Source organism: Nocardia brasiliensis NBRC 14402, from assembly GCF_000308475.2.
Classification (GTDB): Bacteria; Actinomycetota; Actinomycetes; order Mycobacteriales; family Mycobacteriaceae; genus Nocardia; species Nocardia brasiliensis.
Window position 1 is genome coordinate 1 of record NZ_BAFT02000054.1, and the last position, 57,008, is coordinate 57,008.

At 69.0% G+C, this 57,008-nt stretch carries 49 protein-coding genes and 2 pseudogenes (1 of these 51 running past the window's edge); 25 read left to right on the forward strand and 26 right to left on the reverse strand.

The features are described from left to right. Positions 1–442 (reverse strand): annotated as a pseudogene (locus TY25_RS44055) (hypothetical protein); the annotation flags it as partial. Positions 443–1,072: 630 nt separating this feature from the next. Here TY25_RS44055 and TY25_RS16220 point away from each other — a divergent pair. Both TY25_RS16220 and nrdR read left to right on the forward strand, forming a co-directional pair. Then, entirely contained in the window at positions 1,073–2,329 is a 1,257-nt protein-coding gene (locus tag TY25_RS16220) for a hypothetical protein (RefSeq protein WP_042257075.1), read from the forward strand. A gap of 230 nt (positions 2,330–2,559) precedes the next feature. Then, on the forward strand, positions 2,560–3,033 hold the full coding sequence (gene nrdR / locus TY25_RS16225; protein ID WP_029900639.1) for a transcriptional regulator NrdR: 474 nt from the start codon (positions 2,560–2,562) through the stop codon (positions 3,031–3,033). A gap of 530 nt (positions 3,034–3,563) precedes the next feature. On the opposite strand, the gene hrpA is transcribed toward nrdR, so the two are convergent. Next, positions 3,564–8,012: an ATP-dependent RNA helicase HrpA gene (gene hrpA / locus TY25_RS16235; protein WP_042257077.1), complete on the reverse strand. Its 4,449-nt coding sequence runs from the start codon at positions 8,010–8,012 to the stop codon at positions 3,564–3,566. A gap of 127 nt (positions 8,013–8,139) precedes the next feature. Between hrpA and TY25_RS16240 the strand changes: the two genes are divergently transcribed. Then, on the forward strand, positions 8,140–8,766 hold the full coding sequence (locus tag TY25_RS16240) for a Pr6Pr family membrane protein (RefSeq protein WP_042257078.1): 627 nt from the start codon (positions 8,140–8,142) through the stop codon (positions 8,764–8,766). 82 nt (positions 8,767–8,848) lie between these two features. Continuing rightward, positions 8,849–10,072 carry an aminotransferase family protein gene (locus TY25_RS16245; RefSeq protein WP_042257080.1) on the forward strand — a complete coding sequence of 408 codons (1,224 nt, stop codon included), beginning with the start codon at positions 8,849–8,851 and terminating at the stop codon, positions 10,070–10,072. Positions 10,073–10,125: 53 nt separating this feature from the next. Here the strand turns inward: TY25_RS16245 and TY25_RS16250 are convergent, their stop codons facing one another. Beyond that, positions 10,126–10,638 carry a GNAT family N-acetyltransferase gene (locus tag TY25_RS16250; RefSeq protein WP_226887241.1) on the reverse strand — a complete coding sequence of 171 codons (513 nt, stop codon included), beginning with the start codon at positions 10,636–10,638 and terminating at the stop codon, positions 10,126–10,128. Between the two features lie 139 nt (positions 10,639–10,777). On the opposite strand from TY25_RS16250, the gene TY25_RS16255 reads away from it, so the two are divergent. Then, positions 10,778–12,409: an acyl-CoA synthetase gene (locus TY25_RS16255; protein WP_081868921.1), complete on the forward strand. Its 1,632-nt coding sequence runs from the start codon at positions 10,778–10,780 to the stop codon at positions 12,407–12,409. A 6-nt stretch (positions 12,410–12,415) separates the two neighbouring features. On the opposite strand, the gene TY25_RS16260 is transcribed toward TY25_RS16255, so the two are convergent. After that, positions 12,416–13,144, reverse strand: a complete 729-nt coding sequence (locus TY25_RS16260; protein ID WP_052383008.1) for an SDR family NAD(P)-dependent oxidoreductase — start codon at positions 13,142–13,144, stop codon at positions 12,416–12,418. A gap of 285 nt (positions 13,145–13,429) precedes the next feature. Here TY25_RS16260 and TY25_RS16265 point away from each other — a divergent pair, with 285 nt between their 5' ends. The 4 genes from TY25_RS16265 (at position 13,430) to TY25_RS16280 (ending at position 16,677) form a co-directional block, all read left to right on the forward strand. Further along, positions 13,430–14,467, forward strand: coding sequence for an AraC family transcriptional regulator (locus TY25_RS16265; protein WP_063602733.1), 1,038 nt, complete (start codon positions 13,430–13,432; stop codon positions 14,465–14,467). Between the two features lie 84 nt (positions 14,468–14,551). Further along, positions 14,552–15,229, forward strand: coding sequence for a DUF5134 domain-containing protein (locus tag TY25_RS16270; protein WP_042257085.1), 678 nt, complete (start codon positions 14,552–14,554; stop codon positions 15,227–15,229). A gap of 49 nt (positions 15,230–15,278) precedes the next feature. Beyond that, positions 15,279–15,983: an ECF RNA polymerase sigma factor SigK gene (sigK, locus tag TY25_RS16275; RefSeq protein WP_052383009.1), complete on the forward strand. Its 705-nt coding sequence runs from the start codon at positions 15,279–15,281 to the stop codon at positions 15,981–15,983. Then, positions 15,976–16,677: an anti-sigma factor gene (locus TY25_RS16280; protein WP_042257086.1), complete on the forward strand. Its 702-nt coding sequence runs from the start codon at positions 15,976–15,978 to the stop codon at positions 16,675–16,677. Before sigK ends, TY25_RS16280 begins: the two co-directional genes overlap by 8 nt. A 314-nt stretch (positions 16,678–16,991) precedes the next feature. Here TY25_RS16280 and TY25_RS16285 read toward each other — a convergent pair whose 3' ends face one another. The 3 genes from TY25_RS16285 to TY25_RS16295 form a co-directional block, all read right to left on the reverse strand. Then, positions 16,992–17,666 carry a PhzF family phenazine biosynthesis protein gene (locus TY25_RS16285; RefSeq protein ID WP_042257087.1) on the reverse strand — a complete coding sequence of 225 codons (675 nt, stop codon included), beginning with the start codon at positions 17,664–17,666 and terminating at the stop codon, positions 16,992–16,994. A gap of 150 nt (positions 17,667–17,816) precedes the next feature. Beyond that, a complete protein-coding gene (gene ahpD, locus TY25_RS16290) occupies positions 17,817–18,356 on the reverse strand; it encodes an alkylhydroperoxidase, AhpD family (protein ID WP_042257088.1) in 540 nt (179 codons plus the stop codon). A gap of 53 nt (positions 18,357–18,409) precedes the next feature. Beyond that, entirely contained in the window at positions 18,410–18,997 is a 588-nt protein-coding gene (locus TY25_RS16295; RefSeq protein WP_014986752.1) for a peroxiredoxin, read from the reverse strand. 124 nt (positions 18,998–19,121) lie between these two features. Between TY25_RS16295 and TY25_RS16300 the strand changes: the two genes are divergently transcribed. After that, the gene (locus tag TY25_RS16300) at positions 19,122–20,030 is read left to right on the forward strand and encodes a hydrogen peroxide-inducible genes activator (protein WP_042257090.1); all 909 of its coding nucleotides are present in this window, start codon (positions 19,122–19,124) and stop codon (positions 20,028–20,030) included. Positions 20,031–20,509: 479 nt separating this feature from the next. Then, entirely contained in the window at positions 20,510–20,935 is a 426-nt protein-coding gene (locus tag TY25_RS16305) for a gamma-glutamylcyclotransferase family protein (RefSeq protein ID WP_052383010.1), read from the forward strand. Positions 20,936–20,948: 13 nt separating this feature from the next. On the opposite strand, the gene TY25_RS16310 is transcribed toward TY25_RS16305, so the two are convergent. Together TY25_RS16310 and TY25_RS16315 are read right to left on the reverse strand one after the other, a co-directional pair. Beyond that, complete coding sequence (locus tag TY25_RS16310; RefSeq protein ID WP_052383011.1) at positions 20,949–21,266, reverse strand: hypothetical protein; 318 nt, start codon at positions 21,264–21,266, stop codon at positions 20,949–20,951. Between the two features lie 3 nt (positions 21,267–21,269). After that, positions 21,270–21,575: a hypothetical protein gene (locus TY25_RS16315; RefSeq protein WP_201773675.1), complete on the reverse strand. Its 306-nt coding sequence runs from the start codon at positions 21,573–21,575 to the stop codon at positions 21,270–21,272. A 103-nt stretch (positions 21,576–21,678) separates the two neighbouring features. Here TY25_RS16315 and TY25_RS16320 point away from each other — a divergent pair, with 103 nt between their 5' ends. The 3 genes from TY25_RS16320 to TY25_RS16330 all read left to right on the forward strand — a co-directional run bounded on the left by TY25_RS16320 (position 21,679) and on the right by TY25_RS16330 (position 23,284). Beyond that, a complete protein-coding gene (locus tag TY25_RS16320; protein WP_042257097.1) occupies positions 21,679–22,269 on the forward strand; it encodes a TetR family transcriptional regulator C-terminal domain-containing protein in 591 nt (196 codons plus the stop codon). A gap of 77 nt (positions 22,270–22,346) precedes the next feature. Continuing rightward, on the forward strand, positions 22,347–23,081 hold the full coding sequence (locus TY25_RS16325) for an SDR family NAD(P)-dependent oxidoreductase (RefSeq protein WP_081868915.1): 735 nt from the start codon (positions 22,347–22,349) through the stop codon (positions 23,079–23,081). Beyond that, positions 23,081–23,284, forward strand: coding sequence for a tautomerase family protein (locus TY25_RS16330; protein ID WP_042257102.1), 204 nt, complete (start codon positions 23,081–23,083; stop codon positions 23,282–23,284). Before TY25_RS16325 ends, TY25_RS16330 begins: the two co-directional genes overlap by 1 nt. 58 nt (positions 23,285–23,342) lie before the next feature. On the opposite strand, the gene speD is transcribed toward TY25_RS16330, so the two are convergent. The 4 genes from speD to TY25_RS16350 form a co-directional block, all read right to left on the reverse strand. Next, on the reverse strand, positions 23,343–24,545 hold the full coding sequence (gene speD / locus TY25_RS16335; RefSeq protein WP_042257103.1) for an adenosylmethionine decarboxylase: 1,203 nt from the start codon (positions 24,543–24,545) through the stop codon (positions 23,343–23,345). 38 nt (positions 24,546–24,583) lie between these two features. Beyond that, positions 24,584–25,696 carry a type III PLP-dependent enzyme gene (locus tag TY25_RS16340; protein ID WP_052383012.1) on the reverse strand — a complete coding sequence of 371 codons (1,113 nt, stop codon included), beginning with the start codon at positions 25,694–25,696 and terminating at the stop codon, positions 24,584–24,586. Between the two features lie 172 nt (positions 25,697–25,868). After that, on the reverse strand, positions 25,869–28,367 hold the full coding sequence (locus TY25_RS16345) for a DEAD/DEAH box helicase (protein ID WP_042257104.1): 2,499 nt from the start codon (positions 28,365–28,367) through the stop codon (positions 25,869–25,871). A gap of 35 nt (positions 28,368–28,402) precedes the next feature. Then, entirely contained in the window at positions 28,403–29,350 is a 948-nt protein-coding gene (locus TY25_RS16350) for a PAC2 family protein (RefSeq protein ID WP_014986742.1), read from the reverse strand. A gap of 238 nt (positions 29,351–29,588) precedes the next feature. Here TY25_RS16350 and TY25_RS16355 point away from each other — a divergent pair, with 238 nt between their 5' ends. After that, positions 29,589–30,296, forward strand: a complete 708-nt coding sequence (locus tag TY25_RS16355) for a sensor domain-containing protein (RefSeq protein WP_226887242.1) — start codon at positions 29,589–29,591, stop codon at positions 30,294–30,296. 138 nt (positions 30,297–30,434) lie between these two features. Beyond that, positions 30,435–32,504 carry a DUF4192 domain-containing protein gene (locus TY25_RS44060; RefSeq protein ID WP_052383013.1) on the forward strand — a complete coding sequence of 690 codons (2,070 nt, stop codon included), beginning with the start codon at positions 30,435–30,437 and terminating at the stop codon, positions 32,502–32,504. A gap of 190 nt (positions 32,505–32,694) precedes the next feature. Here TY25_RS44060 and galE read toward each other — a convergent pair whose 3' ends face one another. Together galE and TY25_RS16370 are read right to left on the reverse strand one after the other, a co-directional pair. Next, positions 32,695–33,675 carry a UDP-glucose 4-epimerase GalE gene (gene galE / locus TY25_RS16365; RefSeq protein WP_042257105.1) on the reverse strand — a complete coding sequence of 327 codons (981 nt, stop codon included), beginning with the start codon at positions 33,673–33,675 and terminating at the stop codon, positions 32,695–32,697. Between the two features lie 3 nt (positions 33,676–33,678). Beyond that, complete coding sequence (locus TY25_RS16370; RefSeq protein ID WP_029903602.1) at positions 33,679–34,365, reverse strand: iron-dependent transcriptional repressor DtxR; 687 nt, start codon at positions 34,363–34,365, stop codon at positions 33,679–33,681. 198 nt (positions 34,366–34,563) lie between these two features. On the opposite strand from TY25_RS16370, the gene TY25_RS16375 reads away from it, so the two are divergent. Then, complete coding sequence (locus TY25_RS16375) at positions 34,564–35,832, forward strand: acetoin utilization protein AcuC (protein WP_042257210.1); 1,269 nt, start codon at positions 34,564–34,566, stop codon at positions 35,830–35,832. Further along, positions 35,825–38,575 (forward strand): bifunctional acetate--CoA ligase family protein/GNAT family N-acetyltransferase, encoded by a 2,751-nt coding sequence (locus TY25_RS16380; RefSeq protein ID WP_236639122.1) that lies wholly within the window; start codon positions 35,825–35,827, stop codon positions 38,573–38,575. Before TY25_RS16375 ends, TY25_RS16380 begins: the two co-directional genes overlap by 8 nt. Positions 38,576–38,861: 286 nt before the next feature. Here the strand turns inward: TY25_RS16380 and TY25_RS16385 are convergent, their stop codons facing one another. Further along, a complete protein-coding gene (locus TY25_RS16385) occupies positions 38,862–39,467 on the reverse strand; it encodes a TetR/AcrR family transcriptional regulator (protein WP_042257106.1) in 606 nt (201 codons plus the stop codon). A gap of 125 nt (positions 39,468–39,592) precedes the next feature. On the opposite strand from TY25_RS16385, the gene TY25_RS16390 reads away from it, so the two are divergent. Further along, positions 39,593–40,612, forward strand: a complete 1,020-nt coding sequence (locus TY25_RS16390; RefSeq protein ID WP_042257108.1) for a glycoside hydrolase family 113 protein — start codon at positions 39,593–39,595, stop codon at positions 40,610–40,612. 180 nt (positions 40,613–40,792) lie between these two features. On the opposite strand, the gene TY25_RS16395 is transcribed toward TY25_RS16390, so the two are convergent. The 3 genes and pseudogenes from TY25_RS16395 to TY25_RS16405 all read right to left on the reverse strand — a co-directional run bounded on the left by TY25_RS16395 (position 40,793) and on the right by TY25_RS16405 (position 44,483). Continuing rightward, on the reverse strand, positions 40,793–41,761 hold the full coding sequence (locus tag TY25_RS16395) for a sigma-70 family RNA polymerase sigma factor (protein WP_014986732.1): 969 nt from the start codon (positions 41,759–41,761) through the stop codon (positions 40,793–40,795). Between the two features lie 192 nt (positions 41,762–41,953). Continuing rightward, positions 41,954–43,473, reverse strand: a pseudogene (locus TY25_RS16400) (DUF7782 domain-containing protein). Between the two features lie 263 nt (positions 43,474–43,736). Next, positions 43,737–44,483, reverse strand: coding sequence for a VOC family protein (locus TY25_RS16405; protein WP_042257110.1), 747 nt, complete (start codon positions 44,481–44,483; stop codon positions 43,737–43,739). 150 nt (positions 44,484–44,633) lie between these two features. Between TY25_RS16405 and TY25_RS16410 the strand changes: the two genes are divergently transcribed. Then, complete coding sequence (locus TY25_RS16410; protein ID WP_042257112.1) at positions 44,634–45,932, forward strand: MFS transporter; 1,299 nt, start codon at positions 44,634–44,636, stop codon at positions 45,930–45,932. A gap of 26 nt (positions 45,933–45,958) precedes the next feature. On the opposite strand, the gene TY25_RS16415 is transcribed toward TY25_RS16410, so the two are convergent. Continuing rightward, complete coding sequence (locus TY25_RS16415) at positions 45,959–46,312, reverse strand: DUF3099 domain-containing protein (protein ID WP_029903614.1); 354 nt, start codon at positions 46,310–46,312, stop codon at positions 45,959–45,961. Between the two features lie 208 nt (positions 46,313–46,520). On the opposite strand from TY25_RS16415, the gene TY25_RS16420 reads away from it, so the two are divergent. Beyond that, positions 46,521–46,766, forward strand: coding sequence for a DUF3039 domain-containing protein (locus TY25_RS16420; RefSeq protein WP_088607186.1), 246 nt, complete (start codon positions 46,521–46,523; stop codon positions 46,764–46,766). 202 nt (positions 46,767–46,968) lie between these two features. On the opposite strand, the gene TY25_RS16425 is transcribed toward TY25_RS16420, so the two are convergent. Beyond that, complete coding sequence (locus TY25_RS16425) at positions 46,969–48,105, reverse strand: YihY/virulence factor BrkB family protein (protein ID WP_052383014.1); 1,137 nt, start codon at positions 48,103–48,105, stop codon at positions 46,969–46,971. A 116-nt stretch (positions 48,106–48,221) separates the two neighbouring features. Between TY25_RS16425 and TY25_RS16430 the strand changes: the two genes are divergently transcribed. Continuing rightward, positions 48,222–50,075, forward strand: coding sequence for a DEAD/DEAH box helicase (locus TY25_RS16430; protein WP_370466265.1), 1,854 nt, complete (start codon positions 48,222–48,224; stop codon positions 50,073–50,075). Positions 50,076–50,091: 16 nt separating this feature from the next. On the opposite strand, the gene TY25_RS16435 is transcribed toward TY25_RS16430, so the two are convergent. Next, positions 50,092–50,727: a TetR/AcrR family transcriptional regulator gene (locus tag TY25_RS16435; protein ID WP_042257115.1), complete on the reverse strand. Its 636-nt coding sequence runs from the start codon at positions 50,725–50,727 to the stop codon at positions 50,092–50,094. Positions 50,728–50,829: 102 nt separating this feature from the next. Here TY25_RS16435 and TY25_RS16440 point away from each other — a divergent pair, with 102 nt between their 5' ends. Further along, the gene (locus tag TY25_RS16440) at positions 50,830–51,570 is read left to right on the forward strand and encodes an SDR family NAD(P)-dependent oxidoreductase (protein WP_042257116.1); all 741 of its coding nucleotides are present in this window, start codon (positions 50,830–50,832) and stop codon (positions 51,568–51,570) included. Here the strand turns inward: TY25_RS16440 and TY25_RS16445 are convergent, their stop codons facing one another. Further along, the gene (locus TY25_RS16445) at positions 51,571–52,338 is read right to left on the reverse strand and encodes an AraC family transcriptional regulator (protein ID WP_106386964.1); all 768 of its coding nucleotides are present in this window, start codon (positions 52,336–52,338) and stop codon (positions 51,571–51,573) included. It lies immediately after the preceding gene. Positions 52,339–52,393: 55 nt separating this feature from the next. Here TY25_RS16445 and TY25_RS16450 point away from each other — a divergent pair, with 55 nt between their 5' ends. Further along, a complete protein-coding gene (locus TY25_RS16450) occupies positions 52,394–52,963 on the forward strand; it encodes a class I SAM-dependent methyltransferase (RefSeq protein WP_042257117.1) in 570 nt (189 codons plus the stop codon). A 271-nt stretch (positions 52,964–53,234) separates the two neighbouring features. Here TY25_RS16450 and TY25_RS16455 read toward each other — a convergent pair whose 3' ends face one another. Together TY25_RS16455 and TY25_RS16460 are read right to left on the reverse strand one after the other, a co-directional pair. Next, positions 53,235–53,795 carry an SWIM zinc finger family protein gene (locus tag TY25_RS16455; RefSeq protein WP_042257118.1) on the reverse strand — a complete coding sequence of 187 codons (561 nt, stop codon included), beginning with the start codon at positions 53,793–53,795 and terminating at the stop codon, positions 53,235–53,237. Continuing rightward, positions 53,795–56,005, reverse strand: a complete 2,211-nt coding sequence (locus TY25_RS16460; protein ID WP_236639123.1) for a DEAD/DEAH box helicase — start codon at positions 56,003–56,005, stop codon at positions 53,795–53,797. Before TY25_RS16460 ends, TY25_RS16455 begins: the two co-directional genes overlap by 1 nt. Before the next feature lie 118 nt (positions 56,006–56,123). On the opposite strand from TY25_RS16460, the gene TY25_RS16465 reads away from it, so the two are divergent. Continuing rightward, entirely contained in the window at positions 56,124–56,879 is a 756-nt protein-coding gene (locus TY25_RS16465) for a TetR/AcrR family transcriptional regulator (RefSeq protein ID WP_042257119.1), read from the forward strand. A 92-nt stretch (positions 56,880–56,971) separates the two neighbouring features. Here TY25_RS16465 and TY25_RS44065 read toward each other — a convergent pair whose 3' ends face one another. After that, positions 56,972–57,008: the 3' end of a DUF7455 domain-containing protein gene (locus TY25_RS44065; RefSeq protein ID WP_029903635.1), read on the reverse strand. The gene runs 158 nt beyond the window's last position; only the last 37 of its 195 coding nucleotides appear in the window; the start codon falls outside the window, past its right edge; its stop codon occupies positions 56,972–56,974.

Genomic DNA, 57,008 nt, shown 5'->3' on the forward strand with positions numbered 1-57,008 from the left:
TGCCGTTGCCGTTGCCGTTGCCGTTGCCGTTGCCGTTGCCGTTGCCGTTGCCGTTGCCGTTGCCGTTGCCGTTGCCGTTGCCGTTGCCGTCGCCGTCGCCGTCGCCGTCGCCGTCGCCGTCGCCTCGGGTTGGGTTGGGTTGGGTTGGTGTGAGCGAACGGGAGCGGTTGCGGCGCGTCGTCCGGCGTTGGCGTGGTGCAGCTCTGCGGGCTGCTTGAAGGGGTGGCGGGTTCGTGCCGGGGGTGGAGCGGTCCGGCGATCGAGGGTTCTGCTGAGGATTGGAGTTGGTGCGGGGGCTGGGGGAGTGAGTCTTGGCTCGCGGGGGTTTGCCGGGGTTGAGGTCGGGCGATTCACCTTGCAGTGCAGCTGCTGCGGTGGCGAGTGGCCGGCTTTGTGACGGGAGGTGTCGTGGGGTGGCGAGTGGCCGGTCTTGCCGGTGCATCCGCTCGATGCGGTGTAGGGGTGGAGGGTTCCGGGGGCGCAATCCTGAACGCTGCGCGTGCGTGCAATGGCGTGCGTGTTCCCGCACCCTTTCCGGGTTCCCGCACCTCGACTTGCCGTGCGACACGCCGTGTTTGGGATGGGAAAGGTGCGGGAAGGGTGGGCTGTGCCTGGGATGTCGGCCCCGCAGTGTGCGGCAGTCGCGTTAGGGCGGCCCGGACTGCGCGTGGGCGGCTTCTCGCACCTGTTCTGTGTTCGCGCACCTCGACTTGCCGTGCGACACGCCGTGTTTGGGATCAGAAAGGGTGCGGGAAGGGGGGATGTAGCCCTATCGGGCTGTGCCTGCGATGTCAGCCGCGCAGCGCGTTAGGGCGGCCCGGACTGCGCGTGGGCGGCTTCTCGCACCTGTTCTGTGTTCGCGCACCCCGACTTGCCGTGCGACACGCCGCGATTGGGATCGGAAGGGGTGCGGGAAGGGGTGATGCGTGGGGGATTCGGGTTATCGGCCTGCAAAGTGGCCGGAATTGTCGATTGCTGTCTGGGGCATGTTGCTAGTGTGCTGAAACGCGATCTGGCAGGGGCTCTTGCCAGACGTTCCTTTCGTCGGACGAGCGAGTCGGGACAGCCAGCAATGACGTACTTCGCCACTACCGGACGCTCGGTCCGGCTTCTTGCCGGAATCGCCGGGCTCGCTGTGAGTCTCGTGTTCGGGATCGGCGCGATCCCGGTCGCGCAGGCCGCGCCCGTTTACGCGACGTTCCTGGATCTGCCCGCGGTGAACGGGGACGGTACGGGCGGGGGTGGGCTGAATCCGGCGCTGCCCCTGGATGAATCGACGTTGGTCGAAGCGGTCGAAGCGGCGCGGGCCGACGGGGTGCCGCCGCGCCGGTACGCGACCCTGCTGCATCAATACTGGTTGGTCGTTGCCACGCGCAACGCCGATATCGACCTCGCGGGCTGGGATCCGGCACGCGGCGTGCGGGCCAACGAGCGCACGTTCAATCAGGTGTACGTCAACTATCTGCGGCTGACGACGCAGCATCCGGAGTTCTACTGGGCGGGGCTGGCCGGCATCGCGGGCGGCTCGTTCGCCTCCGGCTTCTTCGATATGAGTGATGTGGGGGTGGCGCTCGACGTGCCCGGCATCCAACAGCTCGGCAACACGGTCGCCGACCTGTTGCGCGGCTCCCCGCCGGAGCTGGTGCGCGACCTGCCCGCCGACATCCGCCTGCTCGCCGCCGAAGGTGCGCGGCTCACAGCGCAGGACGTCGCCTGGTACCAGACCCGGCTGATGATCATGCAGAAGCACATTTTCACCGACCTGGTTCCGATGCACGAGGCGTACGTGGCGCTGGGGATGCGCGGGATCGACGAGATGACCGCGGCGGGCATTCTCGACGCCGATATCCACACCGCGTGGCAGTCCATCGCCCGCGGAACCCAGGACGGTTACGTCGACGCCCTGATCAGAATGACCGACCGGGAACAGAACCGGGTGATCGCCGACCAGTGGGACGAGACGGCGGCGGGTCGCGCTCCGATCGGGCGTGTCCTCACCTATGTGAGCACGATCGCCGGCAAACCGGCGGTGCCGGGCGTGCGTGCGCCCGGGGTGTTCGCGCCGGCGACGGTCCGGGCCGACCTCGGCGGCCGCACGATCGCGCTGCGCACTCCGCTGCCCGACTTCAACTGGGCCGACCGCGACACGCGCTGGACCTACATCACCGGTGACCTCGTGCCGCGCCACATCGACCTGGCACAGAATCCGGTGCTCGGGCCCGCCGTGCTCGGGGAACCGTTCTGGAACAAACTCGCCCGCGGGCGGCTCGTGCCGCGCCTGCCCGAGTTGATCGCCGACCTGACCTCACAGTGGCAGGTGGCCGAATAGGACCGTCCGCGCGGCGGCAGATGTGGCAGTGACGGTCCCGCTACCGGGTGAGTGAGACAACCCAGGTACCCGGACAGGTATCCTCGAAGTGCTATGCAGGTATTCCGCGTATCGTCTGAGGTTTACCTGGTGCCGGGGTCTAGGCCCCTGTACACGTGCTCGCCGGGACGGTCACCCCGATCGGTTGCCGGGCCGGCCGCGAGCACTCGCATCGACGAAGGATCTCTCGGATGCATTGCCCGTACTGCCGACACCCAGACTCGCGGGTGGTGGACTCGCGTGAGGCCGACGAAGGCGCGGCCATCCGCCGCCGCCGCGCGTGCCCGCACTGTGGGCGGCGGTTCAGCACCGTGGAAACCGCGATCCTGTCCGTGGTCAAGCGCAGCGGCGTCACCGAGCCGTTCAGCCGGGAGAAAGTCATTCGCGGCGTGCGCCGCGCTTGCCAGGGCCGTGAGGTCGACGACGACGCCCTGAACCTGCTCGCCCAGAAAGTGGAAGACGCGGTGCGCGCCAAGGGTTCTCCGGAGGTGCCCAGCCATGAGGTCGGCCTCGCCATCCTCGGTCCGCTGCGCGACCTGGACGAGGTCGCCTACCTCCGCTTCGCCTCGGTGTATCGCTCCTTCACCTCTGCGGAAGACTTCGAACGCGAAATCCAGGAGATGCGCAAGGCGCGCGCCGACGCCGCCATGGTGCCCGCCGAATAGTAGGTTCCTCAGCACACCGCGAACGCGCGCGTCGGCATCGAACTCCGCCACAGCGCGCGGATCATCGGTGTGACACCGCGGGATACGACGATGCTGCGACTCGGGTACGAGGCCGATGCCATCCCACGACGGCCGTGGTGGACTGCCAGGCGGACGGCGGCGATGCCGCGTTCGATCCGCTTGGCGGACACCGGATATGGGCTGCCGACCTCGGTCATAACGCGCGGATCATCGGTGTGACACAGCGGGATACGACAATGCTGCGAGCCGGGTACGAGGCGTATGTCCACGCCAACCGCTTCCCGCTCCGCGCCGACGTCACCCCTGCGGCGGTCATCGTGCGACCGCCGAGGCCGCGGTCGACTTCCGGGTGATGCTGGGACGGCAGGCGGCGTTCGAGCGCGAAATCGGCGAACTGATCCGTAGGCGAAAGTGCGTCGCCACCAGCAAGGCAAACTGGCGAACTGCGTCTCGCGTCGGCGTGTGGAAACTCGCGAGAACGCGCCTTGCGGTCAACCGTCACGACGCGCTCAGCGGCGAACGGCGGCGATGGCGCGCTCGATTCGCTTGGCGGACACCGGGTATGGGGTGCCGAGTTTTTGGGCGAACAGGCTGACTCGGAATTCCTCCAGCATCCACCAGATCTCGGTGACGGCCGGGGCGCCGCGCCGGTTCTCCGGTAGGGAGTTCACGAGGCGGTCGTAAGCGGCGATCGCGCGATCCAGCTCGGCCATGCTCTGCCGATCGCGGACCGCGGAGCCGGGCAGGGCCTCCAGGCGGGCGACGGCACCCTGGAGATAGCGGGGGAGTTCCCGTAATCGGGTGCTACCCCATTCGGAGACGAAACCGGGGAACACCAGGTTGTCGAGCTGGTCGCGTACGTCGTCGGCGATATCGCGCTCGGTGGTGTCGGCCAGCGCGGCCGAAACCCGGTGCGCCTCTGCGAGAATCGGGACGAGCAGGCGCACCAGCCGAGCGACCGCCGTGGTCAGGTCCGGGCGGATCTTCGCGACCAGTGCGGTGAAATCGTCCGGGCTGCGCACCGGCCCGCCCGCCGCGGCGATGAGTTCGTCGGCCGCCGCCGCGCGGCAATCCTCGACGAGCGCGTCGATCGATCCGTATGGATTCTGGCTCAGCGCAAGGCGATCCGTGGGCGGCAGGCTCGCGGTGACGGTGCGCACCGAGGTCGGAATGGCGTTGAGCACGAGCGCGCGGGTGCCCGCCCGCATCGCACTGGCTTGCGCGGCGGGCGAACTGAGCACGCGCACGGCCACGCCGTCGCCCTCGGGCACCAGCGCGGGGTAGCCGGTGACGGTCTGTCCCGCGACCTCGCGCCGCACCGTCTCCTCGACCGTGCCGAGCGATTCCGAAGTCCACACGGCGGCGGGCGCGCGTTCGGCGCCCGCGGTCGCCCGCGCCACCGAAGCGGACACCTGTTCGGCCAAACGGGTTTTCAGTGCTTGCAGACTCTTACCGCTGGCCAGCACTCGGCCGTCGGCGTCGACCGCCGCGAACGTCATCCGCAGATGATCGGGCAGGGCGCTCGGATCGAGGTCGCCCGGGTCGATGGTGATCGAGCCGAGGCGCGACAGTTCTCGGGCCAGCCCGGTGCGCAACGGTTCCGCGCGGGGCGTGAGCGCGGCGAGCGCGGCGGCGGCGAAATCGGGTGCGGGAACAACGCTGCGCCGCAACGCTTTCGGCAGGGTCTTGATCAGCGCCGCAGCCAGTTCGTCCCGCATGCCGGGTACCAGCCAGTCGAAGCCGACCGCGCGCACGTGCGCGAGCTGCTCCACCGGGATGCGCACCGTGACGCCGTCTTCCTCCTGGCCGGGCTCGAACTGATAGGTCAGGGGGAAGCTGAGTTCGCCCTGCCGCCAGGCGTCGGGGAAGGCGGCGGGGTCCAGCGCCGCGGCGTTCTCGTTGACGACGGTATCGGTCGAGAAGTCCAGCAGCGCCGGATCTTTGCGGGACGCGCCCTTCCACCATTTGTCGAAATGGCGCACCGAGACGATATCGGCGGGCAGCCGCTTGTCGTAGAACTCGAACAGCACGTCATCGTCGACCAGGATGTCGCGGCGGCGGGCGCGATGCTCCAGATCGGCGACGTCGTCGATCAATTCGCGATTACGGTGGAAGAACTCGTGGCGGGTCTGCCACTCGCCCTGCACCAGCGCATGCCGGATGAACAGCTCGCGCGACAGTTCGGGATCGATGCGGCCGTAGTCCACCTGCCTGCCGGTGACCAGGGGGATGCCGTAGAGGGTGACCCGCTCGTAGGCGCTGGCCGCGCCGCGCTTGGCCGACCAATGCGGTTCGGAGTAGGTGCGTTTCACCAGATCTCCGGCGAGCCGCTCGGCCCACTCCGGCTCCACCTTGGCCGCCATCCGGCCCCACAGGCGCGAGGTCTCGACGAGTTCGGCCGCCATCACCCAGCGCGGTGGCTTCTTCGCCAGCGACGAACCGGGGAAGATCATGAACTTCGCGTTGCGCGCGCCCAAGAACTCCCGGGACTCCGCCTCGCGCACACCGATATGCGAGAGCATGCCCGCCAGCAGCGCCTGATGGATGCTGACGGAATCCCAAGGCATGTCCTCGGATTCGAGCGCCGCGCTACCCGCAGCCTGCGGGCGATCACCGCGCCGCCCCCGCCTCGACCCGCGCGAGCCGCCCGCAGCGTCCGCCGCCGCGTCGCCGTCGCGCCGGTCCGCAACGGAACCACCGCGGCGCGACCGACGACCACGTCCCTCGCCCGGCCCGCCCCCGGACTGCCCCCGGCCCCCATCGTTTCCGACGCCGTGCTCGACTCCGCCTCGACCGCGCTCGCCCCGGTCACGACTGTCGCCTCGGTCACCCGTAGAACCGCCTCGGTCACCGTCGGCCCCGCCTCGGTCACTCGCGTCCTCGGCCGAGCCGCCCCCGCCTCGCCCGCTCCCGGCGTCGTCCAAGCTGCCCTCGCCCCGGCCGCCTTCGTTCCAGCCACGACCTTCGCCTCGGCTACCCGCAGCCCCGCCTCGGCCACCGCCGGCCCGGCCACGCCCACCCCCGCCGCCTTCGGCCGCACCACCACTGGTCCGCCCCGCATCCTCGCCCGCCTCAGACCAGCCCAGCCCCCTGGTGATCGTGCGCAGCTGACCGTGCAGGTCCTGCCACTCCCTGATGCGCAGATAATGTAGGAACTCCTCGCGGCACATCCGACGGAACTGGTTGGACGACAACGATTTCCGCTGTTCGGTCAGGTAGTCCCAGAGTCGCAGGTAGGCCAGGAAATCGGAGCCCTCGACGACGAACCGGGCGTGCTTGGTGTCGGCGGCTTGCTGATGGTCGGCCGGACGTTCACGGACGTCCTGGATGGACAGTGCCGCGACGATGATCAGCACCTCGGCCAGGCAGCCGGTGCCGTGCGCTTCGACCAGCATCCGCGCCATGCGCGGGTCGACCGGCAGTTGCGCCATGTCCCGGCCGATCGGGGTGAGCGTCAATCCGTAGTCGTCGGTACGGGCTTCGGGTCCGGACTTGCCGTCGGTGCGCCGGCCCAGCGCGCCGAGTTCTTCCAGCAGCGCGATGCCGTCGCGGATCGCCCGCCGGTCGGGTGCCTCCACGAACGGGAAGTTCTCGATATCGCCGAGCCCGAGCGCGGTCATCTGCAGGATGACGGCGGCGAGGTTGGTGCGCAGGATCTCCGGTTCGGTGAACGCGGGCCTGGCCTCGAAATCGTCCTCGGAGTAGAGCCGGATGCAGATGCCGTCGGCGACGCGGCCGCAGCGCCCGGCGCGCTGGCGGGCCGAGGCCTGTGAGACCTTCTCGATCGGCAGGCGTTGCACCTTGGTGCGCATCGAATACCGCGAGATGCGTGCGGTTCCGGGGTCGATGACGTAGCGGATGCCCGGCACCGTCAGCGAGGTCTCGGCGACGTTGGTCGCCAGCACCACGCGACGGCCCGGATGCGGCGCGAACACCCGGTGCTGCTCGGCGGTGGACAGGCGGGCGTAGAGCGGCAGGATCTCGGTGCGCGGCAGTTTCAGGTCGCGCAATGCGTCCGCGGCGTCGCGGATCTCGCGTTCGCCGGACAGGAAGACCAGCACGTCGCCGTCGCCTTCGGCGAACAGTTCGGTGACCGCGTCGCCGATGGCGTCCACCGGGTCGCGGTCGACCACCGTGGTGTCCTCGTCGTCTTCGTCGGCACCGGGCAGTTCGAGCGAGAGCGGCCGGTAGCGCAACTCGACCGGATAGGACCGGCCGGACACCTCGACGATCGGTGCGGGCGTGCCCTTTTCGTCGGCGAAATGCCGGGCGAACAGTTCGGGGTCGATGGTCGCGGAGGTGATGATCACCTTCAGATCGGGCCTGCGCGGCAGCAGCTGCTTCAGGTAGCCGAGCAGGAAGTCGATATTGAGGCTGCGCTCGTGCGCCTCGTCGATGATGATCGTGTCGTAGCGGCGCAGCAGCCGGTCACGCTGGATCTCGGCGAGCAGGATGCCGTCGGTCATCAGCTTGATCAGGGTGCGGTCGGAGGCGTGGTCGGTGAAGCGGACGGTGTAGCCGACGACGTCGCCGAGTTCGGTGCCGAGTTCCTCGGCGATGCGTTCGGCGACGGTGCGCGCGGCCAGCCGGCGCGGCTGGGTGTGGCCGATGGTGCCGCGGATGCCGCGGCCGAGTTCCAGGCAGATCTTCGGGATCTGGGTGGTCTTGCCGGAGCCGGTCTCGCCCGCGACGATCACCACCTGGTGCGCGGCGATGGCGGCGGCGATATCGTCGCGGCGCTGGGTGACGGGAAGCTGCTCCGGGTAGCGGATCTGCGGCACCGCCGCGCGGCGCGCGTCGATGCGGAGTTCCGCGGCGGCGATCTCCGCCTCGACCGCGCCGAGGTCGCCGCCGCGCGCCCGGTCGAGCCGGCGGCGCAGCCGGTATTCGTCGCGGAGGGAGAGATTCGCCAGGCGGGTGCGGAGCTCGCGGGGTCCGGTATCAGCTGTCCTGGTCATTGCATCGATAAGCGTAGCGAAGGAAGGCAACCGGTATTTCCGGTAGGCGGTGCGCCAGGGTTGCCACAGATGTGCGGTTCGTCCGGATCTACCGGGTGACCACGGGTTGATATGCGAGGATCGGGCGATGAGCGCCGATACGGGCACGGCTTTGTTCTATCGGATTCTGCGGGTCGCCTTCGGTGTGCTCGGCGCTGTCGCGCTGGCCTGGATCCCGCTGCGCGATCTGCACGAGGACACGTTTTCCATCGGAAACTACTTCAGCTTCTTCACGATTCAATCGAACGTGCTCGGCGTGCTGGTACTGCTGATCGGTGGTCTGGTGGACCCGCAAAGTCACCGCTGGCAGGTGGTGCGCGGCGCGACGACGCTGTATCTGCTCATCACGGGTGTGATCTACGCGGTCCTGCTGGCGAATATCGACGTGATGCTGACCGATCGCTGGATCAACGACGTCATGCACCGGGTAATGCCGATCGTGCTGGTGGCCGATTGGGTGCTGGTCCCGGCCAGGGCGCGGGTGGGGCTGTCGCCGCGCTTGATCGTGCTCTGGCTCGTCTATCCACTGATCTATGGCGCGTACACCCTGATCCGTGGCCCGTTCGTGGACTGGTACCCGTATCCGTTCATCGACCCGCGTGGTCAGGGCTATATCTCCCTGACCATCGGCCTGATCGTCTTGACCGGCGTCTTCACGTTGCTGGCCGTCGCCATCGCCGCGGTCGGCGGCCGGGCCCGCTACCGTGCGTCATGAGCGGGCCGGGCGAACGTGGTACTGGCCATACCCGGGCGACGGGATTCGTTGGGCGACACCTTCCTGAGGTAAAGGTGGACACATGAACTCGCTATGGCACGGTTTTGCCGACATGGGTGCGGTCGAGCGGGACGGCGCGTTCGTCGTCGCGCGGGGCGAGGGCGCCTATATCTACGATGCCGCGGGCAAGCGCTATCTGGACGCCACCGCCGGACTGTGGTTCACCAACGTCGGGCACGGGCGCGGCGAGATCGCGGACGCGGTCGCCGCGCAGCTGCGCCAGATCGCGCACTACTCGAACTTCGGCGACTTCGCCGAGCCGGCCACCCAGGAACTGGCCGAGCGGCTCGCCGCGCTGGCGCCGGTGCCGGGCAGCAAGATCTTCTTCACCTCGGGCGGCTCGGACTCGGTCGACACCGCCGCCAAGCTGGCCCGCCGGTACTGGCACGAGCTCGGCCGCCCGGACAAGACGATCGTGGTCGGGCGCAGCAAGGCCTACCACGGCATGCACGTCGCGGGCACCGCGCTGGCGGGTATCCCGGTCAACCGCGAAGGCTACGGCGAGCTGATGGCCGACGCCCGCACCGTCGACTGGGACGACGCCAAGGCGCTGCTCGCGCTGATCGAGGAGATCGGCGCCGAACGCATCGCCGCGTTCTTCTGCGAGCCCATCATCGGCGCGGGCGGCATCTACCTGCCGCCGCAGGGCTATCTCGCCGAGGTGCGGCGGATATGCCGGGACCACGACATCCTCTTCGTCGCCGACGAGGTGGTCACCGGTTTCGGCCGGATCGGCGGCTCGTGGTTCGCCTCGTCGCGTTTCGACCTCGAGCCCGACCTGATGACCACCGCGAAGGGCCTGACGTCCGGCTACCTCCCGATGGGCGCGGTGTTCATCGCCCCGCGCGTCGCCGAGCCGTTCTTCAGCGGCGGTGTCTGGTGGCGGCACGGCTACACCTACGGCGGGCACGCGGGTTCGGCCGCCGCCGCGCTGGCCAACCTCGACATCGTCGAGCGGGAGAACCTCCTGGCCGAGGCCGCGCGCCTGGAATCCACCCTGCACGCGAAGCTGGCGCCGCTGGCCGAGCATCCCCGTGTCGCGGAGGTGCGCAGCGGACTGGGCGCCGTCGCCGCGGTCCAGCTGGTGGATCCGGCAGAAGGGCTGCCGATGGTGAAAACCCTGCGCGCCCACGGTGTTTCCAGCCGTGCGGCGGGCCAGGGCGCGATGCAGATCTCGCCGTCGTTCGTGATGACCGACGAACAGGTCGACGAGCTGGTCGCCGGTTTCACCGCCGCACTCGGCTGAGCCACTGCTCGCACGCACCGCAGCGGTGCGAAAGGGCAAGGGGCGCGGTGGTTTCAGAGTTGGCGCGTCATGAACGTGCTGTACGGGTCCACCCGGTACTCGCCGAATGGTGGGCACGACACGAAACCGTGTGCGGCATAGAGCTTTTGCGCGGGCTCGAAGAACTCCGGCGTGCCGGTCTCCAAACTGACCCGGCGATAGCCACGCGCGGTGGCCTCGGCGAGCAAGTGCCGCAGCAGGATCGAGGCGACGCCGCGTCGTTTGTGCGTCGCGGCGGTGCGCATGGACTTGATCTCGGCGTGCTCGGCGTCCAGTTCCTTCAGCGCCGCGCACCCCGCGAGCACCGCGCCGTCCCAACCGCTCCAGAAGGTGATCTCCGGGCGGCGCAGCGCGTCCAGGTCGAGGGCGTGCATGCTCTCGGCGGGGGAGTTCGCGGCCATGTCCGTGAGGTGTTCGGTGAGCAGCGCGGCGATCTCCGGTCCGGTGAGGTCGTCGACTGCGATGCGCAAGGCGAGGCCGGAGGTCTGCGCGGGCCCGATATCGGACTGGTCGGTATCGCTGGACATCTGTCGATCATGCCGCGCCGGGTGGCCGCTCGCATCCGGAAAACGAGTGCTCGACGGGACCCCGCCGGACGCGCTTTACTGTGAAGGCACTCGCCCGCACTTTTCGATGGACGCGGTTGTCCGGCCAGGGGGTCAGATGATGAAGCTCGCCGAGGTCGCCACCCAGGCCGCGGCGGTCGCGCGCCGGGCCGTCGACGAAACCTATTACGCCACTTTGGCGGTGCGGGCCGGTCTGGTGACGCCGGAATGGCCGGACCGGCTCGCCAGGATGGGTGCGGCGGTCTATCGATCCGGCTTGCTCGGCGGGCTCACCGGGGTGGCGGCGGTGCGCTACCGGGATCGCGCCGCCCTGATCGACGAACTGGGCACGCTCACCTTCCGGGAGCTCGACGAGCACACCACCGCGCTGGCCAACGCCTGGCGGGTGCGCGGCCTGCGCGACGGCGAGACCGTGGCGATCCTGGCCCGCAACCACCGCGGCTTCCACTACGCGGTGTTCGCCGCGGCCAAGTGCGGCGCTCGAATCGTGTTACTCAACACCGATTTCGCGGGCCCGCAGCTGCGCGAGGTGGTCGCGCGCGAGGGCGCCGACCTGCTGGTCTTCGACGAGGAGTACACCGAGATCCTCGGCGATCTCACCGCGCCGCGCGGGCGCTACCGGGCCTGGGCCGAGGAACCCGGCGTCGGCACGCTGGAGAATCTGATCGCGGGCGCGCCGCGGACCCCGTTGCGCCGCGCCACCACCACCGCGAAGGTCATCCTGCTGACCAGCGGCACGACCGGAACCCCGAAAGGCGCGCCGCGGCGTGATCCGACCTCGCTCGCGCCGCTGGGCGCGCTGCTCGACAAGGTGCCGTTCCGCGCCAAGGAGATCACCGAATGCCCGGCGCCGCTGTTCCATACGCTCGGCTTCGCGCACGTGGCCCTCGCGCTCGGTTTCGGTTCCACGCTGGTGCTGCGCCGCCGATTCGACCCGCAGGCGGTGCTGGACAGCATGCACCGGCATCGTGCCACCTCGCTGATCGCCGTGCCGGTGATGCTGCAACGCCTGGTCGATCTGGGGCCTAGAGCTCGTGTGGGACACGACTTCTCCGCGCTGCGGATCATCTTCGTCGCCGGCTCGCAGCTGGGCGCCGACCTCTGCACCCGGGTGACCGACGCGTTCGGCCCGGTGATCTACAACCTGTACGGCTCCACCGAGGTGGCCTACGCGACCATCGCCACGCCCGCCGATCTGGCCGTCGAACCCGGATGCGTGGGTCGTCCGGTCTCGAGCGCCACCGTGAAAATCCTCGACGACGACGGCAATGAACTGCCGCCGGGACGCACCGGTCGGATCTTCGTCGGCAACAACTTCCAGTTCGAGGGCTACACCGGCGGCGGGGACAAGGCGCGCGTCGGCAAGCTGATGTCCAGCGGGGATGTCGGCCACTTCGACAGCGCGGGCAGGCTTTTCATCGATGGCCGCGACGACGACATGATCGTCTCCGGCGGTGAGAACGTCTTTCCCGGCGAGGTGGAGGAGCTGCTCGCCGCGCATCCGGCGGTCGCGGAGGTGAGCGCGTTCGGCGTGCCGGACGAGCGGTACGGGCAGCGGCTGCGCGCGGTGCTGGTGGTCCGGGAAGGACATACCCTGGCCGAGGACGAGGTGCGCGAGCACGTCAAAGCGCATCTGGCCCGGTTCAAGGTGCCGCGTGACGTGCTGTTCGTCGACGAACTCCCGCGCAACCCGACCGGGAAGGTGCTCAAACGCGTGCTGCGCGAGCTGTGACGGAGGTCAGCGCGTCCGCCCGTTGCGCGCGAAGAAACTGCGCAGCAGCTCGCTCGGCGGTCGCAAGGCCCGCAGGCCCCTGGGCGCGGCCACGCTGATCAGCCCGCCCCGCTGCCGGACCACCGCCTCGACCACCGCGTCGGCGACCGCCACCGGATCGGTGATCGACCCGGCCGCCACCGTGCTGACGGTGACACCGCGCTCGGCGAGCTCGTGATCGAGTGCCGCGCCGAGCCCCACCACGCCGTGCTTGGTCGCGCAGTACACCGCGACACCCAGCGCCCCGGTCACGCCGGCCGCGGTGCCGATGTTCACGATCTGGCCGTGCCCGCGGGCGGCGAATCGTTCAGCGGCCAAACGGGTTCCGGTGACCACCGCGCGCAGGTTGATATCGATCTGGTGATCGGATTCGGCCTCGGTCTCGGCGAGGAACGGACCCGACGGCAGCACGTCGGCGGCGTTCACCACGACATCGAGCCCGCCGAGCTTGCGTTCGGCGTAGCCGAGAAAGCTCGCGAACCGGGCGCTGTCGGTGACATCGAGGGCCAGCCCCACCACGGTGCCGCCGTGCATCCTGGCGAGCTGGTCGGCCACCGCGCGCACCGAGCCGACATCCACGTCCCCGATCACGACGTCGGCGCCTTCCGCCAGGAAAGCCAGTGCGGTCTCGCGCCCGATGCCGTGCGCGCCCCCGGTGATCGCGATCCGTTTGCCAGCGAGTGTTTTTCGAGACATTTCGTTCTGCCCACCTTTGTCTCTGTCCAACGCTAGGGTGTCGCTGGGTGGCGTTCCATGCGATATCGGGTCATGAGTTTGCGCAATCCGGCCAGCGCAGGGCGGGCTGCTGTTGTCCATGCGGACACCGGCCAACGTTGTTACGAGGTGCGGCCACTGCGGCCTGGTATTAAGAACCGGTCGGGCGGTTTTGTTGCTGATAACCAATGTCCTTGGGGCAGCGGAACATACGATCTCCGGCCAAAAACCTTGCGCATATCGGCCATAGCAGGCAACGATGGATACGTGGCCTCATGGGAGTGGCGGCGGTCGGTGACACACGCGGTGATCCTCGTCGAGCTCGGAGAAGATCACGGTCTGACCCAGTCGCAGTGCCTGCACGGCACGGAAGTCGACCCCCGCCTGCTGAAGACGCCCGGTGCGGAAATCACCGCGGCACAAGAGCTGGGCATAGTCCGCAATCTCGTCACGCAGCTCGGCGACCCGCCGGGCCTCGGCCTCGAAGCCGGCTCCCGCACGCACATCACCACCCTGGGGGTGTTCGCGCTCGCGGTGCTCAGCAGCCCGACCATGGGTCAGGCCATCGACGTCGCCATGCGCTACTTCAGCCTGATGACCTCCTTCGCGCGCGCCTGGCACGTGTACCGTGACGACGAGATCTGGCTCTACGGCGACGACCGTGACCTGCCTGCCGAGCTGCGCGCGTTCCTCGCCGAACGGGATGTCTCAGCGCTGCTGACGAATTGGTTCCTGGTGTTCGGCGTGCCGCCGCCGGTGTTGCGCGCCGAGATCGCGGGGGGACTGGGTCCGCGGTTGGCGCCGATCCTGGAACAGTTCGAGATCCCGAGTACCGAGTCCGCCGAACTGCAACTGGCCGTGTTCGATGCCGCCGACGTGGACGCGCCGATGCCGCAGGCGAGTCCGCTCACCGCGCAGCTCTTCGAGGAACAGTGCGACGAACTGCTACAGCGTCGGGGCCTGCGCCAAGGCGTGGCCGGTTCGGTGCGTTCGGTGCTGATGCACCGGATGAACGGCCGGCTCAGTCAGGAGGAGGTCGCCGCCGGACTGCACATGAGCCTGCGCACCATGCGCCGCCGGTTGGCCGATGAAGGCACCTCCTACCGCAGGCTCTGCGCGGAAACCTTCGGCACCCTCGCCGAGGAGTTGCTCGCTACGGGACTGACCGTCGAGGACGTGGCCTACCGGATGGGATATTCGGGCGCACCGAGCTTTTCGAACGCGTTCAAACAGTGGCGGGGTGTGTCGCCGGGGCGTTTCGCGCGGACCGCCGCCGATCGGTACCGGACGTCGGTGAGCCACTGACGTCGTTCGCCGTTCCCCAGTTCCGATCAATGCGAGCATGGAGGGGGATCGATCCCCGGTCGCCGCGGCGAAAGGTGGTGGGGTGTGGCGCAGTTCGTGCAGCAGTACGCCGCGTTGCGGTGGGCGGTGGTCGCGGCCTTCTTGCTCACGGCGGGAATCGTGGTGGGGCGGATGGTCGCACCGGTCGCGGTGCCGGAACACGCTCGGCACCAAGGTGCATCGGGACCGGTAACGCGCGGCGGGTACGCCGAATCCGACGCCGCGCACCTGATCATGTGTTTGGTCATGCTCGCGATGCTGGTGTTCCCGGCCGAGGCGAACCCGATCGCCCTGCGCAGTGTGCTGACCGCATTGACGGTGGTCTTCGCGGCGTTGCTGCTGGTGCGCCTCGCGGAACCGCGCACCGGAGAGCAGCGGTCACCGGCCACCGACCGGCTGGTCCCGCTCGGGTATCACACGGTGACCGCCGCGGCCATGCTTTACGCCATGTCCGGGCACATCCCCTCCGGACACGCCGACGGGCCCGCTCCGGTGCCCGCGCTGATGCTCGCCGGGCTTTTCGCCGCCGACGCACTGCTCGTCACGGTGCTGGGCGCGTCCGGCCGTCCGGGCGTCGACACGCCCGGCTACCTGGGCGTTGTACTCAGGTCGGGCGGGTGTGTCGCGGTGCTGGCCGGCCCGCGCCGACGCTGGGCGATGGTGCCGCACGTGGTGATGGACCTCGGCACCGCGTACATGTTGATCGCCGCGGTTTCGAGTTGACCGGCGCCGCAGACCAATCCGCGCGCCATCGCAAACCGAACCCCTGTCTATGCAGGCAGGTGATTCGGCCATCGGCAAGCCCGGTTCTGCGTCCTGGTACCGGTTCGGGAACCTGGTGCCGGACGGTATCGGCGAGGATGCGGCGATCGTCGCGTGTCCACGGCCGAGCGCCGCTGCTCGACAGCGATCCGCGCTCGTCAACCGCGAACTGACCGCCCTGCTGGCCGCGATCGGCACCGAGGACCGGGCCGCGTTCACCGAGTTCTACCGGCGCACCAGCGCCCGGGTGTTCGGGCTCGCCGTGCGGATCCTGCGCAGCCACGCCACCGCGGAGGAAGTCGCGCAGGAGGTCTACCTACAGGTCTGGTCGCACGCCGCACGCTACGACCCGGCACTGTCGAGCCCGATCGGCTGGCTGATGATGCTCGCGCATCGCCGCGCCGTCGACCGGGTGCGCGCCGAAGCCGCCGCGGCCGGGCGCGAGCTGGCGTTCGCGCACGCGCACGCGGGCCGCGATCACGATGTGGTCGCCGAATCGGTGACACAGCGGATGGAGGAGCAGACCGTCGCCGACTGCCTGGATACGCTCACCCCGACCCAGCGGGAAGCGATCGCCCTCGCCTACTACTCCGGGCGGACGTACCGTGAAGTGGCCGATCATCTCTCGGTACCGCTGCCCACCGTGAAAACCCGCATCCGTGACGGGCTGAAGAGACTGGAGAAATGCTTGTCCGGAGAAGGCGCCGATGGCTGAGGTCCCGCCGCGCTCGGACGCGGAACTACTCGACCTCGCCTATCCGTGCGCGCTCGACGCCGTCGCCGAGATCGAGCGCAGACATATCGAGGAACGGCTCGAAGCCGCCGATCCGGCTGTGCGGCAAGCCTTTCTGGACACCGTGTGGCGGATGCGCGAGGTGATGGCGCGGGTCGCCGCCCTCGACGCGCAGGAACCGCCGCCGGAACTGGAGGCCCGGATTCTCGCCGCGCTGCCGGACGAACGGACGGGTCCGCCCGCGAGATGGTCGCGGCGCATGCGCTGGGCGGTCCCGGTCGCCGCCGCGGCGTGCCTGGTGATCGGTGGTGTGGTTGTCGCCGACCGGATCAACGACACGCCCGCACAAGTACCGAGCGCGGAGCAGGCGAGCCGCACCCTGGCCGGGCCGGTCACCGGCGGCGGCTCGCTCGTCGTAGAGATCTCGCCCCAGCAGCGGATAGCCCGCGTCGCCTTCGACGGGGTGGCGCAACCACCCGCCGATCACGTGTACCAGGTCTGGTTGCTGGCCGGCACGCAACCCCGCTCAGCTGGCGTACTGGCCGAATTACCCTCCGCCGCAAAACCATTCGTCACACCATTCGCCCCGGGCGAGCAACTGGCGATCAGCGTGGAACCCTCGGGAGGATCGCCCGCCCCGACAACAAGCCCCATCGCGGGGGTGGTACTGCCCTGAGTCGCGCAGGGCCGTCTGTCGGGACGATGCGCTCTGCCGAATTGCCTTTTGCGGCAACGACGTTGGATGCTATATCCGTGCTCATAGGGGGTGCGCACGGCCCAGCATGTTCGCGCCGAGGAGTCGCTTGTGTTCCGCGTGGAACCCTGGCGGATGGGTCGGCTTTGCCGACGACTCCGATCAGGGTGGTGTTGCTCCTGATGGTTGATACCGAATGTTCGCGCCGAGGGGAGGGGAGCCGGGCGCGCCTGATGCGTGGATCCTCGCGGATACCCGTTGGTGCGCAACGAGACTCGGGGCGGGCGGAAAGCGGTTCAGATCTCCACGGTTCGGTCGGCGACTACTCGGCCGCCGAGGCGGACCCAGCCGTCGGAGTCCCAGCCGGTGAACAGTTGGGAACCCTGGCCCTGGGTGATGATCAGGCTGCGGCGTAGTTGCGCGGTGATGGCGACGGCGGCGGCGCCGGTCGCCTCGTCCTCGGCGATCCCGAGGGTGGGGGCGAACATGCGCGAACGCAACGTCCCGCGGTTCTGGTCGGTCCAGGTCCACAGATAGTGCGGGCCGCCGGTGAAGTCGTCCGGTCGCAGCGCGGCGAGTTCGTCGGCGTCGGGCAGTTCGTGGAAGGTGAAGTTCGGTGTCCACTCCGCGCGGGCGGTGATCCAGGTGAGACCCTCGGCGAGTTCCACCGCGACCGGCCCGGCCGGGACCTCGAGTCGCTCGATCGGGGTGTGGTGCTCGGCGAACCACCAGGCGGTGCCCACACTGGGGTGTCCGGCGAAGGGCAGTTCGACGGTCGGCGTGTAGATCCGCATGCGGGCGACGCCGTTCACCGCGTCCTCGACCACGACCGTCTCGCTGTATCCGGCCTTGGCCGCGAGCGCCTGGTGCTCGGTGGCGGCCACGTCGGCGGCCCGTGCGATACCCAGCTCGTTCCCGAAACGCCCCGCGCTGTCGGTGAACACTCGCACAACATCTACCTGTGTCCCCATGAGCGCCGAGCCTACTCGGCACCGGCGACAGCTACCGCCCGCGTGACGGACACCACGCGTCCTACGGCGAATCGACGCTGGTCAGTGGCGTGCGAACGAAGAAGGCCGCCGTTTCGGTGCGTGAAACGGCGGCCTTCGGTACCCGAGCGATCAGACCGTGGCGCCGGCCAGCGCTTCGGTCGACTGCACAGCCTGGCCGACTCCGGCGACGATCGCGGCCGCACGCAGCGACTCGAAGATCACCTCACGGGACACGCCGGCCTCACGCAGCGTGTGCTCGTGCGCTTCCAGGCAGTGCTGGCAGCCGTTGATCGAGGAGACCGCGAAGGACCACAGCTCGAAATCGGCCTTGTCGACCCCGGGCGTGCCGATGATCTGCATCCGCAGACCGGCCCGCAGGTCGTCGTAGCGCCCGTCGAGGAACGCCTTGCCGCGATAGAAGACATTGTTCATGCCCATGATCGAGGCGGCGCCGAGCGCGGCGTTGTAGGCCTGCTCGGACAGCACGTCGGCGGCTTCCTCGGCGATCTCGCGCAGCGTGCTCGCCGACCGGGTCGCGGCCGCCGACGCCAGCAGGGTGCCCCACAGCTGCTGTTCGTTCAGCACGGTGGTGCGCGCGAGCGATGACAGATTGAGCTTGAGGTCCTTGGCGTACTCGGGGAGGGAGTTCTTCAGGTTCTCAATGCTCATATGTCGTAATCCTTCTCTGGTTCACTGAGTTTCGTAGTTCTGCGAGGGTTGCGTCAGACGCTCGCGGCGAGCAGTTCGCCCGCGTTGATGGTCGGATCGCCCTTCTTCCAGTTGCAGGCGCACAGCTCGTCGGACTGCAGTGCGTCGAGCACGCGCAGCACCTCGTCGACGTTGCGGCCGACCGAACCCGCGGTCACCGAGACGAACTGGACCTCGTTGTTCGGGTCGACGATGAAGGTGGCCCGGTCCGCGACGCCGTCGGCGTTGAGAACGCCGGTGGCGGTGGCCAATTCGCGCTTGAGGTCCGACAGGATCGGGAACGGCAGGGTCTTCAGATCCTCGTGCTGGGCCCGCCACTGGAAGTGCACGAACTCGTTGTCCACGGAGGCGCCGAGCACCTGCGCGTCGCGGTCCGCGAATTCCTCGTTGAGCTTGCCGAACGCGGCGATCTCGGTCGGGCACACGAAGGTGAAGTCCTTCGGCCAGAAGAACACGATGCGCCACTTGCCCGCGTGATCGTCGCTGGTGATGGTGGTGAAGTAATCGTCAGGCTGCTGAGCGTCGACCTTGGACAGGTCACCGCCGATGACGGCGGTGAGGTTGTATGCCGGGAATTGGTCGCCGATGGTCAGCAAGGCCATGCCTAATCTCCTCAGTTCTGGGTGGGTTTGCTAGCACTGTGCAGAAAAGCAGAAAAGCTCCCTTTCGATCTTGCCGAAGGGCTAGTGAAAGGTAAAGGTGATCAGTCGCACTACACTGATAGCCGTGACCGATCAGACTTATCAGCCGACCCTGTCACAGCTGCGTGCGTTCGTAGCGGTCGCGGAATACCGCCACTTCGGCACTGCCGCAGCGCGGCTCAGTGTGAGCCAGCCCACGCTATCGCAGGCGCTCGCGGCCCTCGAACACGGGTTGGGGCTGCAGCTGATCGAGCGCAGCACGCGGCGCGTGCTCGTCACCGCGGCGGGGATGCGCTTGCTGCCCAAGGCGATGGCAACGCTCGAGGCGGCGGATCGATTCGTCGCGTCGGCGACCGGCGACGGGCTCGGCGGGTCGCTGCGGATGGGCATCATCCCGACGGTTGCCCCGTATGTGCTACCCGGTCTTCTGCCAGAGTTGCGCAAGAAGTTACCCGCGCTCCATCCGCAGGTGATCGAGGATCAGACCGCGCGGCTGCTGGACGGGCTGCGCACCGGCGTGCTCGACGTCGCGCTGCTCGCGTTACCGGCCGATCTGCCCGGCCTGGTCGAAATACCCCTGTACACCGAAGAATTCGTGCTGGTCACCCCGCGCGGTCACGAACTCGCCGGCCGGAAGGATCTCGTGCCTTCGGTCCTGGACTCGCTACCGCTGCTGCTGCTCGACGAGGGGCACTGCCTGCGCGACCAGACCCTGGATGTGTGCCGGTCCGCCGAAATCCATCCGGCGGCGGTCGGCGACACCCGCGCCGCGTCCTTGGCGACGGTGGTGCAATGCGTCGCAGGCGGTCTCGGCGTCACCCTCATCCCAGAGATGGCCGTCGCCGCCGAAACGGCCCGCGGCACACTGGATACCGCCCACTTCGCCACCCCCGCCCCGGGCCGCACCATCGGCCTCGCCTACCGCACTTCCACCGCACGAGCCGACGACTACGAATACCTGGCCGCCATCATCCGCACCCAGCGCCCGGGGTAGGTCGCCCGGCCCGGCGAAAGCTGCTGCGGTGCAGCGCTTTTGATTCTTGGAGGGCATCGATCGGCCGAGGGGGCGCAAACCGAGCGGCGGTCGCCGCGTATCGAGTGCACGCAGCCGACGACCTGGTGAGTGGTCGATGCAAGGCCAGAGGTCCGGACGAATGCTGTGCACAGTCGCCAAAGGCTTGTGTCCAGGGCTTGCGTCGCTGCGTTGCCCAAGGGCTGAACAGGAACACCGATCGGGTCTCTGATGCCCGCGGCGATCAGCGTGCGTCTCGCTGCCGGAGCCGCATCGCTGCCGCACTCGGGCCGAGTCGACTGGTGTGGAGCGTGGAGGGGGGTGATTCCCGCATGGGATCGCGCGATGCTGGGAGCCGTGTTGCTGGCGCATGCGGACTGATTCGACTGGCGCGGAGGGCGGATGCGGGAGACGATCCCCGCATGGGATCGCGGGATGCCGGAGCTGGTCGACTGTCTGCGGTGAACGGTGCTGGGCATGCGCTGTTCGCGTACGGGACATTGCAGTTCCCGGAAATGCTCGAGGTGCTGCTCGGTCGAGTACCGACGCTCACACCGGCCGCCGCGGTCGGCTGGCGGGCCGCCGCACTGCCCGGCCTGCTCTACCCCGGTTTGGTGCCGCACCCCGACGCCGTCGCCCCTGGAGTTCTCATCACCGGTCTCACCGCGGGGGAGTGGCACATCCTCGACACCTTCGAAGACGACGAATACGACCTCCGCCCCATCCTCCTCCAGCACCCGCCCGCCACCCCCTGGACCTACGTATGGACCGGTCCTGCCGCCCAAGACAATTGGGACGCCCCCACCTTCGCCCGCACCCACCTCGCCTCCTTCGTAGTGCACACCCGCGCCTGGCGTGCCGCGACCTGGGACGCGTTGTACGAGTGACCCCCTTTGCGATTCAGAGGTGCGGTCCGATCGCGAGCACGGTGATGATGGAGACGAGTTCGCCGTCGCGTTCGATGTCGGGACCGTACATCCAGTAGACGCGCCAGGCTCCAGGCGTGTGATTCTCGACGTAAGAGTCCCAGACCTTGTTCTTTTCCAAGCCTGGAAAGTTCTGGTAGAGATGCGAATTCAGGCCCGGGTACAGCGGATCTGCCTGTAGCAGACCCAAGGCCTTGTGCACCTTCTTCAGTTTTGTTGCCGTGTTGGGCCTTTCGGCCAGTTTCTGCAATGCGTCGGCGGCGGCACGAGCGAAGCGTAGTTCGTACGCCACCGGTCAGTCCTTGTCCTCGGGATCGTCGGCGTACCGCGTGAAATCGCCGAGGTCCACCGTGTTTCCGGACTCGGCGTCGGTGACGCCCTGCCGGATCTGTTCGGCGAGATGGGGGTTTTTCCACACCATCATCTCGCGTTCCGGAATCGAGACCACCGGCACCAAGACCACCACCCCGTCGCTGTTGATGCGTACCTGATATCGGCGGCCGGGGCGTGCGCCCGCACGTCCCAGTGCGACGCGCCCCCGGGAATCGGCCTCGCTCTCGCCGACTATCTCGAAGTGGCTCAGGTCCAAGGACATTGTCATCGCATTTACCTCCGCACCCATCTTGTCACTGATGCACAAAGTGGGCAATACCCACCTCCAAGTCGAGTTGGCGTTTGTAGACGACCGGTCGTATATTGGGCGCATGGCGCGACCTCGACGGAGTGGAGATACTCGGCAGCTGCTGGTGGAGGAGGGGGCTGCGGGGTTCTTGAGCAGTGGGTATCACGGGACCGGGATCAAGCAGGTGCTGGACAAGGTCGGGGTGCCCAAGGGGTCGTTCTACAACTATTTCGACAGCAAGGAGAGTTTCGGGCGGGCGGTGATCGAGCATCACTCGCTGTGCGTGCAGCGCAGCCTGACCGAGGCGTTTGGGTCGGCGACGGATCCGATCAGCGGGTTGCGCGCGTTCTTCGGCCGCCTGATGGACGAGTTCGTCGCGGCGGATTTCACCGGCGGCTGCTTGATCGCGAATCTCGGCGGCGAACTCGAAGGCAGTGAGCTGCTGCGGGAGTCGCTGTCGAGTGCATGGGGGGCGTGGCGGGATCGGGTCGCCGAGCAGCTGCGCGCGGCGCAGGCGGCGGGGCAGATCCGCGCCGATATCGACGCGACCGAACTCGCCGATCTGCTGCTCGAATCCTGGGAGGGTGCGGTGATCCGGATGAAGATCGATCGGACGCTCGATCCGCTGCACAAGTGCCTGAACCGGCTGCTGGACGACTACTTCCGACCCTGACGGGCCGCGAAAATCCCCCGGTGGTCTAGTCATATCCATTCCAAGACGACCGGTCGTATCAAGAGATGAGGAAGAACATGACCAAGACGGTGATCGTGACCGGATCCTCCAGCGGGATCGGACAGGACATCGCGCGCGCGTTCATCGCGCGCGGCGACAACGTCGTACTCAACGGCCGCGACGCGGACAAGCTCGCCGAGGTGGCCGCGACGCTCGGCGCCCCGGCCAACGTGGCGACCGTCGCGGGCAACATCGGTTCCCCCGCAACGGGTTCGGCGCTGGTGCGCACCGCCGTCGACCGGTTCGGCGGGGTGGACGTGCTGGTGAACAACGCGGGTATCTTCGGCGCGACGCCGTTCGTGGACGTCACCGAGGCCGAACTCGACAGCTACATCGACGGCAACCTCAAGGGCACCTATTTCACCACCCAGGCGGTGGTCCGCCGACTGCGCGAGCAGCAGACGGGCGGCAGCATCGTGAACATCGGGACCGTGCTGGTCGAGCACGCGCTGGCCGGCTTGCCCGCCTCCGCCGCCCTGGTCAGCAAGGGCGGTGTGCACGCACTCACCACCAGCCTGGCGGCCGAACTCGCCGCCGACGGGATCCGGGTCAACGCCGTCGCTCCGGGCGTCATCCGCACCCCGCTCTTCGGCGACGGCGACGAATCCGCTTCTGCCCGGCTGGCTTTGCTGAACCGGATCGGCGAGGTCGCCGAAACCACCGCCGCCGTGCTGTATCTCGCCGACGCCGAGTTCACCACGGGGCACATCTTCCCCGTCGACGGCGGCTATATCTCGGGGCGGGCCGCCTGATGCCCTACGTCAACATCAAGGTCACCGACGAGGGCGTCACCCGGGAACAGAAGTCCCGGTTGATCGCGGGCGTCACCGAACTGCTGCGCGACGTGCTCGGCAAGGACCCGGCCACCACGTTCGTGGTGATCGACGAAGTCGCGCTCGCCAACTGGGGTGTGGGCGGCGTCGACGTCGAGGAGTATCGGCGCGGTCGGTCCTGAACGGCCGAACGCCCCACCGGCCGACGGATTTCCCGGCCGGTGGGGCGTTCGTGACGAGCTACACGCGCAGCGCGTGCGGTTCGATCGCGCCGCGGACCAGCGCGCGAGCGTCGATGGTCTCGGGGCGGTAGGGGAGGGTGACCAGACGATCGGTCATGGCCTGGACCGGATCGTCGACACGCTCGTTCAGGCCGAACAGGAAGGTCCACTCGTGTTCGTCGCTGCCGTACTGGACGACGGTGCCGAACTGCTCGTGGAACCGAGCCCAGGAGCGCTTCAGCGTCTCGTTGCGCCACATGGTCGCGCAGCCCGCCTGCGCGGTGAGCACGCCACCGGGCGCGAGCAGCGCCCGACATCGGGACAGGAACTCCGACTCGTACAGGCGGTTGTGCTGCGCGTCCTCCACCCGCTCGTCGGGCAGGTCGATCACGACGACGTCGTAGCGGGTGCCCGCCTGCGCGGCATCGGCGAGGAAGTCCCAGCCGTCGGCGTAGTGCACCTTGACCGGGCCCTCGCCCTTGACCGCGGCGGCCAGCTCGTCGCTGGTGTAGCCGTAGGGCAGGTGCTCGGCGCACAGCTCGACCTCGAGCTGGTCGATGTCGACGTGATCGACCAGGGTCGCGCCCGCGGCGACCGACATCTGACTGGCCACGCCCTCACCGGAGCCGATGATCAGCACCTTGTCCAGCTTCTCGGCGAGCACGAAGGCGGGCACCATCATGGCCTCGTGGTAGGTCAGCTGGGAGAACTCGGTGGACTGGCGGTCGTCGTCGGAGAACAGGCTGATGCCCTGCTCGGTCCGCGCGATCACCATGTGCTGGAACGGAGTACGGGTGTCGACGATCACCTCGTGCAGGTCCCAGATGCGGGTCAGGCCCGCGCCGACCGGCTCCTCGATCCGCTGCGAGCCGTGCCCGCGGCGGATCACCTGCATGCGAACATCCTTGGGGGAGAGCTTGTCTCGCAGGAGTTCGACGGCTTTCGACGCGCCGGCGCCGATACTGCCGCAGGTGAAGACGTCGACGAAGATGTCGCCGGACTCGGGATAGGTGTGAATCGAGGCGTGAGACTCCGACAACAGCGCGAGGACAGTCACCCCCTGCGGATCGAACTTCTTGTGTACGACATCGCAGATGGTGACGCCCGCGGCGATCAAAGACTCGCGCAACGCCGATTCGAGTTGTTCGAGGTCGTCGCAGAGGGCCGCGTCGACACCACCGAACTCGGCCAGCACATGCCAGCCGGTGAAATCTGCCGTCATGGGCATACTCACTCTCGCCTAGGGGTTGGCAGCCGGCGTCAGCCGGCGGGGCGGGTAGGTTCAGCGCCCGAGACGTGCACGGTCAAGGGCGGAAAACCATTGAAGGACACCGACGAATAACTCGCGGTATAGGCGCCGGTGTCGAGGATCTGGATGCGATCACCGGCTCGCAACGTGGTCGGTAACAGGACCCGCGTGCGTTGATACAGTACATCGTCTCCGTCGCAGGTCGGACCGGCCACCACTGCCTCGTCGACAGGGTCGCCGTCCCGATCCGTGACGAATCGATAGGCGATGTACTCGTTCTCGGTCTCGGCCATACCGTTGTAGCGGCCGATGTCGAGATACACCCAGCGCCGGCCGTCCGGCGCGATGCGCACGCCGACGACCTCGGCGTGGATGACACCCGCCGACCCGACCAGCGCGCGGCCGGGCTCGACCACCACACCGGCGGTGGCGGGCAGGTATTCGGCCACGGCGGCGCCGACCACCGTGGCGATCTCGTCGAGCGCGGGCGCCGGATCGGCGTACGCGATCGGCAGGCCGCCGCCGATGTTCACCGAGGAGACGTGAATATCCTTGTCGGCCAAGGCTTGTACGATGTGGCCGGCTTGCTCGACGCCGATCCGCCAGGCGTTCGGGTCGAGCTGCTGGGAGCCGACGTGGAAGTACGGCCCCGCCACCGTCAGCCCGAGGTCACGCGCCCGCACCAGCAGCCGCAGCGCCTCAGCGGGCGCGCAGCCGAACTTGGTGCCGAACGGGGTGCGCGACTCGGGAGCCGAAGCGAGAAAACGACATTCGACCTCCGAGCCCGGCGCGTGTTGCACGATGCGCAGCAGGTCGTCCTCGGTATCGAAGGCGTAGCGGCGCACGCCGAGCGCGTACGCGCGGGCGATGTCGGCGGCCTTCTTGATCGGGTTGCCGTAGCAGAGCGTCTGCGGCTCGACGCCCAGCGCGAGGCACAGCTCGATCTCGCCGATGCTGGCGACATCGAACTCGGCGCCCTCCTCGTCGAGCACGTGGATGATCTCCGGCACCGGGCTTGCCTTGACCGCGAAGCGAATTCGTGCCGTGGGCATGGCGGCACGGAGCGCGCGGTAGTTCTCGCGCACTCGCTCGGGGTAGATGACAAGGAACGGTGATTCGGGCATAGTTGATCTTTCGCTCGGGCAGCAGCGGGAAGAGTAGCAGCGGCCCGTACCCAGAAACGAATCCGTCAAACCTCATGGTGACCACAGGCCGACTCTGCCCTCGAAAAGCGGCGCGAAGTAGTCGATGACCTGTATGGATTCTGTAGAGATCGGGGCCGCGCGGCGGTGCGGATCAGCCCGCGGACACCGTGAGTTCATCGAAGACGACCTCACCGGCGGCATCGGACTCGGCCAGGTCCACCAACGCGACGATCGACCAGCCGTGGTCGCCCGCCGGGTCGTCGAGAACCTGACGCACCTGCCAGAATCCGGGTCTTCGTTCGATCTGGAACAGTTGCGGTCCGCGCGCGTCCGGCCCGGTGCCGATGCGCTCGTATTCGGCGAAGTACGGGGCCAATTCGGCGGCCCAGTCCGGGCCGGTGCCGAGCTCGTCGAGCAGGTCCCAGCGGCGCAGCGCAGCCAGCTCGACGCGGCGGAACATGGCGTTGCGGATCATCACGCGGAAGGCGCGCTCGTTAGCCGAGATCGGCCGGACCGTCTCCGCCCCGAAGGCGAGCTGCTCGGCGTCGGTCTCGGCGCCGGGGTTGGTGAGCTGCTCCCATTCGTCGAGCAGGCTCGAATCGACCTGCCGGACGAGCTCGCCCAGCCACTCGGTGATGTCCTCGAGTTCCTCGGTCCGCGCGGCATCGGGCACGGTGCGGCGCAGCGCGCGGTAGGCGTCGGCGAGATAGCGCAGCACCACGCCCTCCGAGCGCGCCAGCTCGTAGAACGAGATCAGCTCGGCGAAGGTCATCGATCGCTCGATCATGTCCCGCACCACCGATTTGGGCGACGGCGCGAACTCCGACACCCAGGGATGCCCGGCGCGATAGGTCTCGAAGGCGGGCTCGATCAGCTCGGCCAGCGGCTTGGGCCAGGTGACCTCTTCGAGCAGTTCCATCCGCTCGTCGTATTCGATGCCGTCGGCCTTCATCTCGTTGATCGCCACACCGCGCGCCTTGTGCTGCTGAGCCATCAGCAGCTGGCGCGGATCCTCGAGCGTGGATTCGATGAGGGACACCACATCGAGGGTATAGCCGGGCGCGTCTTTGTCCAGCAGGTCGAAGGCGGCCAAGGCGAACGGTGACAGCGGCTGGTCCAGCGCGAAGTCGCGTTGCAGGTCGACGGTGAGCCGGGCGCGCCGGCCCTGCGCGTCCGGCTCGTCGAGCTGCTGCACCACCCCGGCGTCGCGCAGCGCGCGGTAGAGCCGGATGGCGCGCAGGATGTGTTTGCGCTGCGCGGGACGCGGTTCGTGGTTGTCCTCGAGCAGGTGCCGCATGGCGTCGAAACAGTTGCCCGGCCGCGCGATCACGTTGAGCAGCAACGAGTTCGTCACGGTGAAGCGCGAGACCATCGGCTCGGGCTGGGCCGCGATCAACCGGTCGAAGGTCTCCTCGCTCCACGAGACGAAACCCTCGGGGGGCTTGCGGCGCACCACTTTTCGCTGTTTCTTCGGATCGTCGCCTGCCTTGGCGAGCAGCCGGGTGTTCTCCACCTCGTGCTCGGGCGCCTGGACCACGACGGTGCCCATGGTGTCGTAGCCCGCGCGCCCGGCGCGGCCCGCGATCTGATGGAACTCACGGGCTTTCAGCCTGCGGGTGCGCACACCGTCGTACTTGGTGAGCCCCGTCAGCAGCACCGTGCGGATCGGCACGTTGATGCCGACGCCCAAGGTGTCGGTGCCGCAGACGACCTTCAGCAGCCCTTCCTGTGCGAGGCGTTCGACCAACCTGCGGTACTTCGGCAGCATGCCCGCGTGATGCACGCCGATGCCGTGGCGGATCAGCCGCGAGAGCGTCTTGCCGAAACCGGACGCGAACCGGAACTCGCCCAGCGCCGCGGCGATGGCGTCCTTTTCGGCCCGGGTGGCGAAGTTCACACTGGTGAGCGCCTGCGCCCGCTCCAGCGCGGCGGCCTGGGTGAAGTGCACCACGTAGACCGGAGCCTGGTGGGTGGTGACGAGCTCTTCCAGGGTCTCGGTGATGGGTGTGCGCGCGTACGAGAAGGTCAGGGGTACCGGACGTTCCGTGCCCGCGACGACCGCCGTCGACCGGCCCGTGCGGCGCTCGAGATCCTTCGCGAAGAAATCGACCTCGCCCAGGGTCGCCGACATCAGCAGGAACTGCGCGCGCGGCAGTTCGAGCAGCGGGACCTGCCAGGCCCAGCCGCGATCCGGGTCGGCGTAGAAGTGGAATTCGTCCATCACGACCTGACCGACATCGGCGGCCGCGCCCTCGCGCAAGGCGAGATTCGCGAGGATCTCGGCGGTGGCGCAGATGATGGGGGCGTCGGCGTTGACCGCGGCGTCACCGGTCACCATGCCGACCCGCTCGGCGCCGAACACGTCGCAGAGCGCGAAGAACTTCTCGCTGACCAGCGCCTTGATCGGGGCGGTGTAGTAGGTGCGTTTGCCCTGCGTGAGCGCGATCAGATGAGCGCCGACGGCGACCAGCGACTTACCGGACCCGGTCGGCGTCGCGAGGATGACATTGGCACCGGACGCCAATTCGAGCAGCGCCTCGTCCTGCGCCGGATACAGCGGGGTGCCCTGCTCGGCGGCCCAAGCCCCGAAGGACTCGTACAACGCGTCGGCGTCGGTTCCCGGTATCTCCAGCAGCTCGGTCAAATCCACTCCGCACACCCTACGTGCCGGTGTGCGGAGGCTTGTTACCGCTGCTCGTCTGTTTCGGGACCGCCCTCGTAGCCGCCCTGTTCGGCGAGGAACCGTTCGAACTCGGCGCCCAGCTCGTCACCGCTGGGCAGCTCGCCGTCGCCGACGAGCAGGCTCGACTGCCGCTCCTGCGCGCTGACGAAACTGTCGTACTGGCGTTCCAGCGCGTGCACCACGGTCTCGACCTCGGAGTTGCCCGCGATGTGCTCGTTGACCTGTTCGCGTACGCGCGCGGCGGCCTCGCCGAGCGCGGCGAGCGGGATGTCGAGACCCGCGTTGTCGGCGACGTTCTCCAGCAGCGTCTGCGCCGCCTCCGGGTACGCGGTCTGGGCCAGGTAGTGCGGCACGTGCACCGAGAAACCCACCGATTCGTGACCGTGCTGGGCCATCCGGTACTCCAGCAGAGAGGACGCGCTGCCCGGCACCTGCAGCTCGCCCGGCCAGCGCTGATGCTCGGGGATCAGATCGCGGTCGGAGGAATGCGCGGTCACGCCGAGCGGACGGGTGTGCGGGATCGCCATCGGGATGGCGCTGAGGCCGATGCTGCGGCGCACGCCGAGCTGTTCGGCGAGCAGACGTACCGCGGTGGTGAACTTCTCCCAGCGCAAGTCCGGTTCGATGCCCGCGAGCAGCAGGAACGGAGTGCCCGCCGTATCGCGCAGAGCCCAGAGGTTCAGCTCGGGCTCGGCGTACTCGGAGAAGTGGTCGGTCTTGAAGGTCATGAGCGGGCGGCGGGAGCGGTAGTCCAGCAGCTCGTCCACATCGAACGAGGCAACCAGCTCGCTTTCGAGACTCTCGCGCAGGTGCGTGGTGGCCAGCCGCACCGCGTGCCCGGCATCGGTGAAGCCTTCCAGCCCGTGCACCAGGACGGGACCGGCGCCATCGTCGGACGACAGCTGGGGAGCGGGGAACTCCAGTTCGTACATTCGCGACTCGTGCTCCATCGCGTACTCCTTCCTGCGCGGTTCCTGCACCGGTGACGCTCGGCGCTCGACAGGGATGTCGTTCGAGAGCGGCCGACCGGGACGGGACCATGTCCATTGTCCCCCATGCCGGTGACCGCCACCGTGCACGGTCGGACACCGACCCATACGACGAGCCAACAGCTCCGGTGTGCCGCGCATTCCCGGCACGCGGCGTGGCACCGCGGGCGGGCACCGGGAGTTTGGCACAGTGGATCGGGTGACTGTGGCGGATTCGACGCGCAAGCGGGTGTGCTTCGCCATGCCCGCGGCGTGTGCGGTGCTACTCGCCGGGTGCGGGTCGACCGTGACCGGGCATCCGGTGTCGGCCGAGCAGACGTCGGTGACCCGCCAGATCAGCAGCCCCCTGGCCACGCTGCTGCCCGAACCGGCGCAGTTCCCGAAGCGCTACCCGGCGGTGGTGCTGCCGCCGGAGGCCGCCGCGCAGGCCGCGGGCGACCTCACCGGCGTCGGGCGCGGCGCTCAGGTGCAACCACCGGAATGCGCACCGCCGGAACCGAAATTCGGCGCCGACCAGCGGGCGGTGGTGGTCGGCACCGACGACGCCACCCGGGCCACCGTCACCGTCGAGCTGGCACGCACACGCCAGCCGCTGGCGGCGTTGCGCAGTCAGCTGACGCAGTGCCGGTCGATGCGGGTGAACCAGAGCGGGGCCGGGACGACCGTGACGACCGAACTCGTCGCCGCCCCGGAGTCCGAGGCCGAGGATGCGCTGGGATTACGGCGGACGGTCCTGCCGGACGTCGCGGGCGCCGGTCTGACGCAGACGATGCGGGCGGTCACCGGGCAGATCGGTGATGTGCGAATCACCGTGACCTATCTGTCCTTTTCCGCGTCCGAGCCGGATACGGCGGCGGTGGACGAGCTGTTCGTGACGACCGCCCATCGGGTCGAACAGGGGTCGTAGCACGGTCCGGTGACAAACGGGGGTGCTCGCGCGGCGGCGGTGCGTGCGGTTGTCCACAATTCGGCGGAATCCACAGGCGCGGTGAATTGCCTGGTCGGCGTGGGTCGTTCGACGGGGTGCGCGGGCAGGCTCGCTGCCATGACCACTCCCGTGAACCCGTACCTCACCGTCCTGGCGTCCGATTCGGTGCCCGGCGCCGTCCCCGGTGCGCCTTGCTCCCGTCCCACGCTGCGCAGCAGCACATCTCGTGCACCGGTGAGTCTCGCTGTCGCGCTGCGCTCGTGCAGCTTCCTGAAGCGGCGCCCGCTGCCGGACGCCACCGTGCGCCCGTCCGGCTGTGCGCGCCCGGACGACTGCGCGCGAGCTGGGACGTGTGTGCAGCCGGACGATTGCACGGTGTCGGACGCGCGGGACGAAGGCGCGTCGACCGAGCGGTCCGTCGACACGGGCGCGAGTGCGGCAGGTGGTGAGGACCCGCGGTCCCGCTCGGACGAGATGGTCCCGGGCGGGGATCGGTGCGCCGCCGAGGCGGGCGTGAGCATGGCAGGTGGCGTGAACTCACGGTCCCGCTCGGACGAGGTGGTGTCGGGCGGGGATCAGTGCGCCGACGCGGCGGTTGAGCGAAACCGGTTGGCGGCCAGTTGGTCTCGGAGTAGCCATGCCGAGTCCGATGTGCATGCTGCCGGGATCGGCACGGTAGCGGCCGAGGTCGGCGACGGCTCGGCCGTCGTAGAGCAGCACGAAAGCGTGCCGACGGCGCGAGTGTCGGCAGTGGGCGGGGGCCTGGCGGGGCGCGAGGACGCGGCGGGATGCGAGGACGCGACGGGCCGTGAGGCCGTGGTGGGACGCGAGGCCCTGGCAGGATGCGAGGACGCGACGGGACGTGAGGCCCTGGCCGGGCGCGAGGCCGTGGTGGGACGTGAGGCCTTGGCGGGATGCGAGGACGCGACGGGCCGTGAGGCCGTGGTGGGGCGTGAGGCCGTGGCGGGGCGCGACGGGGCCGCGGACTCGGAGGGGGCGGACTGGGCGGCGGATCTCGACGCCGATCTCGCGTTGGTCTGTGCCGAGCCCGCACCACCTTTCGGGGTCGAGACACCGGAGTGTGTCGTGCACGTGGACGAGCCGGGAGATCTGATCGCGGGGGTGCCCGCCATGATCGGGTTCGGTCCGGAACGTTCGCTCGTCGTGCTCGTGCTGCGGGCGGTGCCGGATCGTGACGACGGCGCGATCATCGACGCGGTGATGCGGTTCGACCTGGACCAGGAGGGCGGGCGCGGACGGCTGCGCGCCGAACAGGTGGCGCGGTGCGTAGCCCAGGTGTCCGCGCACGACGACGTGGCCGAGGTGCTCGCGGTGGTGGTCGACGATCGGTCCGTCGAACCGGATCTGTGCGGCTCCGACATCGTCGCGCGTTGCGGCATAGGGCGATTCGACATGCTGGTCGCCGCCCTCGCCCGGCGGCTCGCCGCCCAGGACATCGCGCTCGCCGGCGCCTGGGCCGTGCGCGCGATCCGGCCGGGTGAGCGGTGGTGGAGCCTGTTCGGCGAGCAACGCAGTGGACTGCTGGCGGATCCGGCCACCTCCGCGGTGGCGCTGTCGCAGGTGCTCGACGGGCGGCCGGTCCTCGGCTCCCGCGCGGAGCTGGCCGCGATGGTGACCGAGGACGTCGCGCTCCAGGACGAGGTCGCCGCGCTGCTGGACACCGCGCTCGCCATCGCCCGCGATCGGTACGCCCGGGCGGTGCGCCGTGGCGAGCCGGATGCCTACAGCAGGCAAGCCCTGGAATATGTGCTGTGGCAGGTTGCCAACCTCGAATCCGAGAACGAGCCGATGGCCCGGGAACTCGCCGAACTCGCTGCCGCCCTGCGTGATCGGGCTGTGCGGGACGCCATGTTCGCGCTCGCGGTCGGCGACCACGCCGCCGCGGCCGAAGGCCTGTGGGCCGTCCTGACCCGGGCGTTGCGGGGACGCGACCGTGCGGAGGCCGCGGCCTTGCTCGGCTACAGCGCCTACGCCAGGGGCGACGGTCCGCTGGCCGGGATCGCGCTGGAGGCAGCACTGACGGCGGATCCCGACCACCCCATGGCGTTGCTGCTGGAGACGTCGCTGTCGCTCGGTATGCGTCCGGAACAGATGCGCCGCCTGGCTCGCAGTGGCTACCACGCTGCCGCCGACCTCGGCATAGACCTCGGCGAACCACCGATGTGAAGCCTTGCCGCCGTGCATGATTCGCGGTCCGGGACAGAGGTGCGGGATGCCGACGGATCCGGCGCCGGGGACGGTCGGGGAGTGCGCCGTGCTGCCCATCGGGGCAGCACGGCGTGTGGGGCGATCGTTACCCGGTGCCGTGATCCGGCACCCGGGCCAGTTGTTCAGGCGGGGTGCTCGGCCCCGCGGGCTACTCGGCGCTGTGCGCGCGGGAGCCGAGTGACCGAAGGAATGTCCAAGCGTCGGAAACGATTTCGTCCAGATCGTTGTGCTCGGGGTGCCAGCCGAGTTCGGCGATGGCGCGGGCACTGGAGGCGATGAGCGTGGCCGGGTCGCCGGGACGGCGCGGTGCGTCCTGGGCGGCGATCGGCAGACCGGTGACGCGTTCGCAGGCCGAAATCACCTCGCGGACCGAGAAACCGGTGCCGCTGCCGAGGTTGTACACGCGGTGCGTGCCCGCCTCGGAGCTGGTCAACGCCAGCAGATGGGCCTGGGCGAGGTCACGGATGTGGATGTAATCGCGCACGGCGGTGCCGTCGGGCGTCGGCCAGTCGGTGCCGAATACCGAGATGGCCTTGCGGTGCCCGAGCGCGACCTGCAACACCAGCGGAATGAGATGTGTTTCCACCACCCGGTTCTCGCCGAGACCACCGTAGGCGCCGGCGACATTGAAATAGCGCAGGCTGGTCGCCGCCAGCCCGTGCGCGATCGCATAGGAGGTGATGGCGTGATCTATGGCGAGCTTCGACGCGCCGTACGGGTTGGTCGGCCGGGTCGGGGCGTCCTCGGTGATCGGCACCTGCTCCGGTTCGCCGTACACCGCGGCGGTGGAGGAGAACACCAATCGCGGTGTGCCCGTGTGGCGCATCGCCTCGAGCAACTCGAAGGTCTTCACCACATTGCCGTGCCAGTACTTCTCCGGTTGCTGCACCGACTCGCCGACCAGCGACTGCGCGGCGAAATGCAGCACACCGTCGAAGGTTTCGGCGGCCAGCAGCGCGGGCGCGGCCTGCGCCACATCACCCTCGACGAAGCGGGCCGCGGTGGGGACACCGTCGGCATTGCCGGTGGACAGATCATCGACGATGACGACCTCGTGCCCCGCCTCGAGCAGCACCTGCGCGCAGACGCCGCCCACATACCCGGCACCGCCGGTGACCAGAAGTTTCACGGATCAGACCAGCTTCACCTGGACGGCGTGCGCCATCTCGTCGGACAGTTCGAAACCCGCGTGACCCGGCACCGTGATGACGACGGTGCCCGGCTTGTTCTCCACCGTCACGCGGGCATCCGGCACCACGCCCGCCTCGCGCAGCTGGCCGATGACCTCGGGATCGGTCTGGATGTGCTCGGCGAGCCGGCGCACGACGACGGCGTGCACCTGGCCGTGCGGCAGGTCGGTCAGCCGGACCAGGGTCTCCTCGGCGGAGGTCGGCGGCACGATGCCGAGCTCGTCCAGGCCGGGGATCGGGTTGCCGTAGGGGGAGGTGGTCGGGTGGTTGAGCACCTCGACCAGGCGACGCTCGACGTCCTCGCTCATCACGTGTTCCCAGCGGCAGGCCTCGGCGTGCACGTTCTGCCAGTCCAGGCCGATGATGTCGACGAGCAGGCGCTCGGCGAGGCGGTGCTTGCGCATCACGGCGATCGCCATGCTGCGGCCCTTCTCGGTGAGCTCCAGGTGGCGGTCTCCGGCGACAAGCAGCAGGCCGTCGCGCTCCATCCGCGCGACGGTCTGGCTCACCGTCGGTCCACTCTGCTCGAGGCGCTCGGCGATCCGGGCGCGCAGGGGCACCACGCCCTCCTCCTCGAGGTCGTAGATGGTACGGAGATACATCTCCGTGGTGTCGACAAGATCCTTCACCTGTTACCCCTTCGTCGGCACGAATTCTACCTACGCACAGCGACACGACCGTGCGCCGGATGGTGTCGCGCCGCATCGGACGCGGCATTGCGGAATTCCGGTCGGCGCACGGCGAGCCGCCGTTATCGCACTTGCTTGTATTTCTACTGCATAGCAACGTTCAACGGGGTCGGTACCTTCCCGCGTAGCGTGGCGACCATGGCCACTGCACCGCGCAGCGAACACCCGGCGCCACCCGGCGCAGAGCGCAGCACCGGAACCGTCGTCTGGACCGACCGGTTCCTCGACTACACCTGGACTCCGGAGCATCCGATGAAACCGGCGCGTCTGAAGTTCACCATGGCGCTCGCCGAAAGTCTCGGATTACTCGACGGTGTCGAACTATTGGCGCCGGCCGCGGCCGAGCGGGCAGACCTGCTGCGCATCCACACCCCGGCCTATATCGACGCGGTGGAGCACGCCGTGGCGCCCGAAGGCGCCCCGCTCGCGCCGCCGCACGGCCTGGGGTCGCCGGACAATCCGGTGTTCCCCGGCATGCATCAGGCGGCGTCGGTGATCGTCGGCGGCACCCTGGCGGCGGCGCGGGCCATCGCGGAGGGGCGCAGCAACCGGGCGGTGAGCATCGGCGGTGGCATGCACCACGCGATGGCCGACTCGGCGGCGGGGTTCTGCGTCTACAACGATGCGGCCGTGGCCATCTCCTGGCTGCTCGACCACGGCTTCGATCGCATCGCCTATCTCGACGTCGATGTGCATCACGGCGACGGGGTGCAGCGCGCGTTCTACGGCGACCCCAGGGTGCTGACCATCTCGTTGCACCAGCATCCGGCGACGCTGTGGCCGAACACCGGGTGGCCGGAGGAGACCGGGGCCGGTGCCGGAGAAGGTTCCTCGATCAACCTGCCGTTGCTGCCCGGTACCCGAGATGCTCAGTGGCTGCGCGGTTTCCACGCGGTGGTGCCCGGCGCGGTGGCGGCGTTCCGGCCGCAGATCGTGGTGAGCCAGTGCGGCGTGGACACCCATCGCGAGGATCCGCTGGCCGATCTCGAGCTCACGGTGGACGGTCAGCGCGCCGCCTTCCGCGCGATGCGTGACCTGGCCGACCACTGCGCCGAAGGGCGCTGGCTCGCGGTCGGGGGCGGCGGCTACGGACTGGTCCGGGTGGTGCCGCGCGCGTGGACCCATCTGCTGGCCACCGCACTGGACCGGACCATCGCGCCGGACACCGCGATTCCCCAGGACTGGATCGATCTGGTCCGAGCCGCGGCGCCCCAGGTGGATCCGCCGCGCACCATGGGTGACGGTGGCGACATCGACTACCGCCCGTGGGATGGCCCCGGCGGTACGGGGGAGACTGGGGACGCGCGCCTCGACCGCGCCCAACGCGCCGTCGATACGGCCGTGCTTGCCACCCGCCGAGCGAGTTTCGGACTGCTCGGCCTGGATCCGGAGGACCCTCGTGACTGACCCCGCCGACACACCGGACACCCCGGCGGTCCCGCCTCCGCCCCCGCAGCACTGGTTCGCCGACGTCCTCGCCTCCGACGGCGGGGTGGTGCGGCTGCGGCCGATCACGCCGGACGACGCGGAGCGATTGCAGGAGTTCCACGGCGCGCTCTCCGATCGCACCCGGTATCTGCGATATTTCGGTCCGTACCCGCGGATTTCGCCGAAGGACCTCTACCGCACCACCCACGTCGACTATCACGATCGGGTGGGTTTGGTGCTGGTGCTCGGCACGGCGATCGTCGCGGTCGGCCGCTATGAGCTGCTCGACCGGGTGGGGCGGCGCGCCGCCGAGGTCGCGTTCGTGGTGGCCGACGAGCATCAGGGACGCGGGCTCGGCTCGATCCTGTTGGAGCACTTGGCCGGTGCGGCCGCCGAGAACAAGATCGAGACGTTCGTCGCCGAGGTGCTCGCCGAGAACACCACCATGGTGACGGTGTTCCGTGACGCGGGCTACCAGGTCGAGCGCAGCAGGGACGGTTCGGTGCTGCACCTGGAGTTCGCCATCGATCCCACCGAAGCGCTACTGTCCGTGCGGGATTCGCGCGAGCGTGCCTCGGAGGCCCGCAGCGTCGGCAACCTGCTCACGCCACGTTCGGTCGCGGTGATCGGCGCGACGCCCAGTGCCGGCCGGGTCGGCGGCGCGGTGCTGCACAACCTGCTGTCCGGGGTGTTCCAGGGGCCGGTGTTCCCGGTGAATCCGAATCGGCGCTCGGTGCGCGGCGTGCGCGCCTACGCGACGGTGCGGGAGATCCCGGACGAGGTGGATCTCGCGGTAGTCGCGGTGCCGCCCGGCGAGATCGCCTCGGTGCTCGACGACTGCATGGCCAAGCGGGTCAAGGGACTCGTCGTGCTCACCGCCGGCTTCGACGAGACCGGCGTGGGCGGCGGTACCGCCGAACGCGAATTGGTCGCCGCGGCAAGGGGACACGGCATGCGGGTGGTCGGGCCGAGCGCGCTCGGCATCGCCAACACCGATTCCGCGGTGGCCTTGAACGCGACCCTGGCGCCCGTGCTGCCCGGCCGGGGAAGGATCGGTTTCTTCTGTCAGTCGGGTCCGCTGGGCGCGGCCATTCTCGGTGAGGCGGCGGCCCGGAACCTGGGCTTGTCGACGTTCGTGTCGGCCGGTGACCGCGCCGACGTCTCCGGCAACGACCTGTTGCAGTACTGGGACACCGACCCCGATACCGACGTGGTGCTGCTCTATCTGGAGTCGTTCGGTAACCCGCGCAAGTTCTCCCGGATCGCCCGCCGGGTGGCCAGGACCAAGCCGATCGTCGCGGTGAGCAGCGGCAGGCATGCCGCGCAGCCGGGCGGGGACATGGATCGCTCGATCGTGCGAGACCTGTTCGCGCAGGCGGGCATCGTGCAGGTCGACTCCATTTCGGAGCTGTTCGACTGCGCCGCGCTGCTGGGGTATCAGCCACTGCCCGGCGGTTCCCGCTTGGCGGTGGTCGGCAACAGCGCGGCGTTGAACTGGTTGGCGGTCGATGCCGCGCAATCCGAAGGCTTGGCCGTCGGGGATCCGGTGAACCTGGGCCCGCAAGCGACGCCGGGGTCTTACCTCGACGCTACCGTTGCGGCCTTGCGGTCCGACGAGATCGATTCCGTGCTGGTGGTTTTCGCGCCGCCGGTGCCAGTGCCGATGGCCGGGTTCGCCGACGCGATCCGGGCGGCGGCCGCCGCCGTGCCCGACGCGGGTAAGCCGATCCTGACGACCTTCATTGCCGAGCAAGGCATTCCGAACCTGCTCGCCGTGCGCGGGCAGGGTGCGGCCGCGGTCCGCGGCTCGATTCCGAGCTATCCCGACCCGGAGCGGGCCGCGCGCGCTCTGGCCCGGGTCCGGCGTTACGCGCAATGGCGTAACCGGCCGGTGTCGCCGGTGCAGCGTCCGGATCGCATCGATACCGAGCGGGCGCGTGGGTTGGTGGCGCAGTGGATGGCCGATGCGGGTGGCCGCAGGCTCACCGACCTGGAAACCGTCGAACTGCTCGACTGCTACGGCATTTCCGTCGTGGAGTTCCGGGAGGTGCGCAGTGCGGACGAGGCCGTCGCGGCCGCTCAGGAACTCGGCTATCCGGTGGCGGCCAAGGCGACCGGCGAAATGTGGCGGCGGCGGCCGGATCTCACCGGTGTGCGGCTGGATCTGTGGACGCCGGAGGCGGTGCGGCAGGGTTACGCCGATCTCGCCGAACTGTGCGGCGATCCGGTGCAGCACATTCAGAAGATGGCGACCAAAGGCGTCGGCTGCGTGCTGCGGGTGCAGGATGATCCGTCGTTCGGCTCGGTCATCGAATTCGGCCTGTCCGGCTTGATCATCGAACTCCTCGGGGACCGGGCCTACCGCGCGCTACCGTTGACCGCCGACGAGGCGACCGCGCTCATCGACGCCCCGCGGGCGGCACCGCTGCTCTCCGGCACGCCGGCCAGTCCGCGAGTCGACAAGGCCGCGTTGGCCGAACTGGCCCAACGCATCTCGGCCCTGTTCGACGACCTCCCCGAGATGCGCGAACTGGCCTTCGACCCGGTCCTGGCCTCCACCAACTCCGCCGAAATCCTGTACGCCCGCGGCCGCATCGGTCCCGAACCCAGCCGCTTCGACACCGGCCCCGCCGCCTCGGCTGACTCGCCGAGCCGCGCCGCAACACCGTGCCCCGCCGCGTCGAGCCGCGCCGCGACACCGCGGGCCTGTCGCGCTGGCTGACTGGCCGTGCCGCGCTGGGACACCGGGCCCTTCACGTCGAGCTGCGTTGGGACAGCGCGGGCCCGTCGCGTCGGCTGACTCGCTGAGCCGCACTGGAACACCGTGCCCCGCCGTGGCGAGCTGCGCGACACCACGGGCCCGTCGCGCTAGCTGATTCGCCGAGCCGCGCTGGAATACGGGCCCCGTCGTGTCGAGCCGCGACACCGCGGGTCCGTCGCGTCGGCTGACCCGCCGAGCTGCGCTGGGACACTGGGCCCGTCGCGTCGAGCCGTGGGTAGGTGTCCGGTCAGGTTTGCGACGGGCCGCGGTGCCGGACGAGGGGGAGGAAGACCTCGTCGACGATTTCGATGAGGATGTCGTCGGGGGCGGTGGGGACGCCGCGGGTGACGAACTCGTTGCGCAACAGGACGATTGCGACGGTGGCGACACGGGGATGCAGGGCCTCGGGGGCTGCTTCGCCGCGGGCGACCGCGCGGCCCAGGACGGTGAGCCAGAGCGCGGCGGTGGCGTCGCCGGATTGATCAGGCAACTGGGACAGGAGTTCGGCGGCCCCACCGGCGGCGGCCATGAGGTCGCGGAGGATGCCGCCGAGCGGGGAACTCCAGTGGCGGTTGGCGCCACGCAGCAGGCTCAGCGCGTCGTCCCGGAGTGAACCGGTGTCGGGAGCCTGCACCGCCGTGGTCAGCTGCCGGTAGGCGGCGATGCCGAGCGCGAGCCGGTTCGGCCAGCGCCGGTACAAGGCGTTCTTGTTGGTGCCCGCCCGGACCGCGACTTTGTCCATGGTGAGTCCGGCGTATCCGGACTCGAGCAATTCGTCCGCGGCCGCGCGCAACAGCGCTTCCTCCAGTGCCGCGCCCCGGCGCCGCATCGGCTGCTCCTGCGGCTGCCGCATCCCCGTCCTCCCTCAAGCTTCGTGCTTAGACCCACTGAATCGTACCCTAAACAACGCACTTGCCTGCCTATCGCATAGATGTTTAAGGTACGTGATGTACCTTAAACATCGAAAGGGTGGTTCCCATGCGGGTCAAAGGCATCAGCTACGACACCGGATTTCTGCGTGACGGAAAGTTCTCGCGCACACGATTCGATCCGATGATCGTCGAGCGGGAGCTGCGCATCATCCGAGATGACCTGCACTGCAACGCGGTACGCCTGATCGGCGGCGACGCCGGACGTCTCGAACTCGCCGCGACCATCGCGGCCGAGCTCGGCTTGATCGTGTGGTTCTCCCCGTATCCGCTGGAATCGTCCGTGGCGGAGATGCTGGCGTTGTTCGCCGACTGCGCCGAACGCGCGGAACGGATCAGGCGCGGCGGTGCCGAGGTGGTGTTCGTCACCGGCGCCGAATTGAGCCTGATGGCACCGGGTTTCCTGCCCGGCGGCACGGTCGAGGAACGTCTGGCCGCGCTGCTGCGACCGGAAGGTCGGGCCGAACGGCTGCGCGCGGCCGGCGAGGCGGTCAACGAGGTGCTCGGCAAGGCGGTAGCACTGGTTCGGGAGCGGTTCGAAGGCCCGGTCACCTATGCGTCGATCCAGTTCGAGCGCATCGATTGGTCGCTGTTCGACATCGTCGCGGTCGATCTCTACCGCTCGGCCGAAGTCGCGGATCGGTTCCAGGACGGTGTGCGCGCGCTGGTGGAGTACGGAAAACCGGTGGCCATCACCGAATTCGGCTCCGCCACCTACCGTGGCGCTGGTGATCGCGGTGCGCAGGGCTTGGACGTCGTCGAGTACGACTCGCAAGGCCCGGTCCGCCTGATCGGCGCCTACGAACGCGACGAAGCGGGTCAAGCCGCGTACCTCGGCGAACTACTGGAGATTTTCGACACCGAGGGCGTGGCAGCCACTTTCGTCTTCGTCTTCGCCCTGTACGACCACGTGCACCGTCCCGGCGGCGACCCCCGCGACGACCTGGACTTGGCCAGCTACGGCATCGTCAAGACCTTCGAATCCGGTGGTGGACACACCTATCCGGATATGCCGTGGGAACCGAAAGCCGCATTCGCGACGCTCGCAACGTTTTACGCCGCGTCCTGAACGGATCGGCGGGCCCGCACGGAGTCGAGTTCGCGCCGACCGGCTCGCGCGAACTCCCGGAGGGGGCGGGGATGCGCGGCACCGGCCGGCGCTGGAGGGTGACCCCGAGGGTCACCTGGTCGGACGACGGTACGCGCCGTCGTCGGGTGCCGAAATCTGTTCGGCACCGGGCATATCGGGTCAGCTGGCGTAGGCACGGAGGCGGTCGGCCCGCTCGCCCTTGCGCAACTTGGACATGACCTCACGCTCGATCTGGCGGACCCGCTCACGGGACAACCCGAACAGCTTGCCGATCTGGTCGAGGGTGCGCGGCTGGCCGTCGTCGAGTCCGAAGCGCAGGCGGATGACCTGCTGTTCGCGCTCATCGAGGGTGGCCAGGACGCTGCGCACGTCGTGGTGCAGCAGTCCGGCGATCACCGCGGACTCGGCCGAGGTGGCCTCGGAGTCTTCGATGAAGTCACCGAGCGGGGCCTCTTCGTCGTTGCCGACCGGCATGTCCAGGCTTACCGGGTCGCGGCTGTGGTCGAGCAGATCGGAGATCTTGTCGACCGGAATGCCGGACTCGTTGGCCAGTTCCGCGTCGGTGGCTTCGCGGCCGAGCTGCTGGTGCAGTTCACGCTTGATCCGGGCCAGCTTGTTCACCTGTTCGACCAGGTGGACGGGCAGCCGGATGGTGCGGCTCTGATCGGCCATACCGCGGGTGATGGCCTGGCGGATCCACCAGGTGGCGTAGGTGGAGAACTTGAAGCCCTTGGCGTAGTCGAACTTCTCCATGGCGCGGATCAGGCCCAGGTTGCCTTCCTGGATCAGGTCGAGCAGCGGCATGCCGCGGCCGGTGTAGCGCTTGGCGAGCGAGACCACGAGGCGGAGGTTGGCTTCCAGCAGATGCGACCGGGCGGCCTGGCCTTCACGAACGATGAGGGCCAGATCGCGCTTGCGGGTGGCCGACAGTCGTTTGCCGGTCTCCAGCAGGTGCTGGGCATAGAGGCCCGCCTCGATACGCTTGGCCAGCTCGACCTCGTCGGCAGCCGTGAGCAGTGCGGTGCGGCCGATCCCGTTCAGGTACACACGTACCAAGTCGGCTGCGGGGCTCTGGGCGTCGAGGTCCTGATCGCTGGTGCGCACACGAGTGGTGGCGGGGCTTGTCATGACTTGCCTCCTGTCGGTGGTGTCTCACTCCGAACAACGGACCCGACAGGGAGAAAGTTCCCCGTCTCGGCTGAGATAAACCGCTCTGACGTGCGGTTTTCATCACTCTCGTCTGAGAAGTTCCTGAGAAGCACGCCGTTGTGGAACTGCCGCTGTCCGATGCCTGCACCGACCTACCCGCGATTGCTGTCTTTACACCGGCCGTACCAGTCCATGGCGAACCAGTCCGGCCACCACGGACAGCGCCTCGGCCGCGAACTCCGAGGTCACGTCGTCAGCTCCGTGGGCAACCGCCAGCAGTTCGATCAGCTCGTACAACGGCAGGCCGTCGGCGCGCATTCCCGCGAGCAGGGAGATGGTTGTCTCATCCACCTCGTGCTGCCAGCGCGGGCCGTCGCCGCGATGCACCCGCGCCACCCGCGGCGTCCAGCCCTCCGGGCCGGGCAGCGCGACGCGCTCCAGCGCCGTCGCCGGGTCCACCACGAATCGTGAAGTCCAGGCCAGGTTTTCGTCACCCGCGACGGCTCGCAGCCAGGCCGACCGCTCGAAATACTTCGTCGCCTCGTCGCCGAGCGGATCCTCGAAACCGTGCGTCAGGTCTTCGGCGAGCAGCTCGGTCGGTCCGTCGATGGCGCGCAGATAGACGAAGCCGAACCCGACGCCTTCCACCTGCGCCGCGGTGAACGCGTCGAGCCACTGATCGGCGCGCGCCTGCGCGGCGGTGTCGCGCGGGTCCAGGCCCGCGTCGCGCAACCAGGTGCCGACATAGAGGGCGGGATCGGCGACGTCGCGCTGCACGACCCAGGCGTCGATGCCGTGCGCGGGCAGCCAGGACGACACACGGTGACGCCAATCCTCGCCCTCGACATGCACCCACGCCGCGAGCATCGCGGCCGTGCCGCCCGGGTTCAGCAGATCGGCGGCCTGACCGATCACCAGCTCGCTCGCGCCGTCCAGGGCCAGTCCGGAATCCCGATAGGTGTGCTCGATCCTGGCCGGGCCGACCACGAACGGCGGATTCGCCACCACCTGATCGAAGCGCCGTCCCGCGACCGGCTCGAACCAGGAGCCTTCGACCAGTTCCAGGTCCAGGCCGTTGAGCGCGGCGGTGGCCGCGGCGAGCCAGAGCGCGCGCGGGTTCACGTCCGTCGCGGTCACCCGGTCGGCATAGGACGTCGCGTGGACGGCTTGCACACCGCAACCGGTGCCCAGGTCCAGCACGGAACCGACGGGCCGGGTCGGGGTGGCGCGCAGCAGTGACAGCGAGGCGTGGCCGACGCCGAGCACGTGGTCCTCGCTCAGGGTGCGCTTGCGCATCGAGTCGTCGAGATCGGACAGGATCCAGCGGGTGCCCGCGCCCGCGTCGAGCGGACGCAGGTCCAGCACGGCCAGCACGGTCCCCCGGCCCGGCGCAGCAGGCCCGCCGCGATCGCGCGATCGATGTCCACGGGCGCCAGGGCCGCGGCCACGTCGCGTTCCGGCATCGGGTCGCCGAGCAGCAGCAGCCGGATCAGCGTGCCGAGTTCGCCCGCATCGCGGGCCGCGCGGCGCACCGGTACCGGTTCGGAACGCCCCAGCGCCGCGTGCGCGTCCGCGCCCAGCACCGCGAGCAGCGTGTCGGCGTCGTAGCGGACGCGGGTCAGCGCCGTCCGCAGGTCCGGGCACAGTGCGGTGAGCAGGGATTCGGTGGTGGTCGATCGGTTCGTGGGCACCCCGGTACTCTGCCACCGCGGAGGCGCGGAACCGGTGAGGTGGTCGCGCTGGCGGTGCGGCCCGCCGGAAAGCATGCGAGATAGGTTCCCGCACCAGTTCTGTGCTCGCGCACTCGTTGTGGCTTGCCACAGCGCGTGCGAGGCGTCAGAAGGGGTGCGAGAGGTCATGACGGGTTCGGGGACAGCGCAACGAGCGGGACGCGGTCGTGCCTGGCCTGCGCTCCGGAGTCGGGAGCCGTGCCGAGGGTGCGGTCGGGAGGGTTCTAGAGCAGGCCCGTGTTCGGGTTGCGAGCGGTGACGCAGTAGGTCGCGTCCGCCGGATCCGCCATCACGATCCAGTAGTCGTAGCGCTGCACGATGGTGGCGCCGAGGGATTCGTGCCAGGTGGCCGTGGCCTCGATGTCGTTGGACGCGAGGTCGATGTGCGCGCTGGTGGCGCGGTCTTCGCCGAGGCGTTGCAGCAGCAACTGCACCGGCAGGTGCTGTTCGGCGCGCAACCGGGCGAACTCCGCCAATCTGCCTTGCTGAAAGGTCCAGCCGGTCAACGACTTCCAGAATTCGGTCTCGACCGCGTGATCGGCGGGACCGATGTCGAGGCACACCTGATCGAGACGGCTGAGGGTGCCGTCGGGTGCGGTCACCGGAGGCGCGGGGGTGCTGGTGGCGCGACCGCTCGGGGTCAGGCAGAAGGTCTGGCCGCCGGGGGAGCGCAGTACCGCGTAGTCGGGATGGTTCGCGACCAGATCCGCGCCGAGATCGAGCGCGGTGCGCACCGCGGTGGGGATGTGGTCGACATCGAAGTCGAGGTGCACACCGCCGAGCCCGGTCACCGCCTGCATCTTCACGCCCGCGGCGGCGAAGAGCGCGGGATCGGGTAGCAGCGTGAGGAATTCGTCGTGCTCGCCGCGGCGGGCGGAGAGTTCGGTACCGGTGACCGTGGACCAGAACTTGGCGCAGTCGTCGAAACGCTGTGCGGGGCGGTCGAGGAAGGCCCAGACCCACCGAATCATGTTCTCTCCTGTCTTGTTCCCCGGGACACATTAGGGAAAGCCGCACCCACTGTCGAGGACATTGGCGTGTCGCCGGAAGTGGCACGATATTGGTGTTTTGTGGCTTTCCGGCCACTCGTTGCCCGGGCGGAATTCCGGCACGCTCAGCGGATGACCGAACTCCAGACGCCGCCGACCGCTTCGATCCGGTATCGGCGGCTGCACCCGGCATGGGTGGTCGCGGGGGTCGGGTTCGTGACGTTGATCGGTGCGGCGGCGTTCCGCTCCGTACCCAGCGTGCTGCTGGATCCGCTGCACGCGGAGTTCGGGTGGTCGCACGGCACCATCGGTGCGGCCGTGTCGTTGAATCTGCTCCTCTACGGGCTGATTTCGCCGTTCGCGGCGGCGCTGATGGACCGATTCGGCATCCGCAAAGTGGTGGCGTGCGCGCTGGTCCTTGTCGCTCTGGGCAGCGGACTCACCGTGTTCATGACCGAGGCGTGGCATCTGATGCTCACCTGGGGTCTGCTCGTGGGCATCGGGGTCGGGTCGATGTCGATGCCGTTCGTCGCCACCATCACCGGGCGCTGGTTTGTGCGGCAGCGCGGTCTGGTCACGGGGGTGCTCACCGCGGCGGGCGCGACCGGTCAGCTGGTGTTCCTGCCGCTGGTGTCGGCCCTGGCGCACGCGCACGGCTGGCGGGTGCCGTCGCTGATCGTCGCCGGGGCGGCGCTGGCCGTGGTGCCGCTGGTATTGCTGTTCATCCGAGACTTCCCGAGCGATGTCGGGGTCACCGCGTACGGCGCGGAACCAGGCAGCGTCGTCGGACTGCGCACGCCGGCGAGCGCGGGGGCGTGGCGGGCGCTCACCGTGCTCGGCGCGATCGCGCGGCGGCCCGGATTCTGGTTGCTGGCCGGGGGATTCGCGGTGTGCGGTGCATCGACCAACGGGCTCGTCGGCACCCACTTCGTCAGCGCGGCCCACGACCACGGGATGCCGCCGACGGCCGCCGCGAGCCTGCTCGCCGTGGTCGGTGTGTTCGATGTGGCGGGCACCATCTTCTCCGGCTGGCTGACCGACCGGGTCGACCCGCGCTATCTACTGGTCGGCTACTACGTGCTGCGGGGCGCGTCGCTGCTGATCCTGCCGTCGCTGCTCGGTCCGCACACCCAGCCCAGCCTGTGGGTGTTCATCATCTTCTACGGATTGGATTGGGTCGCCACCGTTCCGCCGACGGTGCTGCTCTGCCGCGAACTGTTCGGCGCCGACGGACCCGTCGCCTTCGGCTGGGTCTTCGCCTCCCACCAGATCGGCTCCGCGATCGCCGCCACCGGCGCCGGCGTGATCCGCGACCTCCAAGGAAACTACGACCTCGCCTGGTACCTGGCCGGCGCCCTCTGCGCCGCCGCCGCCGTGATGTCCGCCTTCGTCACCCGCCGGCCGAGCGAAGCGGTCGCCGTCCCCGCGTAGTGCGGACGTAGCCGGGGTGCCCGGGGTCAGCCGTCGATGGCGTTGTGCGGGCGCGATTCGATGGCGGTGCGGGGGCGGTCCCAGCGGCTCGGTTCGTCTTTACGGCGCGGCGGGCGGTCGTTGGCGATGAGGACGGCGATCCAGGGCAGCGGGATGGACACCGCGATGACGAGGATCGCGAGCAACGCGCTGTGGAACGAGCTGTAGACGATCGCGGCGATCACCAGGCACGGGATGCGGAACGCCATGATGATCGTGTAGCGGCGCACCCGGGCGCGGTGCTGATCCTCGAGCGACGGCTGCGCCTCGGTGATCAGGACGGGATGTTTGTCGTCGCTGCCGGGAAAGTACCCGGCCTTGCGCGGAGAAACGGAGGGCATCGTGACCTCGGGGCCGGAGCCGTCGAGATCGTCGGCGTCGGAGGAGTCGCCGTGCTGCTGCATGCCGTCGAGTCTTCCACTGTCCGGGCTCGACCGCACACACAGTGGTCAACCCGGCGAATGCGGAACGAATGGGACACGCCGCCGGATCCGGCGGGTGTCGCCGACGCCCACGTCCTCTTGGGCAGCGAAGTTGTCATGCGGCATCATGGAGTGCGTGAGTAGTGACACGATGGTTCGCCCGGATTCGACCACCGACGAGTCGACGAGCGACGACACCCCGAGGTTCTTCCACTACGTGAAGAAGGACAAGATCGCGGAGAGCGCCGTCATGGGCACCCATGTCGTCGCCCTGTGCGGTGAGGTCTTCCCGGTGACGCGCTCGCCCAAGCCCGGCTCCCCGGTCTGCCCGGACTGCAAGAAGGTCTACGACGGCCTGAAAAAGGGCGACTGACCCCCTGGCGTCCCATTCGCCTCGGCCGACGCACCCCGTCGGCCGTCGAACGCGACGCCTTGGTCGATTGATCACCAGGTAACCCTGTCTGGCCGCACGCGAAATCGCTGCCGAACTTCCGCGCATGGTGCTGGTTCGCGCGCCGCGCCTCGATGGCCGGCCCGCTGCACCGAGACGAGTGTTCCGACGTAACCGAAGCGCGCTAGGCGGTATTGGGTTCGGTGTCGAGGGGGGCGGGGTCTTTGGGTGGGGGAGCGGTGCTCGACTTCGGGTCGGGGGTGATGGGATTCGGGGTTTCGGCGGGGCCTTCTTCGGGATCGCCGTTGAGTTGGTTGGCGATCCATTCCTTGACCTGAGTCATGCGGGTGGCGCGGGCGGGCCAGAATTCCTGGACGGCGGCATTGAATTCGGCGCCGAGGATCACCGCGAAGCCGAGGAAGTAGGTGAACAGGAGGAAGGCGATGGGGGTGGCGAGCGCGCCGTAGGTGACGCCGGTGTCGGTGACCCAGGACAGGTAGCGCCGCAGTCCTTCGCTCGCGGCCATGAAGAACACGCCGGCCACCAACGCCCCGTTGAACAGTCGATGCCAGGGCAGCGAGGTGTGCAACGCCAGCTTGTACAGGGTGGTCAGTCCGACGATCAGCAGCAGACCGACGCCGGGATAGTAGAAGAAGTCCAGCAGGCGCAGCCCGGTCGCCCGCCACGCCGTGGGCAGCACCCGTCCGATCAGGGTCGGCCCCAGCGCGACCAGCGGCAGAATGAACACCGACGCCACCAGGAACAACACGTACAGCAGCAGCGCGAAGATGCGCTGCCACACCGGGTGTCGCGCGTCCTGCTGATCGTGCGCCTCGACGATCGAGTCGACGAAAGTCGCCATCGCGGACGACCCCGCCCACAGCGACAGCACGAAACCGACCGACACCACCGCACCGCGGCCGCGCCCGAGCACATCCTGCACGGTGGGTTCGATGAGATCGGAGACCACGGTGGAACTGAACAGGTCACGGCTGAACGAGATGATCTTCGATTCGACGATCTGCACGGTGTCGGGCCCGAACCACCCGCCGACGTAGCCGAGGCTGCCGAGCACGCCGAGCAGCAGCGGCGCCAGCGAGAGCGTCTGCCAGAACGCCGCGGCCGCCGACTTGGCGAAAATCGAGTCGTCCCACGCCTTCACCGCGACCCGCACGACGAGCCGGGTGGTCTGCCTGCGCGCCCGCCGCCCGCCGAGGATCGCGCGCTGCGACCAGGTCAGCTTTCGCGCAGCAAATCCACCACTGAGCGACGGTAGGTCGGTGCGCAGCGGGTCGCTCGGCAGGGCCTTCTTCTCGGACATCGTGCCTACAGCATCGCCTACATCTCCGATCCGTACCGCAGTCCGGGGGCGACGTGTCGCCGGGCAACACGTGAATTCGGGCGTGTCTGCTGGTGAACATGTGATGCCGATCGCGCATGCCGCGTCGGTTTGGCAACACGCCGTGCCGGGCCAGTAGGGTCGAGTGCGTGACTGGGTCGGGTGGCGCCGCTGTGGCGGGACAAGCGGAGACACCGGGCGATTCGGGAACACCCGAGGCTTCGGGCAGACCGAACAGCTCCGGTACATCGAGTGGCGGGTCGCTGCGTGCCTGGCAGCGGCGGGCTTTGACGAAGTATCTGGCGTCCAAGCCGCGCGATTTCCTCGCGGTGGCGACGCCGGGCGCGGGTAAGACCACCTTCGCGCTGCGCGTCGCGGCCGAACTGCTGGCCGACCGCACCGTCGATCAGATCACCGTGGTCGCCCCGACCGAGCACCTCAAGCATCAGTGGGCGCAGTCCGCAGCCCGCGCGGGCATCGCACTGGATTCCCGGTTCTCGAATGCTGCAGGCGGCACGTCCGGCGACTATCACGGTGTCGTGGTCACCTACGCGCAGGTCGCCTCGCATCCGTCGCGGCACCGGGTGCGCACCGAAAACCGCAGGACCCTGGTGATTCTCGACGAGATCCACCACGCGGGCGACGCGAAGAGCTGGGGTGAGGCGACCGCCGAGGCGTTCGGTGACGCCACTCGCCGGCTCGCGCTGACCGGTACCCCGTTCCGCAGCGACGACAGTCAGATCCCGTTCATCACCTACGAACCCGACGAGTCCGGGTTCCCGCGTTCGCGCGCCGATCACGCCTACGGCTACTCCGAGGCGCTCGCAGACGGCGTCGTGCGGCCTGTGGTGTTCCTCGCCTACTCCGGTGACGCGCACTGGCGCGACAGCGCGGGCGAGGAGCACACCGCCCGCCTCGGTGAGCCGCTGAACGCCGAGCAGACCGCGCGGGCCTGGCGCACCGCGCTCGATCCGGCGGGCGACTGGATCTCGGCCGTGCTGCGCGCCGCCGATATGCGCCTGCGTCAGCTGCGCAATACCGGCATGCCGGACGCGGGCGGCCTGGTGATCGCCACCGACCAGGAGCGGGCGCGCGACTACGCCGAACTGCTGGAACACATTTCGGGCAGCAAGCCCGCGCTGGTGCTGTCCGACGATCCGTCCTCCTCGGACCGGATCGGCGAGTTCGCCGCCAGCAAGGACCCGTGGATGGTCGCGGTGCGCATGGTGTCCGAGGGCGTCGACGTGCCGCGGCTGGCCGTCGGCGTGTACGCGACCAGCGCCTCGACTCCGCTGTATTTCGCGCAGGCGATCGGCCGGTTCGTGCGCGCCCGGCGGCCCGGTGAGACCGCGAGCGTGTTCCTGCCCTCGGTGCCGGTGCTGCTCGATCTGGCCGCGCAGCTGGAATTGCAGCGCGACCATGTGATCGGCAAACCGCACCGGGAGAAGGACGGCCTCGAAGACGAACTGCTGATCGAGGCGAACAAGCAGCAGGACGAGCCGGGCGAGGAGGAGAAGTCCTTCGTCGCACTGGCCGCCGATGCCGAGCTGGATCAGGTGATCTACGACGGATCCTCGTTCGGCACAGCGACTTTCGCGGGCAGCGACGAGGAAGCCGACTATTTGGGCATCCCCGGCCTGCTCGACGCCGACCAGATGCGCGCGCTGCTGCGCGACCGGCAGTCCAAGCAGATCGCCGACCGCGCCGAGACGACCTTCACGCCCGCCCCCGGTCCGCAGGTCGCGAGTGCGTCCGAACGGGTCGCCACCGCAGACCGTTTGGGTGAACTGCGCCGGGAACTCAACAGCCTGGTCGCCATGCACCACCACCGCACCAACAAGCCGCACGGCGTGATCCACGGCGAGCTGCGCCGCGAATGCGGCGGCCCGCCAACAGCTTTGGCCTCCGCCGATCAGCTGGAAGAACGCATCGCCGCGCTGCGCCGGATGTAGGTCACGTGGTCTGCTGCTACTGCGGGTCTCCACTGCCTGCGGTAGCGGCGGAGGTGTCCTGGGTCGGCCATGCGGCCATCGCGCAATCGATGGCCAGGGTCAGGCTTTTCAGAGGGACTCCGTCGCGCGCCTGGATCGACAGGCCGTACAGGACCGTGGTGTAGAAGTTCGCGAGGGCGGCGGTGTCGGTGGCTGCGGACAGATCGCCTTCCGTCACACCGCGATCCAGTCGCTCGCGGATGTCTTCGGTTGTCCCCTTGCGTTTTTCGACCAGGAAGTCGCGGATGGACTCGTTGCGGGTGGTGTAGGTGGAGCCGGCCAGCACGACCATGCAGCCGTGTGGTTTGTCCTCGACGGTGTAGGCGACCGCGTTGTCCCGCAACATCGTTTCGATGGCGGCGCGCGCGGTCGGCTCTTCGCGCAGTGCCCGCTCGGTGTATCCGCCCTCGGTTTGCCCGTAGAGGTCGATGGCCTCTCGGAACAGTGCCTCCTTGCAGCCGAACGCGGCGTACAGGCTCGGTGAGTTGATGCCCATCGCAGTGGTGAGATCGTTCATCGACGCGCCCTCGTAGCCGTGCTCCCAGAACACCTCCATGGCGCGGCGCAGCGCGTCCGTGCGGTCGAAAGCGCGCGGTCGTCCCCGTTCGGCCATCCCGATCCTTTCTGTGTCGATCACTAAATATACCGCTTGACGCAGAGCGGGCCCGTGCGCTTAGCTATTTATGTATTGATCGACACAAAAATAGGAGGAGCGATGTCGGGTCTCACGGGCAAGGTGGCGCTGGTGACGGGCGGCAGCCGGGGCATCGGAGCGGCGATCGCGCGCAAGCTGGCCGCCGACGGGGCGGCCGTGGCCATCACCTATCAGAACCGCGACGTGCAGGCGAAAGCCGTTGTCGCGGACATCGAATCAGCCGGCGGCCGGGCGGTCGCCTACCGTGCGGACAGCGCCGACGCCGCGGAGGTGGTGCGTGCCGTGCACCAGACCGCGAGCGATCTCGGCCGGTTGGACATCCTGGTGAACAACGCGGGCATCTTCCCCGCGAAACCGTTCGAGGAGTTCACTGTCGACGAGATCGACCGCGCGCTGCACATCCACGCCCGCGCCGCGTTCGTCGGCGCGCAGGCCGCGGTGGCGCACATGAGCGACGGTGGCCGGATCGTCAGCGTCGGCAGCAACCTGTCCGAGCACGCGCCGTTCGCCGGCCTCTCGCTGTACAACCTGAGCAAGTCGGCGCTGAACGGTTTCACCAAGGCGCTCGCGCGGGAACTCGGTCCGCGGGGGATCACCGTCAACCTGTTGCAGCCGGGATCGACTGTGACGGATATGAATCCGGTCGACGGCGGCCACTACGACCTGCAAGTCCAGCTGTCCGCGCTGGGGCACTTCGCGGCGCCGGAGGACATGGCGGCGATGGTCGCGTTCCTCGCGGGGGACACCGGTCGCAGCGTCACCGGCGCGACCTTCACCGTCGACGGTGGCACCAACGCCTGATCAACCGGTGAAATAGCGTCCGGGAGAGACGCCGACGGCACGGCGAAACGCCGCGACGTAGGCGCTGGGGGTGGCGTAGCCGACGCGGCCCGCGATGCGGGCGATCGGCAGGCCCGCCGCCAGCGGCGGTAGCGAGGCGGCGAGGCGGACCTGAGTTCGCCAGTGGCCGAAGGTGATTCCGGTCTCCGCGACGAACAGCCGGGCCAGCGTGCGGGGACTGGTGGCGACGGCTGCGGCGAACGCCGCCAAGGTCCGGTCGTCGGCGGGATCGCGGGTCAACGCGTCGGCCACCTGCTTGGCACGCGGGTCGCTCGGGGGCTGGAGCGTGATCGGGACGACGTCGACCGGGCTCAGCAGATCGAAGACCACCGCCTCCGCACGTTCGCGTTGGGCGGCGGCGGTGCCGGGTGCCGCGAGATGGTCGAACAGCTCGTGCAGCAGCCGGGTGACGCGGAGCATGGTCGGTGTCGTGAACGTGACGGGGCAGCGGCCGGGTTCGAGGTAGATGCCGCGCATTTCGGCTCCGTCCGCGGTGCCGGTCCGATGCCGGACGCCGCCGGGGATCCACAGCGCCCGGGTGGGCGGCAGCACCCAGCGGGCGTCGCCCACCTCGACGGCGATGACTCCGCGTGCGGCCCAGGCGATCTGGTGCTGCGGATGCTCGTGCGTCGCGAACCAGAAGCCGGCGGGCAGCAGCCCGACGCCGAACACCATCGCCGTCGGGCCGGGTGGCACCGGCTGGAAGCGGGGATGGCCGTTCAGCGACACAATATGTCACCGTAGCCGGTAGTGGTCATCGCTGTCCGCTCCTAACCTCGTGGCTATGGCGATGAACCTGTTCCATCGGGCGCTGTGCCGTTCCGCGCGGTGGGAACGGACCAGCGCGACCAAGATCGTGCCGTGGGCGCTGCACGGGCTCGAACTCGGTGACCGTGCGCTCGAGATCGGACCCGGCTACGGCGCGAACGTGGGGGCGCTGCGCGCTCGCACGGGGGCGCTCACCGGGGTCGAAATCGATCCGGAACTGGCCGCGCGGCTGCGCACCCGGCACGGGTCGGCGATGACCGTGGTGCAGGGTGATGGTGCCGAGATGCCTTTCGCCGCAGAACAATTCGACTCGGTCGTGTGCTTCACGATGTTGCACCACGTGCCGACCGCGCTGCAGCAGGACCGGGTGTTCGCCGACGCACTGCGGGTGCTGCGTCCCGGTGGGGTGTTCGCGGGCAGTGACGGCCTGGACGGCTGGCTGTTCCGGCTCATCCACCTGGGCGATACGTGCGTGCCGGTGCCGCCCGAGCATGCCGCCGACCGCCTCACCCGCATCGGCTTCACCGACGTGGAAATCGAAATCGGGCAGGGAAGTTTCCGCTTCCGTGCCCGCCGCCCCGCCTGAGCGCCCCGACACTGTCCGGACGCCATCGGCGGATCCGATCCGAGCCGAATCCGCCACCAGGACAGTGAGATCGGGTGCTCAGGAGAGGTGCGCACGCCGCAGGAGGAGGGATGCCGGCGTGCGCACCTCGGTCGGACCGGACCGCCACCAGCCGCGAGAGGCGCGCGCTGGCGCAGCTTCTCGCACTACTTCCGGGTTCCCGCACTGGTTGCAGCCAGCCGCAGCGGGTGCGAGAACGCGAAAGTGGTGCGAGAAAGCAGAATCGGGCCGGTCAGGGCGCGGTCGGTGCGACGAAGTAGTTCGCGGGGTCGAGGGTGTTGATCGGCACCCAGCGGGGCGCTTCGACAGAGGCTGGTGTGTCGTCCTCTTGTGCCGCTTGGAAATAGCCCTGGAGTTCCAGTGCCAGGCGCGGGTTTTCGTCTACCCGTCGTGCCATGTCGTAGTACAGGGCGAGGATGTGCAGGCAGCGGGGGGAGCGTGCCTTGCACGAGCAGTCCGTTCCCGCGAGCACCGGCGCTACGGTGATGCCCGCCGCTTTGGCGGCGCGGTGCATGTCGTCGGTGAGGACGGTGGTGTCGGGGATGACCGCGTTGATGGCGGTGACCGCCGTGCGCGGCAGCGGCGCGACCTCCAGATGGAGCACCGAGGCCTCGCTGCCACGGTGCAGGGTGGCGCGGACGACGCGGCCCTCGATGTTCGCTTGGATGCCGTGGTTGCGGGCGATGCTGCGGGCGCGGGGGAGCAGCGGGTCGGGCCGGGTCTGGCGTAGCGGTTCGGCGAGCCGGACCCAGTCCATGCCCCACAGGGTGTAGCCGAATTCGTTGTCCGCCATCAGTTCCCCCGTTTCCGGCGCAGGATTTCGATCAGCTGGTCGTCGTCGAGCCGGGCCAGCGCGGCGATGCCGGCGGAGTCGCCGAGGTCCGAGAGCGTGGACTTGCGGTCGTGCATCCGGGCGATGTGTTCTTCGACGGTGGTGGTCGAGGTCAGCGTGGTGACGGTGACCGTGCGGGTCTGGCCGATGCGATGGGCGCGATCGGAGGCCTGTGCCTCGACGGCCGGATTCCACCAGCGGTCGAAGTGGATGACGTCGGCGGCGCGGGTCAGGGTGAGGCCGGTGCCCGCCGCGCGCAGGCTCAGCACGAGCACGGGCGGTCCGTCCGCGGCCTGGAAACCGTGGACGATCGCGGCCCGCTCGGCCTGGTCCAGGCCACCGTGGAAGAACGGCGCGGCCACGTCGAACTGTTCGGCGAGGTGGCGCACGAGCAGTTCGCCGGTCTGCCGATACTGGGTGAAAATCAGGGTGGGAGCACCCAATTCGAGGTTGTTCGCGACGATATCGGCGCACAGGTCGAGCTTGCCGGAGCGGCCGGCCAGCTCGGTCAGTTCGCCGGTGACCAGCCCTGGATGGTTGCAGACCTGTTTGAGCGCCGTGAGTGCCGCGAGCACCCGGCTCTGCCGCTGGGCCCCGGAGCCGAAGCCGTCGTCGATGGCGCGATCGAGCAGCTTGTCGTACAGGTTCTCCTGTTCGCCGGTGAGGTCGCACAGCAGGTCGGTGTGGATCTTCGCCGGTAGCGACGCGGCCACCTGTGCCTTTTTCCGCGCGAGCACGACGGGTTCGATGGCGTCGCGCAGCCGGGCCGCCGCGCTCGCCGAGCCCTCCTGGATCGGCCGGACGAACCGGCGCCGGAATTGGGTGCGATGCCCGAAGAGTCTGGGCGCCACCAGGTTCAGCAGCGCCCACAACTCTTCCAGGTGGTTCTCCACCGGCGTGCCGGTGAGCGCGACGCGCACCTCGGCGTCGAGTGTGCGTGCGGCCTTGGCGAGTTGGGTGCGCGGATTCTTCAGCGCCTGCGCTTCGTCGAAAACCGTGGTCGCCCAGCGGTGCTCGCCGAGCAGGTGCCCGTGCAGCCGCAGGGCGGGATATCCCGCGACGACGACCGTCCCGGCCTCGGCCGCGATATCGCCGCCCCGCCACACGGTTACGCGCAATCCGGGCGCGAACCGGTCGATCTCGTGCGCCCAGTTGCCCACCAGCGAGGTGGGGCACACCACGAGCTGCGGCCCGCTCGCGGCCCGCCCGTGCAGGAAACCGATGGTCTGCACGGTCTTTCCGAGCCCCATCTCGTCGGCCAGCACAGCCCCGCCGTGCGCCGCGACGGTCTCCCGCAGCCAGCTCACCCCGCGCACCTGATAGGGCCGCAATTCCGCTTTCAGCGCGACCGCCAACTCCGCCGCCACCCCTTGCGTTTCGTACAGCACCCGCAACGCCCGCTCCGCCGCGACCACCGACGTCCCCGCCGCATCCGGCACGGCATGCGCCGCAATCGGCAAGGCCGCCGCGCGCAGACGGATCAAGTCCGCCACGTCGGATAGCGGCTCCCCGTCCGCGGCAACGGTATTCGCGGCAGCTCCCGCCACCGATGCCGGACCTTCCACCACGTCGCCCGGACCGACTGTCGCACAGGGATTTTCCTGCTCTGTGCGGGTTTGCACGTCGGCGCTGGGTCGCGTGCTGGCGGCGTGCCCCGTGCTGGTGGTGGGCTGCGTGCTGGTGGTGGGCTGCGTGCTGGTGGTGGGCTGCGTGCTGGTGGTGGGCTGCGTGCTGGTGGTGGGCTGCGTGCTGGGCGTGGTCTGCGCGCTGGAGGTGGGCTCCGCATTGGTGGTGAGCTCCGCCCCGGCGGCGTGCTGCGTGCCAGTGCTGGGCCCCGCACCGGTGCTGGTCGTCGGCTGCGCGCCGATGGCCGCCCCCGTTTCGGCGGCAGACCCCGCTGTGCGGCCGCGCGACCGACGTGAATCCGCCTGCGCCGCAGCGACCCCCGTCCCCTCCTCGCGCAGTGCCGCTTGCCAGGCGTGCACCGATTCGCCTGCGTCATCGATGGCCGACCCAGCGAAGGTCCGGGGATCGCGCAGTGCGCAGTCGACCTCGTTGATTTCGATCGTGCCGTCCGGTCCTGTCGGGACCGCGAGCGTGACGGATTCCCGGTCGCCGGTCTCGGGTGCGGGCCCGGTGTCCTGGCCGGTCCATGTCCACAGGGCGAACATGTGCCGGTCGGGTAGATACGTGGCCTGTGTGCTGCGCAGAACGAACCCCTTATTCGGCGTATGGTGTACGAAGTATCTGAACAACGTACAGGGTACCGAGTTTGTTCCGAGGAGTCCCGTGGCCGACGAAACCACCGTCGAACAGGCGAAACAACTGATCGGACTGCTGTGGCGGCGTGAGGTCCCGCCGCGCCCCGGCGGTCGCGGGCCGAAGCAGACGGTCAGCGTCGATGCCGTGGTCCGGGCTGCGATCGCCCTCGCCGACCGGGACGGGTACGCCAAGGTGTCCATCCGCGCGGTCGCCGCGGAGCTGGGGCTGCGGCCGATGAGCCTCTACACCTACGTGCCCAGCAAGGACGCGCTCGCGGTGCTGATGGCGGACGCGGTCGCCGACGAGGACGCGCCCATCGCCCCGGAGTCGCCGCTGCGCGATCGGATGGCCGCGATCGCCCGCCAGGCCCGCGCCGAGCTGATCGCGCATCCCTGGCTGCTGGAGGTGCCGCCGTGGCGACTGGTGCTCGGCCCTGGACGAATGCGGCGCTTCGAGCGGCAGCTGGCGGCGATCGACGACATCGGCCGGTCCGAGGTGGAACTGGATCGGGTGATCGCCGTACTCACCGAGTTCGCGACGGGTAATGCCAGGATGGCCGTCGCCGCGCGGCGGGAAACCCAGGTGATGACCGACGCCCAGTGGTGGGACGTGCACGGCCCACTGCTCTCGGGGGCGATGTCGCCCGAGGCGTTCCCGCTGGCATCGCGGGTGGGCAAGGTGGTCGGGGAACTGTACGAAGCGCCCGGCGACCCGGACGGGGCGTTCGACTACGGCCTGAACCGCCTGCTGGACGGGATCCTGTCCGCCTCGATCGGCCCCTGAACAGACCGAGAGCGGGCGATCCGTGGATCGCCCGCTCGGGTCGAACGGTGTTCTGTTGTCGGATGTTGTTATCTCAGGACGCGAGGAGTTGATCAGAGCGCGGGAGCGGACTCCGTGTCGATCACGGCT

What these genes read in the sequence shown, in the direction of transcription:
- TY25_RS16395 (WP_014986732.1), bottom strand. Translation starts at nt 41,761, where the DNA reads ATGACAAGCCCCGCCACCACTCGTGTGCGCACCAGCGATCAGGACCTC.
- TY25_RS16435 (WP_042257115.1), bottom strand. Translation starts at nt 50,727, where the DNA reads ATGGCCGAACGGGGACGACCGCGCGCTTTCGACCGCACGGACGCGCTG.
- TY25_RS16330 (WP_042257102.1), top strand. Translation starts at nt 23,081, where the DNA reads ATGCCCTACGTCAACATCAAGGTCACCGACGAGGGCGTCACCCGGGAA.
- TY25_RS16255 (WP_081868921.1), top strand. Translation starts at nt 10,778, where the DNA reads ATGAAGCTCGCCGAGGTCGCCACCCAGGCCGCGGCGGTCGCGCGCCGG.
- TY25_RS16460 (WP_236639123.1), bottom strand. Translation starts at nt 56,005, where the DNA reads ATGTTCGCCCTGTGGACATGGACCGGCCAGGACACCGGGCCCGCACCC.
- TY25_RS16250 (WP_226887241.1), bottom strand. Translation starts at nt 10,638, where the DNA reads ATGTCCAGCGATACCGACCAGTCCGATATCGGGCCCGCGCAGACCTCC.
- TY25_RS16350 (WP_014986742.1), bottom strand. Translation starts at nt 29,350, where the DNA reads ATGGAGCACGAGTCGCGAATGTACGAACTGGAGTTCCCCGCTCCCCAG.
- TY25_RS16375 (WP_042257210.1), top strand. Translation starts at nt 34,564, where the DNA reads ATGGCCACTGCACCGCGCAGCGAACACCCGGCGCCACCCGGCGCAGAG.
- TY25_RS16280 (WP_042257086.1), top strand. Translation starts at nt 15,976, where the DNA reads ATGGCTGAGGTCCCGCCGCGCTCGGACGCGGAACTACTCGACCTCGCC.
- speD (WP_042257103.1), bottom strand. Translation starts at nt 24,545, where the DNA reads ATGACGGCAGATTTCACCGGCTGGCATGTGCTGGCCGAGTTCGGTGGT.
- sigK (WP_052383009.1), top strand. Translation starts at nt 15,279, where the DNA reads ATGCAGGCAGGTGATTCGGCCATCGGCAAGCCCGGTTCTGCGTCCTGG.
- TY25_RS16325 (WP_081868915.1), top strand. Translation starts at nt 22,347, where the DNA reads ATGACCAAGACGGTGATCGTGACCGGATCCTCCAGCGGGATCGGACAG.
- TY25_RS16440 (WP_042257116.1), top strand. Translation starts at nt 50,830, where the DNA reads ATGTCGGGTCTCACGGGCAAGGTGGCGCTGGTGACGGGCGGCAGCCGG.
- TY25_RS16415 (WP_029903614.1), bottom strand. Translation starts at nt 46,312, where the DNA reads ATGCCCTCCGTTTCTCCGCGCAAGGCCGGGTACTTTCCCGGCAGCGAC.
- TY25_RS16410 (WP_042257112.1), top strand. Translation starts at nt 44,634, where the DNA reads ATGACCGAACTCCAGACGCCGCCGACCGCTTCGATCCGGTATCGGCGG.
- hrpA (WP_042257077.1), bottom strand. Translation starts at nt 8,012, where the DNA reads ATGACCAGGACAGCTGATACCGGACCCCGCGAGCTCCGCACCCGCCTG.
- TY25_RS16295 (WP_014986752.1), bottom strand. Translation starts at nt 18,997, where the DNA reads ATGGCCTTGCTGACCATCGGCGACCAATTCCCGGCATACAACCTCACC.
- TY25_RS16340 (WP_052383012.1), bottom strand. Translation starts at nt 25,696, where the DNA reads ATGCCCGAATCACCGTTCCTTGTCATCTACCCCGAGCGAGTGCGCGAG.
- TY25_RS44060 (WP_052383013.1), top strand. Translation starts at nt 30,435, where the DNA reads ATGACCACTCCCGTGAACCCGTACCTCACCGTCCTGGCGTCCGATTCG.
- TY25_RS16450 (WP_042257117.1), top strand. Translation starts at nt 52,394, where the DNA reads ATGGCGATGAACCTGTTCCATCGGGCGCTGTGCCGTTCCGCGCGGTGG.
- TY25_RS16430 (WP_370466265.1), top strand. Translation starts at nt 48,222, where the DNA reads ATGCCGCGTCGGTTTGGCAACACGCCGTGCCGGGCCAGTAGGGTCGAG.
- TY25_RS16315 (WP_201773675.1), bottom strand. Translation starts at nt 21,575, where the DNA reads ATGACAATGTCCTTGGACCTGAGCCACTTCGAGATAGTCGGCGAGAGC.
- ahpD (WP_042257088.1), bottom strand. Translation starts at nt 18,356, where the DNA reads ATGAGCATTGAGAACCTGAAGAACTCCCTCCCCGAGTACGCCAAGGAC.
- TY25_RS16220 (WP_042257075.1), top strand. Translation starts at nt 1,073, where the DNA reads ATGACGTACTTCGCCACTACCGGACGCTCGGTCCGGCTTCTTGCCGGA.
- TY25_RS16245 (WP_042257080.1), top strand. Translation starts at nt 8,849, where the DNA reads ATGAACTCGCTATGGCACGGTTTTGCCGACATGGGTGCGGTCGAGCGG.
- TY25_RS16420 (WP_088607186.1), top strand. Translation starts at nt 46,521, where the DNA reads ATGGAGTGCGTGAGTAGTGACACGATGGTTCGCCCGGATTCGACCACC.
- TY25_RS16425 (WP_052383014.1), bottom strand. Translation starts at nt 48,105, where the DNA reads ATGTCCGAGAAGAAGGCCCTGCCGAGCGACCCGCTGCGCACCGACCTA.
- TY25_RS16405 (WP_042257110.1), bottom strand. Translation starts at nt 44,483, where the DNA reads ATGATTCGGTGGGTCTGGGCCTTCCTCGACCGCCCCGCACAGCGTTTC.
- nrdR (WP_029900639.1), top strand. Translation starts at nt 2,560, where the DNA reads ATGCATTGCCCGTACTGCCGACACCCAGACTCGCGGGTGGTGGACTCG.
- TY25_RS16260 (WP_052383008.1), bottom strand. Translation starts at nt 13,144, where the DNA reads ATGTCTCGAAAAACACTCGCTGGCAAACGGATCGCGATCACCGGGGGC.
- TY25_RS16240 (WP_042257078.1), top strand. Translation starts at nt 8,140, where the DNA reads ATGAGCGCCGATACGGGCACGGCTTTGTTCTATCGGATTCTGCGGGTC.
- TY25_RS16385 (WP_042257106.1), bottom strand. Translation starts at nt 39,467, where the DNA reads ATGCGGCAGCCGCAGGAGCAGCCGATGCGGCGCCGGGGCGCGGCACTG.
- TY25_RS16390 (WP_042257108.1), top strand. Translation starts at nt 39,593, where the DNA reads ATGCGGGTCAAAGGCATCAGCTACGACACCGGATTTCTGCGTGACGGA.
- TY25_RS16455 (WP_042257118.1), bottom strand. Translation starts at nt 53,795, where the DNA reads ATGGCGGACAACGAATTCGGCTACACCCTGTGGGGCATGGACTGGGTC.
- TY25_RS16285 (WP_042257087.1), bottom strand. Translation starts at nt 17,666, where the DNA reads ATGGGGACACAGGTAGATGTTGTGCGAGTGTTCACCGACAGCGCGGGG.
- TY25_RS16320 (WP_042257097.1), top strand. Translation starts at nt 21,679, where the DNA reads ATGGCGCGACCTCGACGGAGTGGAGATACTCGGCAGCTGCTGGTGGAG.